The sequence below is a fragment of the Castellaniella sp. genome (assembly GCF_041677825.1).
In the GTDB taxonomy this organism is placed as follows: Bacteria; Pseudomonadota; Gammaproteobacteria; order Burkholderiales; family Burkholderiaceae_B; genus Castellaniella.
This window is the reverse complement of record NZ_JBAYPG010000023.1, coordinates 1-56,904: the sequence shown is the minus strand read 5'-3', so window position 1 is coordinate 56,904 and position 56,904 is coordinate 1. Positions and strand designations below refer to the sequence as shown.

56 protein-coding genes and 1 pseudogene (1 of these 57 only partly in view) are annotated in these 56,904 nt (G+C 62.0%); 52 read left to right on the top strand and 5 right to left on the bottom strand.

Translation table 11 applies throughout. The annotated features are described in order from the left end of the window. The 15 genes and pseudogenes from gyrA to cysM all read left to right on the top strand — a co-directional run. Positions 1-999, top strand: a pseudogene (gyrA, locus tag WCY17_RS10535) (DNA gyrase subunit A); its annotated part reaches 1,650 nt to the left of the window's first position; the annotation flags it as partial. Between the two features lie 200 nt (positions 1,000-1,199). Beyond that, the gene (gene serC, locus WCY17_RS10530) at positions 1,200-2,330 is read left to right on the top strand and encodes a 3-phosphoserine/phosphohydroxythreonine transaminase (protein WP_372702140.1); all 1,131 of its coding nucleotides are present in this window, start codon (positions 1,200-1,202) and stop codon (positions 2,328-2,330) included. After that, positions 2,323-3,408 (top strand): prephenate dehydratase, encoded by a 1,086-nt coding sequence (pheA, locus tag WCY17_RS10525; RefSeq protein WP_372702139.1) that lies wholly within the window; start codon positions 2,323-2,325, stop codon positions 3,406-3,408. The genes serC and pheA overlap by 8 nt, the downstream gene beginning before the upstream one ends. Positions 3,409-3,417: 9 nt before the next feature. Next, entirely contained in the window at positions 3,418-4,530 is a 1,113-nt protein-coding gene (gene hisC / locus WCY17_RS10520) for a histidinol-phosphate transaminase (RefSeq protein ID WP_372702138.1), read from the top strand. Then, the gene (locus tag WCY17_RS10515) at positions 4,527-5,420 is read left to right on the top strand and encodes a prephenate dehydrogenase (protein WP_372702137.1); all 894 of its coding nucleotides are present in this window, start codon (positions 4,527-4,529) and stop codon (positions 5,418-5,420) included. Before hisC ends, WCY17_RS10515 begins: the two co-directional genes overlap by 4 nt. Then, a complete protein-coding gene (aroA, locus tag WCY17_RS10510; RefSeq protein ID WP_372702136.1) occupies positions 5,417-6,760 on the top strand; it encodes a 3-phosphoshikimate 1-carboxyvinyltransferase in 1,344 nt (447 codons plus the stop codon). Before WCY17_RS10515 ends, aroA begins: the two co-directional genes overlap by 4 nt. Positions 6,761-6,777: 17 nt before the next feature. Next, the gene (cmk, locus tag WCY17_RS10505; RefSeq protein ID WP_372702135.1) at positions 6,778-7,458 is read left to right on the top strand and encodes a (d)CMP kinase; all 681 of its coding nucleotides are present in this window, start codon (positions 6,778-6,780) and stop codon (positions 7,456-7,458) included. An 86-nt stretch (positions 7,459-7,544) separates the two neighbouring features. Then, positions 7,545-9,257 (top strand): 30S ribosomal protein S1, encoded by a 1,713-nt coding sequence (rpsA, locus tag WCY17_RS10500; RefSeq protein WP_372702134.1) that lies wholly within the window; start codon positions 7,545-7,547, stop codon positions 9,255-9,257. Positions 9,258-9,265: 8 nt separating this feature from the next. Continuing rightward, the gene (locus WCY17_RS10495) at positions 9,266-9,610 is read left to right on the top strand and encodes an integration host factor subunit beta (protein ID WP_372702144.1); all 345 of its coding nucleotides are present in this window, start codon (positions 9,266-9,268) and stop codon (positions 9,608-9,610) included. A gap of 150 nt (positions 9,611-9,760) precedes the next feature. Beyond that, on the top strand, positions 9,761-10,108 hold the full coding sequence (locus WCY17_RS10490) for a lipopolysaccharide assembly LapA domain-containing protein (RefSeq protein WP_372702143.1): 348 nt from the start codon (positions 9,761-9,763) through the stop codon (positions 10,106-10,108). A gap of 12 nt (positions 10,109-10,120) precedes the next feature. Continuing rightward, positions 10,121-11,329 carry a lipopolysaccharide assembly protein LapB gene (gene lapB, locus WCY17_RS10485; protein WP_372702133.1) on the top strand — a complete coding sequence of 403 codons (1,209 nt, stop codon included), beginning with the start codon at positions 10,121-10,123 and terminating at the stop codon, positions 11,327-11,329. Positions 11,330-11,337: 8 nt separating this feature from the next. Beyond that, a complete protein-coding gene (gene rfaE1 / locus WCY17_RS10480; RefSeq protein WP_372702142.1) occupies positions 11,338-12,273 on the top strand; it encodes a D-glycero-beta-D-manno-heptose-7-phosphate kinase in 936 nt (311 codons plus the stop codon). Then, positions 12,270-13,286 carry an ADP-glyceromanno-heptose 6-epimerase gene (rfaD, locus tag WCY17_RS10475; protein WP_372702132.1) on the top strand — a complete coding sequence of 339 codons (1,017 nt, stop codon included), beginning with the start codon at positions 12,270-12,272 and terminating at the stop codon, positions 13,284-13,286. Before rfaE1 ends, rfaD begins: the two co-directional genes overlap by 4 nt. A gap of 88 nt (positions 13,287-13,374) precedes the next feature. Then, entirely contained in the window at positions 13,375-13,821 is a 447-nt protein-coding gene (locus WCY17_RS10470; RefSeq protein ID WP_372702131.1) for a ComEA family DNA-binding protein, read from the top strand. Between the two features lie 81 nt (positions 13,822-13,902). Next, positions 13,903-14,811, top strand: coding sequence for a cysteine synthase CysM (gene cysM, locus WCY17_RS10465; RefSeq protein ID WP_372702130.1), 909 nt, complete (start codon positions 13,903-13,905; stop codon positions 14,809-14,811). Positions 14,812-14,814: 3 nt separating this feature from the next. Here the strand turns inward: cysM and mltB are convergent, their stop codons facing one another. Continuing rightward, the gene (mltB, locus tag WCY17_RS10460) at positions 14,815-15,963 is read right to left on the bottom strand and encodes a lytic murein transglycosylase B (RefSeq protein ID WP_372702129.1); all 1,149 of its coding nucleotides are present in this window, start codon (positions 15,961-15,963) and stop codon (positions 14,815-14,817) included. Between the two features lie 10 nt (positions 15,964-15,973). Between mltB and WCY17_RS10455 the strand changes: the two genes are divergently transcribed. From WCY17_RS10455 to WCY17_RS10425, 7 genes are all read left to right on the top strand, one after another. Then, positions 15,974-16,897, top strand: coding sequence for a histone deacetylase family protein (locus WCY17_RS10455; protein WP_372702128.1), 924 nt, complete (start codon positions 15,974-15,976; stop codon positions 16,895-16,897). Positions 16,898-16,967: 70 nt separating this feature from the next. Beyond that, on the top strand, positions 16,968-17,717 hold the full coding sequence (locus WCY17_RS10450; RefSeq protein ID WP_372702127.1) for an electron transfer flavoprotein subunit beta/FixA family protein: 750 nt from the start codon (positions 16,968-16,970) through the stop codon (positions 17,715-17,717). Beyond that, a complete protein-coding gene (locus tag WCY17_RS10445) occupies positions 17,718-18,647 on the top strand; it encodes an electron transfer flavoprotein subunit alpha/FixB family protein (RefSeq protein WP_372702126.1) in 930 nt (309 codons plus the stop codon). 51 nt (positions 18,648-18,698) lie between these two features. Then, the gene (locus WCY17_RS10440) at positions 18,699-20,480 is read left to right on the top strand and encodes an acyl-CoA dehydrogenase (RefSeq protein ID WP_372702125.1); all 1,782 of its coding nucleotides are present in this window, start codon (positions 18,699-18,701) and stop codon (positions 20,478-20,480) included. Positions 20,481-20,616: 136 nt separating this feature from the next. Next, positions 20,617-20,850 carry a hypothetical protein gene (locus WCY17_RS10435; protein ID WP_372702124.1) on the top strand — a complete coding sequence of 78 codons (234 nt, stop codon included), beginning with the start codon at positions 20,617-20,619 and terminating at the stop codon, positions 20,848-20,850. A gap of 257 nt (positions 20,851-21,107) precedes the next feature. Then, entirely contained in the window at positions 21,108-21,479 is a 372-nt protein-coding gene (rplS, locus tag WCY17_RS10430) for a 50S ribosomal protein L19 (RefSeq protein WP_372702123.1), read from the top strand. Positions 21,480-21,556: 77 nt separating this feature from the next. Further along, positions 21,557-22,441, top strand: a complete 885-nt coding sequence (locus tag WCY17_RS10425) for a CoA pyrophosphatase (RefSeq protein WP_372702122.1) — start codon at positions 21,557-21,559, stop codon at positions 22,439-22,441. Positions 22,442-22,448: 7 nt separating this feature from the next. Here WCY17_RS10425 and rsgA read toward each other — a convergent pair whose 3' ends face one another. Beyond that, entirely contained in the window at positions 22,449-23,348 is a 900-nt protein-coding gene (gene rsgA, locus WCY17_RS10420) for a ribosome small subunit-dependent GTPase A (protein WP_372702121.1), read from the bottom strand. Continuing rightward, positions 23,341-24,585, bottom strand: coding sequence for a M48 family metallopeptidase (locus tag WCY17_RS10415; protein WP_372702120.1), 1,245 nt, complete (start codon positions 24,583-24,585; stop codon positions 23,341-23,343). Before WCY17_RS10415 ends, rsgA begins: the two co-directional genes overlap by 8 nt. A 54-nt stretch (positions 24,586-24,639) precedes the next feature. Here WCY17_RS10415 and orn point away from each other — a divergent pair, with 54 nt between their 5' ends. The 5 genes from orn to pgsA all read left to right on the top strand — a co-directional run bounded on the left by orn (position 24,640) and on the right by pgsA (position 29,173). Continuing rightward, positions 24,640-25,185 (top strand): oligoribonuclease, encoded by a 546-nt coding sequence (orn, locus tag WCY17_RS10410; RefSeq protein WP_372702119.1) that lies wholly within the window; start codon positions 24,640-24,642, stop codon positions 25,183-25,185. Positions 25,186-25,251: 66 nt separating this feature from the next. Next, a complete protein-coding gene (acpS, locus tag WCY17_RS10405) occupies positions 25,252-25,728 on the top strand; it encodes a holo-ACP synthase (protein ID WP_372702118.1) in 477 nt (158 codons plus the stop codon). Beyond that, a complete protein-coding gene (gene nagZ, locus WCY17_RS10400) occupies positions 25,725-26,780 on the top strand; it encodes a beta-N-acetylhexosaminidase (RefSeq protein ID WP_372702117.1) in 1,056 nt (351 codons plus the stop codon). Before acpS ends, nagZ begins: the two co-directional genes overlap by 4 nt. Then, a complete protein-coding gene (gene uvrC / locus WCY17_RS10395) occupies positions 26,737-28,569 on the top strand; it encodes an excinuclease ABC subunit UvrC (RefSeq protein WP_372702116.1) in 1,833 nt (610 codons plus the stop codon). Before nagZ ends, uvrC begins: the two co-directional genes overlap by 44 nt. A 22-nt stretch (positions 28,570-28,591) precedes the next feature. Next, complete coding sequence (gene pgsA / locus WCY17_RS10390; RefSeq protein ID WP_372702115.1) at positions 28,592-29,173, top strand: CDP-diacylglycerol--glycerol-3-phosphate 3-phosphatidyltransferase; 582 nt, start codon at positions 28,592-28,594, stop codon at positions 29,171-29,173. 51 nt (positions 29,174-29,224) lie between these two features. Here the strand turns inward: pgsA and queF are convergent, their stop codons facing one another. Continuing rightward, positions 29,225-30,055, bottom strand: coding sequence for an NADPH-dependent 7-cyano-7-deazaguanine reductase QueF (queF, locus tag WCY17_RS10385; protein ID WP_372702114.1), 831 nt, complete (start codon positions 30,053-30,055; stop codon positions 29,225-29,227). 297 nt (positions 30,056-30,352) lie between these two features. On the opposite strand from queF, the gene aceA reads away from it, so the two are divergent. The 25 genes from aceA to WCY17_RS10260 all read left to right on the top strand — a co-directional run bounded on the left by aceA (position 30,353) and on the right by WCY17_RS10260 (position 55,780). Next, entirely contained in the window at positions 30,353-31,672 is a 1,320-nt protein-coding gene (gene aceA, locus WCY17_RS10380) for an isocitrate lyase (protein ID WP_372702113.1), read from the top strand. Positions 31,673-31,813: 141 nt separating this feature from the next. Then, complete coding sequence (locus WCY17_RS10375; protein WP_372702112.1) at positions 31,814-32,758, top strand: hypothetical protein; 945 nt, start codon at positions 31,814-31,816, stop codon at positions 32,756-32,758. A gap of 9 nt (positions 32,759-32,767) precedes the next feature. Then, complete coding sequence (gene ccoS, locus WCY17_RS10370) at positions 32,768-32,911, top strand: cbb3-type cytochrome oxidase assembly protein CcoS (protein WP_372702111.1); 144 nt, start codon at positions 32,768-32,770, stop codon at positions 32,909-32,911. 21 nt (positions 32,912-32,932) lie between these two features. Continuing rightward, the gene (gene ccoN, locus WCY17_RS10365) at positions 32,933-34,414 is read left to right on the top strand and encodes a cytochrome-c oxidase, cbb3-type subunit I (protein ID WP_372702110.1); all 1,482 of its coding nucleotides are present in this window, start codon (positions 32,933-32,935) and stop codon (positions 34,412-34,414) included. Between the two features lie 13 nt (positions 34,415-34,427). Further along, positions 34,428-35,084 (top strand): cytochrome-c oxidase, cbb3-type subunit II, encoded by a 657-nt coding sequence (gene ccoO / locus WCY17_RS10360; protein WP_372702109.1) that lies wholly within the window; start codon positions 34,428-34,430, stop codon positions 35,082-35,084. Between the two features lies 1 nt (position 35,085). Continuing rightward, positions 35,086-35,259 (top strand): cbb3-type cytochrome oxidase subunit 3, encoded by a 174-nt coding sequence (locus WCY17_RS10355; RefSeq protein WP_372702108.1) that lies wholly within the window; start codon positions 35,086-35,088, stop codon positions 35,257-35,259. Beyond that, positions 35,256-36,161 (top strand): cytochrome-c oxidase, cbb3-type subunit III, encoded by a 906-nt coding sequence (ccoP, locus tag WCY17_RS10350; RefSeq protein WP_372702107.1) that lies wholly within the window; start codon positions 35,256-35,258, stop codon positions 36,159-36,161. The genes WCY17_RS10355 and ccoP overlap by 4 nt, the downstream gene beginning before the upstream one ends. A gap of 9 nt (positions 36,162-36,170) precedes the next feature. Then, positions 36,171-37,676 (top strand): cytochrome c oxidase accessory protein CcoG, encoded by a 1,506-nt coding sequence (gene ccoG / locus WCY17_RS10345; protein ID WP_372702106.1) that lies wholly within the window; start codon positions 36,171-36,173, stop codon positions 37,674-37,676. Between the two features lie 11 nt (positions 37,677-37,687). Next, complete coding sequence (locus tag WCY17_RS10340; RefSeq protein WP_372702105.1) at positions 37,688-37,894, top strand: hypothetical protein; 207 nt, start codon at positions 37,688-37,690, stop codon at positions 37,892-37,894. Positions 37,895-37,904: 10 nt separating this feature from the next. Beyond that, a complete protein-coding gene (locus WCY17_RS10335; RefSeq protein ID WP_372702104.1) occupies positions 37,905-38,156 on the top strand; it encodes a hypothetical protein in 252 nt (83 codons plus the stop codon). Positions 38,157-38,507: 351 nt separating this feature from the next. Then, positions 38,508-39,980 (top strand): aldehyde dehydrogenase, encoded by a 1,473-nt coding sequence (locus tag WCY17_RS10330; protein WP_372702103.1) that lies wholly within the window; start codon positions 38,508-38,510, stop codon positions 39,978-39,980. A gap of 55 nt (positions 39,981-40,035) precedes the next feature. Then, positions 40,036-40,809, top strand: coding sequence for an SDR family NAD(P)-dependent oxidoreductase (locus WCY17_RS10325; protein WP_372702102.1), 774 nt, complete (start codon positions 40,036-40,038; stop codon positions 40,807-40,809). Between the two features lie 46 nt (positions 40,810-40,855). After that, a complete protein-coding gene (locus tag WCY17_RS10320) occupies positions 40,856-41,857 on the top strand; it encodes an NAD-dependent epimerase/dehydratase family protein (protein ID WP_372702101.1) in 1,002 nt (333 codons plus the stop codon). Positions 41,858-41,881: 24 nt separating this feature from the next. Continuing rightward, entirely contained in the window at positions 41,882-43,060 is a 1,179-nt protein-coding gene (locus WCY17_RS10315; protein ID WP_372702100.1) for a 2-methylaconitate cis-trans isomerase PrpF family protein, read from the top strand. A 55-nt stretch (positions 43,061-43,115) separates the two neighbouring features. After that, positions 43,116-44,105, top strand: a complete 990-nt coding sequence (locus tag WCY17_RS10310; RefSeq protein WP_372702099.1) for a quinone oxidoreductase — start codon at positions 43,116-43,118, stop codon at positions 44,103-44,105. Positions 44,106-44,242: 137 nt separating this feature from the next. Next, the gene (gene tcuA, locus WCY17_RS10305; RefSeq protein WP_372702098.1) at positions 44,243-45,727 is read left to right on the top strand and encodes an FAD-dependent tricarballylate dehydrogenase TcuA; all 1,485 of its coding nucleotides are present in this window, start codon (positions 44,243-44,245) and stop codon (positions 45,725-45,727) included. Positions 45,728-45,742: 15 nt separating this feature from the next. Further along, positions 45,743-47,218: an MmgE/PrpD family protein gene (locus WCY17_RS10300; RefSeq protein WP_372702097.1), complete on the top strand. Its 1,476-nt coding sequence runs from the start codon at positions 45,743-45,745 to the stop codon at positions 47,216-47,218. Between the two features lie 142 nt (positions 47,219-47,360). Then, a complete protein-coding gene (locus tag WCY17_RS10295) occupies positions 47,361-48,584 on the top strand; it encodes an ABC transporter substrate-binding protein (protein ID WP_372702096.1) in 1,224 nt (407 codons plus the stop codon). 72 nt (positions 48,585-48,656) lie between these two features. Further along, positions 48,657-49,841 carry an ABC transporter substrate-binding protein gene (locus tag WCY17_RS10290; RefSeq protein ID WP_372702095.1) on the top strand — a complete coding sequence of 395 codons (1,185 nt, stop codon included), beginning with the start codon at positions 48,657-48,659 and terminating at the stop codon, positions 49,839-49,841. Between the two features lie 34 nt (positions 49,842-49,875). Continuing rightward, positions 49,876-50,745 carry a branched-chain amino acid ABC transporter permease gene (locus WCY17_RS10285; RefSeq protein WP_372702094.1) on the top strand — a complete coding sequence of 290 codons (870 nt, stop codon included), beginning with the start codon at positions 49,876-49,878 and terminating at the stop codon, positions 50,743-50,745. 100 nt (positions 50,746-50,845) lie between these two features. Further along, positions 50,846-51,718, top strand: coding sequence for a branched-chain amino acid ABC transporter permease (locus tag WCY17_RS10280; RefSeq protein ID WP_372702093.1), 873 nt, complete (start codon positions 50,846-50,848; stop codon positions 51,716-51,718). Further along, the gene (locus tag WCY17_RS10275; RefSeq protein ID WP_372702092.1) at positions 51,715-52,497 is read left to right on the top strand and encodes an ABC transporter ATP-binding protein; all 783 of its coding nucleotides are present in this window, start codon (positions 51,715-51,717) and stop codon (positions 52,495-52,497) included. The genes WCY17_RS10280 and WCY17_RS10275 overlap by 4 nt, the downstream gene beginning before the upstream one ends. Further along, complete coding sequence (locus tag WCY17_RS10270; protein WP_372702091.1) at positions 52,484-53,197, top strand: ABC transporter ATP-binding protein; 714 nt, start codon at positions 52,484-52,486, stop codon at positions 53,195-53,197. Before WCY17_RS10275 ends, WCY17_RS10270 begins: the two co-directional genes overlap by 14 nt. A 63-nt stretch (positions 53,198-53,260) precedes the next feature. Beyond that, complete coding sequence (locus WCY17_RS10265; RefSeq protein WP_372702090.1) at positions 53,261-54,325, top strand: amidohydrolase; 1,065 nt, start codon at positions 53,261-53,263, stop codon at positions 54,323-54,325. A 36-nt stretch (positions 54,326-54,361) separates the two neighbouring features. Next, positions 54,362-55,780 carry an MmgE/PrpD family protein gene (locus WCY17_RS10260; RefSeq protein WP_372702089.1) on the top strand — a complete coding sequence of 473 codons (1,419 nt, stop codon included), beginning with the start codon at positions 54,362-54,364 and terminating at the stop codon, positions 55,778-55,780. 74 nt (positions 55,781-55,854) lie between these two features. On the opposite strand, the gene WCY17_RS10255 is transcribed toward WCY17_RS10260, so the two are convergent. Further along, on the bottom strand, positions 55,855-56,547 hold the full coding sequence (locus tag WCY17_RS10255) for a GntR family transcriptional regulator (protein WP_372702088.1): 693 nt from the start codon (positions 56,545-56,547) through the stop codon (positions 55,855-55,857). Positions 56,548-56,904: the final 357 nt, after the last annotated feature.

Genomic DNA, 56,904 nt, shown 5'->3' with positions numbered 1-56,904 from the left:
ATGGTGGTGACCCTGTCGCGCAGCGGCTACATCAAGAGCCAGCCGCTGTCCGAATACCGCGCCCAGCGGCGTGGCGGGCGTGGCAAGCAGGCCACCACCACCAAGGAAGACGACTGGGTCGACCAGCTCTTCATTGCCAACACGCATGACCACCTGCTCTGTTTCTCGGATCACGGCCGGGTGTACTGGCTCAAGGTCTGGGAAGTCCCGCAGGGGTCTCGCAACGCCCGTGGCCGGCCCATCGTCAATATGTTCCCTCTGGTCGATGGCGAAACCATCACCGTGGTGCTGGCCGTCAAGGGCTTTGCCGAAGACCAGTTCGTCTTCATGGCCACCTCGCAGGGTACGGTCAAGAAGACGCCGCTGTCGCATTTTTCCAATCCGCGCAAGGCGGGGATCATCGCCGTCGGGCTCGATGAGGGCGACTTCCTGATCGGAGCCAAACTGACCGATGGCGCGCATGACGTCATGCTGTTTTCCGATGCGGGCAAGGCGGTGCGCTTCGATGAGAACGACGTACGCCCCATGGGTCGCACGGCACGCGGCGTGCGCGGCATGGCGCTCGATGAAGGCCAGTCGGTGATTGCGCTGCTGGTGGCCGAAGACGAAACCCAGGGGGTGCTCACCGCCACCGAGAACGGCTTTGGCAAGCGCACGCCCATTGTGGAATACACCCGTCACAATCGCGGCACCAAGGGGATGATTGCCATTCAGACCTCGGCGCGCAACGGCAAGGTGGTCGGGGCGGTGCTGGTGCGGCCCGCCGACGAAATCATGCTCATCACGACGGCTGGGGTGCTGGTGCGGACCCGGGTGTCCGAAGTGCGCGAAATGGGCCGGGCCACCCAGGGCGTGACGCTGATCCAGGTCGATGACGACTGCCGCCTCTCCGGTGTGCAGCGGGTGGCCGAAAGCGATGCCGATGAACTCGATGGGCCCGATGCCGCCGAACTGCCCGAGGCCCCTGATGGCGGCAGTGGCGCGGGTGGCCCTGACGGGCCCGTCATGCCGCCTGGCGGGCGCGGCCCGCAGGCTGGCGCGCCGGCATCGGATGGTCCCGAACACGGTGGCGCCGAAGGTGACGGTCCCGAAGATGGTGGCGCCCAGGAAGGTGGTCCCGGGGAAGGCGGTGCTGAAGAAAGCGGCCCCGAAGACGATGGCCCCGAAGGTCCCGAGGGTCCGTCTGCCGGGGGTGGTTCATGAATCGCCCCTACAATTTTTCAGCGGGCCCTTCGGCCCTGCCGTTGGCGGTATTGCAGCAGGCGGCTGCCGAAATGGCCGACTGGCACGGGGCCGGCCTGTCGGTCATGGAAATGAGCCATCGCAGCAAGGCATTTGGCCGCATCCGCGACGAGGCCGAGGCCGATCTGCGTACTTTGCTTGCGGTGCCGGATGATTTCGCGGTGCTCTTCATGCAGGGGGGGGCCTCGGCCCAGAACGCACTGATCCCGATGAATCTCGCCCAGCGTCACGGGCCGGCCATGGCCGATTACGTGGTGGCCGGGCATTGGTCGCGCAAGTCCTGGAACGAGGCCCGGCGTTATGGTGACATGGCGCTGGCCGCGACCGCCGAAGCCGCGGCGCAGATCGACGGGCAGGCCTACGAGGCCTGGTGCTGGATGCCCGGGCCCGAACAATGGCGCATCCGCGCAGACGCCGCCTATCTGCACGTGTGCGCCAACGAGACCATCGGCGGGGTCGAGCTGCCAGACCTGCCCGATCTCGCGCAGCTGGGCTGCCCCGATGTGCCGCTGGTGGTCGACATGTCCTCCAACATCCTGACCCGGGCGATCGATTTCTCGCGCCTGGGCATGGTGTATGCCGGCGCCCAGAAAAATGCCGGCTCCGCGGGGGTCACGCTGGTCATCATTCGCAGGGATCTGCTCGGGCATGCCACGGGGTGTTGCCCGTCGGTGTTCGATTTTGCCCAGGTGGCAGCCGCGGATTCGATGTTCAACACCCCGCCTACCTATGGCATCTATATCACCGGCCTGGTGTTCAAATGGCTGCTCGAGCAGGGGGGCGTGCCGGCCATGGATGCAGCCAGCAGCGCCAAATCGCAGCTTCTGTATTCGTACATCGACCAGTCGGCCCTCTATGTGAATCCGATCCATCCCCCTGTGCGCTCGCGCATGAACATCCCCTTTCGCCTGCGCGATACGGCGCTCGAAGCGCTGTTTCTCGCGGAGTCCGAAGCGGCCGGCCTGCTGGCGCTCAAGGGGCACAAGTCGGTGGGTGGCATGCGGGCGTCGCTGTACAACGCGACACCGCTGGCGGGTGCCCAGGCGCTGGTGGCGTTCATGCGTGATTTCGAGGCGCGCCATGGATGAGCGTCTGCTGGCCCAGCTCGAGCCCTTGCGCGACCGCATCGATGAACTCGATGAACGCATACTCGAACTGCTCAACCAGCGTGCCCAGGCGGCCCTCGAAGTCGGGCAGGCCAAGCAGCGCTTCGATGCCAGCGGCCCGATTCTCAAGCCCGAGCGCGAATCGCTCGTCATCCGGCGCCTTCAGGCGCTCAACCGGGGCCCGGTGCCGGAGGCCGCGGTCGCCGCCATCTGGGGGCAGATCATATCCACCTGCCGGGGCCTTGAAAGCACTCTGACGGTCGCCTACCTGGGCCCTCAGGGGTCATTCTCCGAGCAGGCGGCCCACGAGCATTTCGGCCATTTCATCACCGGCCTGCGCTGCGAGTCCTTCGACGAGGTCTTTCGCTCGGTCGAGGCCGGGCAGGCGGATGTCGGCATGATACCGGTCGAAAATTCCTCCGAAGGGGCGGTCAACCGCAGCCTGGACCTGCTGCTGCATTCATCCCTGAAGGTGCTGGGTGAGCGCACCATACGCATTCATCACAATCTGCTGACATCCACCGGTGGGCTCGAGGGGGTCACCAAGGTCCTCGGGCATCCCCAGGCGCTGGCGCAGTGCCAGAGCTGGCTGAGCCGCAATCATCCGGAACTCGAGCGCCTGCCGGTGGCCAGCAACGCGCAGGCCGCCCGCATGGCTTCCGACGATGCCAGCTGTGCAGCGATTGCCGGCGATGCGGCGGCGGCGGCCTGGGGCCTCAGCGCAGTGGTCAGTGGCATCCAGGACGATCCCCAGAACCAGACCCGTTTCGTTGCGGTCGGGGCATTCGATGCCGGGCCCACCGGAGACGACAAGACCAGTCTGGTGGTGGCGGTGCCCAATCGCGCCGGTGCCGTCTACGAAATGCTGGCGCCGCTGTCGCGCCACGGGGTGTCCATGACACGGCTCGAATCGCGTCCGGCCCGTACCGGGCAATGGGAATACTATTTCTACGTGGATGTGCTGGGGCACCGTGCCGATGAGCCTGTCGCCAGGGCATTGGCCGAACTGCGCCAGCAGGTCGCTTTTTTCAAGGTGCTGGGGTCCTACCCCAAACAATGAGGTGTCATCATGTCAGCAGTCCCGGCCCTGGATCATGTGCAGGCCCTGGCGCCCTACCAGCCCGGCAAGCCCATAGAAGAACTGGCGCGCGAATACGGCCTGGACCCGGCCGACATCATCAAGCTGGCGTCCAATGAAAACCCGCTGGGCTGCTCGGGGCGCGTGCGCGAAGCCCTGGGGCAGGCCGCAGGTGCCCTGCAGGGGCGTTATCCGGATGCCAATGGCTTCGATCTCAAGCAGGCACTGGCCGAGCGCCATCAGGTGCCACAAAACTGGATCACCCTGGGCAATGGCTCGAACGACCTGCTCGAACTGGCTTCACTGGCCCTGCTCGATGGCCAGACCTCGGCCGTCTATGCGGCGTACGCCTTTGTGGTCTACAGTCTCGCCACTCAGGCTCGTGGCGCGCGCCACATCGAGGTGCCGACACGCGGCTACGGCCATGATCTGCCCGCCATGCTGCAGGCCATCGCGCCCGACACGCGCCTGCTGTTCATTGCCAATCCCAACAACCCGACGGGCACCCACGTGCCGGCGGCAGAACTCGCCGGATTTCTCGAAACCGCATGGCAGCGGCATGGATCCGGGTTGACGGTCCTGATCGACGAGGCCTACAACGAGTATCTCGAGCCCGACGAGCAGTTCGACAGCACGGCCTGGGTCAGGCAGTACCCGAACCTGATCGTGACGCGTACCTTTTCCAAGGCCTACGGCCTGGCCAGCCTGCGCGTGGGGTATGCGCTGGCCCAGCCCGCCCTGACCGACATGCTCAACCGCGTGCGCCAGCCGTTCAACGTCAACGTGCTGGCTCAGCTTGCGGCCCGGGTGGCCCTGGACGACACCGATTTCCTGCTGCGTTCCCACGCGCTCAACCGCGAAGGGCGCATACAGCTCCAGGACGGCTTTGCGGCCCTCGGGCTCGAATACGTACCCAGCCATACCAATTTCGTGCTGGTTCGGGTGGGGGATGCACCCCGCGTGCATGAGCATCTGCTGCGTCAGGGGGTCATCGTGCGCCCGGTGGCGGCGGATGGCCTGCCCGAGCACCTGCGGGTCACCGTGGGCCTGACGCATGAAAATGCGCGCCTGCTCGAAGCGCTTGGCGCTGCACTGGCTGCATGAGTGGACACCCTGTGCCCCTGGTGCCGGTTCTGGCTGTCGTTGGCACCGGCCTGATCGGTGGCTCGTTTGCCGCGGCGCTGCGCCGCGTGGGGCAGGTCGGTCGGGTCCTGGGGGTCGGGCGCACGCCCGCCGCGCTGCAGCGTGCCCGCGAACTGGGCCTGATCGACGAAGTGGTCGAGCTCGATCAGGCGGCTGCGCGCGCCGACCTGATCCTTCTGGCCACGCCCATACGCGCCATGGCAGATGTGCTGCGGCGCCTGGCTCCCCTGCTGCGCCAACAGACCTTGATCACCGACGCCGGCAGCACCAAGCAGGATGTCGCCCGGATGGCCCGCAGCCATCTGGGGGCGCGCAGCAGGCAGTTCATCCCGGGGCACCCGATTGCCGGGTCTGAAATGGCGGGCCCGGAAGCCGCTGACGCCATGCTCTTTCATGGGCGCAAGGTGGTGCTGACGCCCTTCGAGGACACGCCCGGGGTGCAGCTGCATCACCTGATCCGCATCTGGGAAGCCTGTGGGGCGCGGGTGCAGCTCATGACGCCCGAGGCGCATGATCGCGCGCTGGCCTCGATCAGCCACCTGCCCCATTTTCTGTCAGCCGCCTATATGGCACAGGTGGTGCGCTCGGGTGATGCCGATGTGCGCCTCAATCTCGCAGGCACCGGTTTTCGCGACTTTACCCGGATTGCCGCGGGCTCGGCCGAAGTCTGGCGCGACATCTTCCTGTCCAATCGCACAGCCGTGCTGGGCGAACTGGATGAATTCATGCATGTCCTGCAGCAGCTGCGCGCCAGCCTGCAGGACCCATCCGACCCCGAAGCCCTCGAGGCCCTGCTCGAGCAGGCCGCCCTGGCACGGCGCTTCTGGGGCGGCAGGAATCCCGACGAATGACGACGCCATCCCTGTTCTTGCCCCCGGTGACGCAGGCCCGTGGTACGGTTTCATTGCCCGGCTCCAAGAGCCTGTCGAATCGTGCGCTGCTGCTGGCTGCACTCGCACAGGGGCGCACGGGCCTTGCCGGCCTGCTCGACTCCGATGACACGCGCGTGATGCTTGCGGCCTTGCGTACCCTGGGCCTCGAGATCACCCCTGTCGGGCGCGATGCCGTGCAGGTACGCGGCGGCCCACGCTGGCCCGTGCGGCAGGCCGATCTGTTTCTCGGCAACGCCGGTACGGCCATGCGGCCCCTGACGGCAGCGCTGGCGCTGATGGGCGGCGATTACCGCCTGGCCGGTGTGCCGCGCATGCATGAACGCCCGGTGGGTGACCTGGTGCAGGCACTGCGGGGCATGGGCTGCGTCATCGAGTACGAAGGCCAGGAAGGCTATCCACCATTGCGCATCCGCACGGGGCAGCCCGATGCCCGCCAAACCGTACGCGTGCGGGCCACGGTCTCCAGCCAGTTCCTCACGGCATTGCTCATGGCGGCGCCGATTCTTGCCGCAGCCGCTGCACAACCCGTGGTCATCGAACTCGATGGACCCCTGATTTCGCAACCCTACATCCGCATCACGCTGGATCTGATGGCGCGTTTCGGTGTGACGGTGCGCAATGTCGACTGGCAGCGCTTCGAGATCCCCGCTGGCGTGGCCTACCGGCCAGTGGCCAGTCTGCCGATCGAAGGGGATGCGTCATCGGCGTCCTATTTCCTGGGCCTGGGGGCCATTGCCGGCGGCCCGGTACGTATCGAAGGCGTGGGTACGGACAGTGTGCAGGGTGATGTGGCATTTGCCGAGGTGATCGAGGCCATGGGGGCTGAAGTCATGCGCGAACCCCACGCGATGACGGTGCGTGGCGTATCCGTCGCTTTTGGAGAACAGCTGCGTGCGTTCGATCTGGACTTCAACCAGATCCCGGATGCGGCCATGACCGCTGCCGTTCTGGCGCTGTATGCCGATGGCCCCTGTCGTTTGCGCAACATTGGCAGCTGGCGGGTCAAGGAAACCGACCGCATTGCCGCCATGCAGGCCGAGCTTGGCAGGCTTGGAGCCCACGCGGTGGCGGGTGAAGACTGGCTCACGGTGTATCCGCTCGAACGCGATCGATGGCGTGCCGCAGAGATCCAGACCTACGATGACCACCGCATGGCCATGTGTTTTTCCCTGGCCAGTTTCGGGCCGGTGCCCGTGACCGTGCTGGATCCCGGCTGCGTGTCCAAGACGTATCCGGGCTATTTTGATGATTTTCAGCGTCTGGTGTCCGGCCCGGCCGCTTCATTCGACACGGCCTGAAGGGGCAGGGGCTTGCCATGCACTCTGGAGATTCTGCGGTTCCGGTGATCACCATCGATGGCCCGACGGCGTCCGGCAAGGGCACGATTGCGCGCCATGTCGCGCAAGCGCTGGGCTGGCACGTACTCGACAGCGGCGCGCTGTATCGCCTCACGGCCCTGGCGGTGCAGCAGGCGGGTGGAGATGGCTCCGATGCACGGCAGGCGGCCAGCCAGGCACGCGGGCTGGATGCCCGTTTCGAAGACGGGCAGGTGTTCCTGGGTGATTTGCCGGTGGGTGATGACATCCGTACGGAAGCAATCGGCGTGCTGGCCTCGCGGGTGGCTGCATGGCCCGAAGTGCGCGCAGCCCTTCTCGAGCGCCAGCGCAGCTTTCGGGCGCCACCTGGCCTGGTGGCCGATGGGCGCGACATGGGTACGGTGGTGTTCCCTGACGCCGCGCTCAAGGTTTTTCTCGATGCCGATGTCGCGATACGTGCCGAAAGACGACATAAGCAGTTGATCGAAAAAGGGATTTCGGTTAACATTACCGACCTTTTGGAAGACCTTCGGTTGCGTGATCTGCGTGATCGGGGTCGGGCGCATGCGCCGCTTGTGGCTGCGCATGATGCCGTCATCGTGGATTCGTCCCATCTCGGGGTCGAATCCGTGGTGCAACAAGTGCTCGGCCTGTGCCGGGCACGTGGGCTTGCTGCGTAGCCTGCCAGCTGCGCTGCAGGGTTTTTCTGACTCCACCGGCACTTTGTCCGGTGTGTTGCCTCATTCAGGCTTACGGATTTTTTTTCATGTCCACCCTCAACACTGAAGCTGCCCTGGGCGGCGAACGCTTTGCCGATCTCTTTGCGGCCAGCATCAAGAACCAGAACATGCGTTCGGGCGAGGTCATCTCGGCCGAAGTCGTGCGCGTCGACCACAACTTTGTCGTGGTCAACGCCGGCCTCAAATCAGAGGCCTATATCCCCCTCGAAGAGTTCCTCAATGACCAGGGCGAACTCGAAGTCGAAGATGGCGATTTTGTGTCGGTCGCGATCGATTCGCTCGAAAACGGCTACGGCGATACCGTGCTGTCCCGGGATCGGGCCAAGCGCCTGTCGGCCTGGCTGCAACTCGAACAGGCGCTCGAGTCGGGTGAACTGGTCAATGGCACCATCACCGGCAAGGTGAAGGGCGGCCTCACCGTCATGACCAACGCGATCCGGGCTTTTCTGCCGGGCTCCCTGGTCGATCTGCGCCCTGTCAAGGACACCACGCCATACGAAGGCAAGACCCTCGAGTTCAAGGTCATCAAGCTCGATCGCAAGCGCAACAACGTCGTGCTGTCGCGGCGTGCCGTGCTCGAGGCCAGCATGGGCGAAGAACGCGAAAAGCTGCTCGAGACCCTGCACGAAGGGGCCATTGTCAAGGGTGTCGTCAAGAACATCACCGATTATGGCGCCTTTGTCGATCTCGGCGGTATCGACGGCCTGCTGCACATTACCGACATGGCCTGGCGCCGTGTACGCCACCCGTCCGAGGTCCTGCAAGTGGGCCAGGACATCGAGGCCAAGGTGCTCAAGTTCGACCAGGAAAAGCAGCGGGTCTCGCTGGGGGTCAAACAGCTGGGCGAAGACCCCTGGATCGGCCTGAGCCGTCGCTATCCGCAAGGCACACGCCTGTTCGGCAAGGTCACCAACCTGACCGATTACGGTGCGTTCGTCGAAGTCGAAGACGGCATCGAAGGGCTGGTGCACGTGTCCGAGATGGACTGGACCAACAAGAACGTCGATCCGCGCAAGGTGGTCACGCTGGGCGAGGAAGTCGAAGTCATGGTCCTCGAAATCGACGAAGACCGTCGCCGGATCTCGCTGGGCATGAAGCAGTGCCGCCCCAATCCCTGGGAAGATTTCTCCACCAACTTCAAGCGTGGCGACAAGGTGCGCGGTGCGATCAAGTCGATCACCGACTTTGGCGTGTTTGTCGGCCTGCCTGGCGGTATCGATGGCCTGGTGCACCTGTCCGATATCTCCTGGTCCGATTCGGGCGACGAGGCGGTGCGCAACTTCCGCAAGGGCGAAGAAATCGAGACCATCGTGCTGGGCATCGATACCGACAAGGAACGCATCTCCCTGGGCATCAAACAGCTCGAGGGCGATCCCTTCAACAACTTCGTGGCCACCTACGACAAGGGCGCAGTGGTCAGCGGGGTCATCAAATCGGTCGAACCCAGGGGGGCCGTGGTCACGCTGTCGGTCGATGTCGAAGGCTATCTGCGCGCGGGCGAGATCTCTGCCGGCCGCGTCGAGGATGCCACGACGGTCCTGCAAGAAGGCACCACCGTCGAGGCCATGATCATCAACATCGATCGCAAGGCGCGCTCGATCCAGTTGTCGATCAAGGCACGCGACAACGCCGAGACGGCCGAGACCATCCAGCGCATGACCGAAGCGAGTGCGTCCTCGGGCACGACCAATCTGGGCGCCCTGCTCAAGGCCAAGCTCGATCAGCAGCGCGACGACTGATGTCGGGCCTGACCAAGTCCGAACTCATCGCGACGCTGGCCGAGCGTCATGCGCAGTTGTCGATTCGCGATATGGATCTGGCGGTGCGCACGGTGCTCGATGCAATGGCCCTGGCATTGGCTCAGGGCCAACGCATCGAAATCCGCGGGTTTGGCAGTTTTTCGCTTTCGAATCGGCAGCCGCGTCTGGGGCGCAACCCCCGTTCGGGTGAACTCGTGCAGGTCCCGGCCAAGCGGGTACCCCACTTCAAGCCCGGTAAAGAACTGCGCGAGAAGGTCGATCAGGCCCCTGACGATCCGCCCGCCGGCCCGAAGCAGGCTGTCCTGTTCGACCGCAAGGTGGGCGGATACTAGCCTGCCGACGCGTACCGGAAACCGGCTGCATGCGCCCGCTGGCCGCACCGACGGGTGGGGGCACGCAGCCGGCTGTGTCGGCGGGCGACTGCGCCAGCCGGGGTGCCTTTCCCCTTACAATGGCACGATCATCTCATGGAGCTCAGTCTCATGCGCTATCTGGTCTGGATTCTGCGCCTGGTCGTTTTCGTCATCGTGTTGCTGTTCGCGCTCAAGAATACCGGCCCGGTCGACGTTGGCTTTTTTGCCGATCAGGTGATTCCTCAGGTGCCTCTCATCGTGGTCATGCTGTCGGCGTTTGTCCTGGGGGTGCTGTTCGGTCTGCTCATGGCGGCCATGGCGCTGCTGCGCAGGCGCCGTGAAGTGCATCGCCTGCGTCGTGAGGCGGCCCGTTTGCGCGCAGAACTGTCCGGCCGGCCCGCAGCGGGTGCAGCGTCCTCCGAGCCGGTGTCGGCGGCCAGCCTGTCCGAAACGGCAACACCCCTGGCACCGCTCTGATCGGAGGTCGATTTGGATTTCGAGCCCTGGTGGCTGATTTTCGTGCCCGTGCTGTTCGGGCTGGGCTGGCTCGCCGCGCGGTTCGACTTTCGCCAGATGCTGTCCGAGACCCGCAACCTGCCGGATTCCTATTTCAAGGGGTTGAATTTCCTGCTCAACGAGCAGCCCGATCGGGCGATCGATGCCTTCATCGAGGTGGCCAAGCTGGACCCCGAAACGACCGAACTGCATTTTGCACTGGGCAGCCTGTTTCGGCGCCGGGGTGAAATCGAGCGCGCGATCCGCGTGCACCAGAGCCTGCTGTCCCGAGAAGATCTGCCGCTGGGCGAGCGTGAGAACGCCCAGCTCGAACTGGCGCGTGATTTTCTCAAGGCGGGCATGTTCGACCGGGCTGAAATGGGTTTTGAAGCCGTGCTGCCCACGCGCCACGCCCTGGATGCCCTGCGGGCCCTGATCCGCATCCACGAGTCCGAACACAACTGGCCGCGCGCGATCGAAGCGGTGCAGCAACTGCATGCACGGGTGCAAGAGCCCGTGCCGCAACTGGCGCATTACCACTGCGAGCAGGCCTGTGTCTTCCTCGAGGCGCACCCTGCGCTGATCGATGAGGCAGACCGGGCACTGGATGCGGCCGAGAACGCCGCTCGTCAAACGGGGGGCAGTCCGGCCTCCGTGGCCCGCATTCACATGCTGCGGGCCGAATGGGCCGTGGCACAGGGCGATCTGGAAGGGCAGAGGGCCAGCCTTTCGGCAGTGCTGGATCGTGCGCCGGAATTCGCCGGCCTGATCGCCCAGCCGCTGCTGGAATGCTTCACGGCCCTGGGGCGTGCCCAGGAAGGGCTGGAACTGCTGCTGCTGCAGTACAGGGCACAGCCAACACTGGATTTGTTCAACGTGGTATTTCGGGCCTTGCGCACGCAGCAGGGGCCTGCCCGGGCCTGGGTCTTCGCGCGCGAGGTCCTGCGCGCGCACCCGTCGCTGCTCGGCCTGGACCGCCTGCTCGAGGTCGAACTGGCCCAGGGCGAATCGGCCACGTCCGATGGGCTCGTGCCTGGCGCCGATCTGGGCTTGTTGCGCAGTCTGATCCACAAGCACAGCCAGCGTCTCGATCGTTACGCCTGCAGCCAATGCGGGTTCGAGGCACGACGCTTCTATTGGCAGTGTCCTGGCTGCAATGTCTGGGAAACCTACCGCCCGCGCCGACTCGAAGAACTCCAATGAACCCTGTTTTGCGTCCCTTTCCGCTCGAACGCGCGCGCGCTGCCCGGATTCTGGTCATGGGTGACATCATGCTCGACCGCTACTGGTTCGGCGAAGTCGAGCGCATCTCCCCCGAAGCGCCGGTGCCCGTGGTGCGAGTCGCCCGGCGCGAGGACCGCCTGGGGGGGGCGGCCAACGTGGCGCGCAACGTCGCTGCGCTGGGTGCGCAGGTGTCCCTGCTGGGTATCGTGGGCGCCGATGAACCGGGTGCGCGGGTGCGGGCCATGTTGCGCGAAGCCGGCGTTCACGACAGTGTGCTCGAAGATCCGCAGGGTATGGAAACGACACTGAAAATGCGGGTTCTGGGCCGCCAGCAGCAGATGCTGCGGGTGGATTTCGAGCAGGGGCCCAGCGCGACGGCACTCGATGCCATGCAGGAAAGCCTGCGCCCGGTGCTCGAGCAGGTGGATCTTCTGGTCCTGTCCGATTACGCCAAGGGCACGCTGGCCCGGGTCGAATCGGTGATTGCCCTGGCCAGGGCGCAAGGCGTACCGGTGCTGGTCGATCCCAAAGGGGATCGGTATCCCCGCTATCGGGGTGCCGCCATGGTCACCCCGAACCAGAGCGAGATGCGCGATGCCGTGGGGCGCTGGGAATCCGAGGGCGATCTCACCCGGCGCGCCCAGTCCCTGCGCGGCCAGTTGGGGCTCGAGGCCCTGCTGATCACCCGTTCGGAGCAGGGCATGACACTCTATACCGCGGCCGGGCGCACACACGTGGATGCCCAGGCGCACGAAGTCTTCGATGTCTCCGGGGCCGGCGACACGGTATTGGCCACCGTGGCCGTGACCCGGGCTGCGGGGCTGGGCTGGCCCGAGGCCGTGGCATGGGCCAATCGTGCCGGCGGCATCGTGGTGGGCAAGCTGGGGACGTCCATTGTGACAGCAGAGGAGTTGGCATCATGATCATCGTGACCGGAGCCGCGGGCTTCATAGGCAGCAATCTGGTGCGTGGCCTGAACGCGCGTGGGTTTGACGACATCCTGGCGGTGGATGACCTGACCGATGGCGACAAGTTTCTGAATCTTGCGGCGGGTCACATCAGCGACTATCTCCACAAAGACGAGTTCCGTCAGCGCGTGCATGCCGGAACCTTGCCCCGGCCGGCAGCCGTGTTCCATCAGGGGGCCTGTTCGGATACGACCGAGCGCAACGGGCACTTCATGATGGACAACAATTACCGCGTCACGCTCGAACTGTTCGAGTACTGCCAGCGGCATGCGGTCCCGTTCATCTACGCCTCATCGGCTGCGGTCTACGGCGCCGGGCCCGGGTACCGTGAAGACCCTGGCTGCGAGAAGCCGCTCAACGTCTATGGGTATTCCAAGCTGTTGTTCGACCAGGTGTTGCGTCGCCGCCTGGGCAGCTTGCGGGCGCCGGCCGTGGGCCTGCGCTACTTCAATGTGTATGGTCCGAACGAACAGCACAAGGGACGCATGGCCTCGGTGGCCTTCCACAACATGAACCAGTACGTGGCCCAGGGGCAGGTGCGCCTGTTCGGGGGCTGGGATGGTTACGCCGACGGTGGCCAGCAGCGGGACTTCATCCACGTCGATGACGTGGTGCGCGTGAATCTCCATTTTCTCGACCATCCAGAGCATTCCGGGGTCTTCAATTGCGGCACGGGCCGTGCCCAGGATTTCAACGACGTGGCCAGCACGGTCGTCAATGCGCTGCGCCGGCACCAGGGCCTGGAGGCATTGAGTCTTGCCGAGATGGTGGCGGGCGGGCAACTGCAGTACGTCGAGTTTCCCGAAGACCTCAAGGGGCGCTATCAGAGTCACACCTGTGCCGATATCCGGCGCTTGCGTGCCACGGGCCATGAGGCCGGGTTCATGGATGTGCAGACCGGGGTGGCGCGCTACGTGGATGCATTGCTGGCGCGTGGCCAGCTGTGTGCGGATCCTGCCGCGCCGTAGTTGTACCTTGTGCCAAAGCCGTTGCAGGGGGCGGCTGCCGTCGGGCATGCGCTGGCATGATGATCGGACCTTTCAACAGGAGACGATCATGAATCCCTTTCTGCATGACACCGTGGCCAGGCCGCTCGAGAATCCGGTGTTCCGCGCCAGCGGCATGCGCACTGCGCGTCGCATCAGATCCCGCAGTGCCTGCATGGCGGCCGGCCTGGCTGCATTGGCCTGGTCTGCATGTGCGCTGGCCACAGACCTGAACTCGGCCACCCTGGACGAGTTGCGCGCCATCCGTGGCATTGGCCCCAAGACGGCGCAGATCATTCTCGAAGAACGTCAACGGGGCGGCCAGTTCGATTCTTTCGATGATCTTTCCGACCGGGTCAAGGGCATTGGCCCGCGCCGCGCGCGGGCGCTGCAGGCCGCCGGCCTGAGCATCGGCCCGACGGGCCCTGCTGCCGGCCAGGCCGGGGTGCCTGGCGCTGCGGGTGTTTCTGCACCGGGCACTTCGGGTACGGCCATGCGGGCGCCCGCTGGTCGTTGAAACCCGGCGTGGCCAGGCCCGGTGCCGTGCGTGCACGCACGCCGGGCCGCATGCACTGCGGCGCGGTGTATGATCTGGTGCATGGATACCTATCTCACCATCGAAGACATCATCGGGCACACACCGCTGGTGCGCCTGCAAAGGCTGCCGGGCCGGGCAGCCACGGAGCACGGCAATGTGGTGCTGGCCAAGCTCGAAGGCAACAATCCTGCGGGTTCGGTCAAGGACCGGGCGGCCATGTACATGATCCAGGGTGCCGAAAAACGCGGTGAAATCCGCCCGGGCGATACGCTCATCGAAGCCACCAGCGGCAACACCGGCATCGCACTGGCCATGGCCGCGGCGGTGCGCGGCTACCGCATGATCCTCATCATGCCCGACAACTCCTCACAAGAGCGCTGCGATGCCATGCGCGCCTATGGGGCCGAACTCATACTGACCCCCGCCGATCAGGGGGGTATGGAACTCGCACGCGACACCGCCTTGCGCATGCAGTCCGAAGGCCGGGGCCGGGTGCTCGACCAATTTTCCAACGCGGACAATCCACGGGCCCATCGTGAAACCACCGGGCCCGAGATCTGGCAGCAAACCGGCGGGCGCATTACGCATTTTGTCAGTGCCATGGGCACCACCGGCACCATCATGGGGGTGGGGGCCTATCTGCGCGAGCAGAACGCCGCCATCCGCATCATCGGCGCCCAGCCAGCCGAAGGGGCGCACATACCGGGCATCCGCAAGTGGCCCGAAGCCTACCAGCCCAGCATCTACGAGCCCGCCGCAGTCGATGCCTTCGAGCCCATCACCCAGGATCAGGCCGAAACCATGGCTCGCCGCCTAGCCATCGAAGAAGGCATTTTCGGCGGGATTTCTTCAGCCGGTGCTGCTGTGGCCGCGTTGCGTGTTGCGCAACAGGTGCGCGATGCCACCATCGTCTTCATTGTCTGTGATCGCGGCGACCGCTACCTGTCCACGGGTGTGTTCGGCGCCTAGGTATCACATGCGCCGGCTGATTTCTGTGGCCAGATCGGCCACCGAAGCCGCGTAGAAATAACTGCGGTTGTACTGGGTGATCGCAAAGAAATTGGGCGTGGCACAGCGCACATCGTGCGTACCGCGGATTTCGTCGCGCAGGTTCACGATCCCCAGGGGGTAGGCTTCCCAGGCGGTTGCCGAGCCCGGCCGGATCTTCGCGCCCAATGCCTGCAGGGCTGCCCAGTCGGTTTCCGGAACCAGGCTTTCCTGGGCCTGGCGCTGCGCGCCCTGCGGCAAGTCCACCGGCGCGAAGACGGGCAAGCCCCTGATCCAGCCATGCATGTCCAGAAAACGCGCGACCGAGGCAATGGCATCCGCAGTGCTGCCGTGCAGGTCGATGCGGCCATCGCCATCGCCGTCGGCGGCGTAGCGCATCAGGCTGCCGGGCATGAATTGCGCCAGGCCCATGGCGCCCGCAAACGAACCATGCACCGAGCGGGCATCCAGCAGGCCCTGGACATGCAGTTCGAGCAAGTCGGCCAGCTGGTTGCGAAACAGGGCCTGGCGTTCGGGGCGCTGCGGGTCGGGATAGCGGAATCCAAGGGTCGCCAGCGTATCGAGCACCTTGTGATCGCCCATGTACTGGCCATACACGGTCTCTATGCCGATGATGGCCACAATGATGGCCGCCGGTACACCGGTGCGCGCGCTGGCACGATCCAGCTCGGCCTGATGGGCCTGCCAGAACTCGACCCCCCTGCGGATGCGGATGGGGTCCACGTGGCGTGTCCTGTAGCTCTGCCAGGCGCGCCGTATCCGCCGGCCCTGCGGTGGTGGTGCCATGAGCCGGATGGCGGTGGCATTGAGGCGTGCCTCTTTGAGCAGGGCCTCGACGCTGGCCATGGGGAGCCCGCGGTCCTGGGATACGTCGCGTGCAAAGGCCGCCAGTTCGGGCAGCAGATCCCCATCCGGGCCTACGAAATCGCCCTGGCTTGACGCAAGGGCAGGTGCGCCTCTGTTAGAATCAAATGTTTGGTATTTTTTGCTTGCCGGTTGGGCTGCGCCGGTGGGCTGTCCACCTGCGGGCGCATCGCCGCCGTGGCTGGTGGCACAGCCCGCCAGTACGAACAACAAGGCGATGAATTGCACATTGCGGGTTGGTCTGAGCATATTGGCCTTCATGGAGACACTGTATATTACCCATCCCACTTGCAGGCTGCATGAAATGGGAGACTGGCATCCCGAGTCGCCCAGGCGCCTGGATGCCATCGCCGATCAGCTGGTGGCCAGCGGCCTGATGGATTTCCTTCGGCATGTCGATGCCCGCGAAGCCTCTGCGGCCGATGTGCTCCGGGTGCATGGGTCCGATTACCTGGGCTATCTTCAGCAGCGCAGCCCCGCTCATGGCTACTATCCCATTGATGCCGATACGCTGATGAACCCCCATACCCTGTCCGCTGCCCGGGCCGCCGCGGGTGCCGGCCTGACCGCAGTCGACGAGATCGTGGCGGGCCATGCACGTACGGCGTTCTGTGCGGTGCGTCCACCGGGGCACCATGCCCGCCCGGGGCAGGCCATGGGGTTCTGCTTCTTCAACAATATCGCGGTGGCTGCGCGCCATGCACTCGAGCATCATGGCCTGTCGCGTGTGGCCATCGTGGACTTCGACGTGCATCATGGCAATGGCACCGAAGAAGTTTTCCTGCACGATTCGCGGGTGCTGATGTGCAGTTTCTACCAGCACCCGCTGTTTCCGGATCTGCATGCCGAGAATCCGGGGCCCAACATGGTGAACATTCCGGTGCCTGCCTATTCGGGCGGGGATGTCATCCGGGCGCTGGTGGCCGATCACTGGCTGCCGGCCCTGTCTGCGTTCGAGCCACAATTGATCCTGGTTTCGGCCGGGTTCGACGCGCATCGCGAAGACGACATGGGCGGCCTCATGCTGGTCGAATCCGATTATGCCTGGATCACTGCGCAACTGGTCCGGATTGCCGGGCAGTATGCGGGCGGGCGTATCATCAGTTTTCTCGAGGGCGGTTATGACTGTTCCGCCCTGGGCCGCAGCGTAGTGGCCCATCTCAAGGTTCTGGGGGGCTACTGATGCAGCAGCTTGCACTGCAGCAGGGGCTCGCCGGCCTGTTCTGTTTCATTTCCATTCTGGAGGTTGCTCGATGAAGGTCTTGGTGCCCGTCAAGCGCGTGGTTGACTTCAACGTCAAGGTGCGCGTCAAATCAGATCACACAGGGGTGGACATCGCCAATGTCAAGATGTCCATGAACCCATTCGATGAAATCGCCATCGAAGAGGCGGTCCGGCTCAAGGAGAAAGGCATTGCCACCGAGGTCGTGGCGGTGTCCTGTGGTGTGGCGCAATGCCAGGAGACCTTGCGCACGGCCATGGCCATTGGCGCCGATCGGGGCATCCTGGTGCAATCCGAGGCCGAGCTCCAGCCGCTGGCCGTCGCCAAGCTGCTGGCCGCGCTGGCCGCGAAAGAAGCGCCGCAACTCGTGGTGCTGGGCAAGCAGGCGATCGACGACGACGCCAGCCAGACCGGCCAGATGCTGGCGGCCCTGCTGGGTTGGCCCCAGGCCACGAATGCCAGCCAGGTCGAAGTGTCGGGTGATCGTGTCAAGGTCACCCGGGAAATCGACGGCGGGCTGGAAACCCTGGATCTGTCGCTGCCGGCGGTGATCACGGTCGACCTGCGCCTGAACGAGCCCCGCTATGTCACGCTGCCCAACATCATGAAGGCAAAGAAAAAGACACTGGATGCGGTCTCGCCCGAAGACCTGGGGGTGGATGTCACGCCGCGCCTGAAGACGCTCGAGGTCACCGAGCCACCCGCACGCAAGGGGGGGGTCATGGTGCCCGATGTGGCGACGCTGGTCGACAAACTCAAGAACGAAGCAAAGGTGGTCTGAATGAGCATTCTGGTTATAGCTGAACACGACAACGCCCAACTGGGGGCCGCTACGCTCTGCGCCGTTGCGGCAGCCGCCCAGATGGGTGAAGACATCCACGTGCTGGTGGCCGGTTCAGGGTCACAGGCCGTGGCCGAACAGGCGGCCCAGGCGGCATCCGTTGCCAAGGTCCTGCACGCCGACGGGCCCGCGCTCGAACATGCCCTGGCTGAAAACCTGTCAGCCCAGGTCCTGGCCATTGCACAGGGGTACAGCCACATCGTTTTCCCGGCCACCGTCTCGGGCAAGAACGTGGCCCCGCGTGTGGCGGCCAGGCTCGATGTGGCCCAGGTCTCCGACATCATCGAGGTCAAGGCGGCGGATACCTTCACACGGCCGATCTACGCCGGTAACGCACTGGCGACGGTGCAGACGGCCGATGCCGTCAAGGTGATCACGGTGCGCACCACGGCGTTTGATCCCGTCGCGTCCAGTGGGGGCCAGGCGGCGATCGTTCCGGTTGACGCGGTCGCCGACAGCGGGCAATCGGCTTTCGTGGGCAGCGAAGTGCACAAGAGTGACCGGCCCGAACTGGCCTCGGCTTCGGTGATCGTTTCGGGTGGCCGCGCGCTGGGCAGCGCTGAAAACTTCAAGATGCTCGAAGCGCTGGCCGACAAGCTGGGCGCCGCACTGGGTGCCTCGCGCGCGGCTGTCGATGCCGGCTATGCGCCCAACGACTGGCAAGTGGGGCAAACGGGCAAGATCGTGGCGCCCCAGCTGTATATTGCGGTGGGTATTTCCGGGGCCATCCAGCACCTGGCCGGCATGAAGGATTCCAAGGTCATCGTGGCCATCAACAAGGATGCCGATGCGCCCATTTTCAGCATTGCCGACTATGGCCTGGCCGCGGATCTCTTCGAGGTGATTCCCGAACTGACCAAGGCGCTCTGAGGCCGCCGGCCCCGATACCGCTCATTCTGTGTCCATCATGAGGACGATGTCATGACCTATCAGGTTCCCTTGCAGGATATCCACTTTGTCCTGCATTCCCTGGCCGACCTGCCCGGGGCCCTGTCCCTGCCCGGCTTCGAAGAGGTATCCGAAGATCTGGTCCAGGCCGTACTCGAGGAGAATGCCCGTTTCGTCGAGCAGGAGATCGCCCCGCTGAATCGCGTGGGGGATCTGCATCCGGCGCACTGCGAAGCGGGCCGGGTCACGACATCACCGGGTTTCAGGGCGGCTTTCGCCGCCTATGCCCAGGGTGGCTGGCAGGGCCTGCCTCACGATGTGCAGTATGGCGGCCAGGGCCTGCCCCACATGGTGGCCGCAGCGGCCGCCGAAAACCTCAACGCAGCCAACCTGGCCTTTGCCCTGTGCCCGATGCTCACCGATGGCGTCATCGAGGCCCTGTCGCTGGTCGGTTCGCCCGAACAGCAGGCCTTGTTCATTCCGCCGCTCATCCAGGGCCGCTGGACGGGCACCATGAATCTCACCGAGCCCCAGGCGGGCTCTGATCTGGCGCTCGTGAATACACGCGCTGCGCGTGCGCCCGACGGCAGCTACCGACTGACCGGCCAGAAGATCTTCATCACCTGGGGGGATCATGACGTAGCCGAGAACATCATCCATCTGGTGCTGGCGCGCACCCCGGATGCGCCAGCCGGGGTGAAAGGGATTTCGCTGTTCATCGTGCCCAAGTTTCTGGTCGGCTCCGATGGTTCGCTGGGGGCGCGCAACGATCTCGTCTGTGCCTCGCTCGAGCACAAGCTGGGCATTCACGGCAGCCCGACCGCGGTCCTGCTGTATGGCGCCGACGCCGAGCACACCGGTGGCGCAGTGGGCTACCTGGTGGGTGAAGAAAACCGCGGGCTCGAATACATGTTCATCATGATGAACGCCGCCCGGTTTGCCGTCGGCATCCAGGGCGTTGCCGTGGCCGAGCGCGCGCTGCAGCACGCGGCCGCGTATGCGGCCGAGCGCATTCAGGGCCGTCCCCCCGAAGGGTCTGCAGGCCCCGTGCCCATCGAGCGGCATCCCGATGTGGCCCGCATGCTGGCCATCATGCGTGGCCTGGCTGAAGGTACCCGGGCCGTTGCCTATGTGGCGGCCGGGCTGAATGATCGTGCACGCCACGCACCGGATCCCCGGACACGCGCCGAGTGCCGGGCGATCTACGAATACCTGGTGCCCATCGTGAAGGGCTACTCGACTGAATCGGCCGTCGAGGTGGCCTCGCTGGGGGTGCAGGTGCATGGCGGCATGGGGTATATCGAAGAAACCGGGGCGGCCCAGTACTATCGCGATGCCCGTATCCTGCCCATCTATGAGGGCACCACGGCGATACAGGCCAATGACTTCATCGGCCGCAAACTGGTACGCGATGGCGGTGCCGTCGCGCGCGGCCAGATTGCGGGGATGCGTGACACGGTTGCGGCCCTGCGGGCTGTCTCAGGGCCCCATGCCGCCGGGTTGCACCTGATCGCCCAGCGCCTCGAGGGCGCCGCCGCTGCCTATGACCAGGCCGTGGATTTTGTGCTGGGCACCGTGGGCGAAGATGTGCGGGCCGTTTTTGCCGGCAGCGTACCCTGTCTGATGCTGGCAGGTACTGCACACGCGGGCTGGCAGTTGGCCCGCGCTGCCCAGGTGGCTGCGCAGGTGCTGGCAGACACCCCGGATGACGCCTTCCATGCCCGAAAACTGCATACGGCGCAGGCCTATGCCATTCATGTGCTGCCGCGCGCGGCGGCATTGGCCTCGGCCATTGGGGACGGCCGGGCACTCTGACCCGGTGCTGTGGATGGCGCCCTGAGCAGCATTCAGGCAAGCCTTGCAAGATGCACTGTGTTTGTGTACAGTATGTGCTGTACACAAACACAGTGCTGTCGCCCCTGCAGGGCAGGCGGCTTGCAAGGGGGTATCCATGGTCAGGGCAGGCATCAGTCCGGTACGGTTTTCCAGGGCATCACCGGGGCCGTCCGCGCACGGCGGGGCACGGCAGCACCGCAGGCCCGCAAGGCATGCATCGGCGAAGGCCAGCGCGGCTGGGCGGTGGTGGCGCCTGGCGCGTCAGGGTCTGGCCGATGTCATCATGGTTCTGCTCTGGGCCGCCATGGTGCCGGCCACGCTGTGGCTCGGGGTGGCGGCCGGCTTCTAGCCGACCCGGCGGGCTCGGGCAGCGGCCCGGGTGGGCTCGGGCTGCCTCGGGGTGGCTTCGGGCTGCCGCTTGGGTGGGTTCAGGTTGCGCCTGGATGGGTTCAGGTTAGTGGCTGGGTGGCTTCGGGTTGGTGGCTGGGTGGGTGCAGGCTGCTGGGCCGGCCTGGTTTTGCGTGTATAATGCTTGGCTTTGCATCCTCTGGCCTGGCCATATCGTATCCAACAACGCCATCGGTCCAAGATGCCCTGGAGCCCATTGTGAATCTCATCGAAACGCTAGAGCAAGAAGAAATCGCCCGCCTCATGCAGGGGCGCAGCCTGCCGGATTTTGGCCCGGGTGATACCGTGGTCGTCAACGTCAACGTGGTCGAAGGTACGCGCAAGCGCGTGCAGGCGTACGAAGGCGTGGTCATCGGCCGCCGCAACCGTGGCCTGAACTCAGCCTTCACCGTACGCAAGATGTCATCCGGCGAATCGGTCGAACGCACGTTCCAGCTGTATTCGCCACAAATCGCCAGCATCGAGGTCAAGCGTCGCGGCGCGGTGCGGCGTGCTAAACTGTACTACCTGCGTAGCCGCACGGGTAAGTCAGCCCGCATCAAGGAAAAGCTGGTCCGCAAGGCCGTCTGATCCCGCTTGGGGCATTCGTGCACAAGGCACCCGTCAGGGTGCTTTTTGCGTTTTGCGGCCGTCTTTTTCAGGATGCCATGTCGCAGCTGATCCAGGCTCGTTCAGTCAGGCACGAGCACGGGTTCGACCCGGCCACACAGCCTGTGGTGCCCAGCAGCCCATTGCCCGCCCTGCCGCCTGCAAGCCTGCAATTGGAACACATTCGCCAGGCGTTCAAACGACCGGTGTCCTGGCAGATCGAACCATTGTTCAGCCGCGATTTCGATGTGTCCGGCGATGTCGGGCAGGCGGCTCGCCAGGCGGCGGTTCTGGTGCCCCTGGTGCCGCGCGTCGATGGCCTGCACGTCCTGCTGACCCGTCGGGCCGAACATCTGCATCACCATGCCGGGCAGGTCAGCTTTCCCGGGGGCTGCATCGAACCCACCGATCCGGGGCCCGTCGATGCGGCAATCCGTGAAACACGTGAGGAAATCGGCATCGAGCGTCAGTATGTGCGTGTCATGGGCGCCCAGCCCAGTCTGCTGACCACGACCCGGTTCCTCATGACACCCATCGTGGGCGAACTGCTGCCGGGCTTTCGGGTCATGCCCGATGCGTCAGAGGTTGCAGAGGTCTTCGAGGTGCCCTTGGCCGTGCTCATGGATCCGGCACGGCATGTGCTGCATCGCATGCAGGTGCAGTATGGCGAGGGCCGCTGCTACTACTCGATCCGCTGGGGCCCCCATTTCATTTGGGGCGCAACAGCCATGCTGATCCGTAATCTGTACCATTTTCTCGCGGCAGCCCAGGCTGGTCCAGGTCTTTCTGGCGCCAGCATCAACAGCCCAGGCAGCACCGGCCCCCAGGCCGCTGCGCAGCCCACCGGTCAGGCTCGGGTGCGGGCGCCCGCGGCAGGCGGTGGCTCGCTGTCAGGCCCTTCGGCTGTCGATCTTGCAGCAGGCCCGTGGCCGGGCCGCCAATAATCGCGTCTCAATAGCGTTCGCCCGCTGCGTTTTCCTCGAGAATGCGCAGATACAGGGCGTGCCGTTCTGGCGAAATGTCGCCCTGTGCGATGCCGGCCTGTACGGCGCAGCCTGGCTCGCGGTGGTGCCTGCAGTTCGCAAAGCGGCAATTCGCGGCCACTGCCGCAAGTTCCGGAAAGCCGCGTTCGACTTCATCCGCGCTGAGGTGCTGCAGGCCAAAGGCCTGGAAACCGGGCGAATCTATGAGGGTACCGCCCTGTGGCAAGGCGTGCAGACGCGTGTGGGTGGTGGTATGGCGCCCGGTGCCCAGCGCGGCTGACAGCGCCCCGGTGTGTGCCTGAGCGTTGGGTACCAGTGCGTTGAGCAGAGTCGATTTGCCCATCCCGCTTTGCCCCAGCAACAGGCTGCAGCGGTCCTTCAGGCGCGGGCCCAGGCTGTGTTGCACTGCAACCGGACTCAGCGCGCTGACTTCGATGATGGGCACACCCAGATCGGCGAAGCCCTGCAGGCGCGCGCGGGCCTGCTCCATGCCGGGCAGGTCGGCCTTGTTCAGCACGATGCATACGGGAACCCCCGCGCTGTCCGCCGCCACCAGCGCCCGACTGATGAGTTCGAGCGAGAATTCGGGCTCCGGGGCGATCACCAGAAGCAGTTGGTCGATATTGGCGGCGAACAGCTTGCTGCGGTTGGCATCGGAACGATAGAACAGGTTGCGACGCGGCATGACTTCGACAATCAGGCCTTCTTCGCCTTCGGGGCGCACCAGCACCCGGTCGCCCACCGCCAGGCCCGATTTCTTGCCACGCACATAGCAGTGCCGTATGGTGCCGTCGCCGTCCATCTCGACCCGGTAATGCCGCCCATGGGCGGCGATGATGCGCCCCTGGAGCAGAGCGGGTTCAGGCATCGTGCAGATGCGCAATGCGCACGGCAGCCGAAGGGTGGCTGTCGTACCAAGCGGAGTGCAGGGGATCGGGTGTCAGCGTGGCGGCATTGTCGTCATAGAGCTTGACCAGTGCATCGGCCAGTGGCTGGGCCCCGCACTGGGTCACGGCGTAGCGATCGGCCTGAAATTCGTCGCGGCGCGACAGGAGGCTGGCAATGGGTGTGACCCAGAAGGTGAACACCGGCAGGGTCAGCATGAACAGCAGCAGGGCGAGGCCGTCGTTGGGGCGGCCCAGTTGCGGAACCACACCCAGCTGCACATAGAACCAGGTCTGCGTGGACAGCCAGGCCAGGAGCTGGAGGAGAACCCCTGCGGCCACGAAATTCATGATGATGCGCCGCAAGACATGCCGGTGGGCGAAATGCCCCAGTTCATGGGCCAGCACGGCTTCCACCTCGTCGGTATTCAGGCGGGCCAGCAGGGTATCGAAGAATACGATGCGCCGGTGCCTGCCAAACCCCGTGAAATAGGCATTGCCGTGGGCCGATCTGCGCGAGCCGTCCATGACGAACAGCCCCTCGAGGCCAAAATGGCAGCGTTGCGCGAGCGCATGGATGCGCTCGCTCAGTTCGGGGTTGTCCAGCGGGGTGAACCGATTGAACCAGGGGGCGATGAAACCGGGATAGAGCCACAGCACCAGCAGGTTGAACCCTACCCAGACCCCCCAGGCCCACCAGGCCCAGTGCTGTGGACTGGCCTGCATCAACGACAGGATGGCCAGCAGCAGCGGAATGCCCAGAACCAGGGTGACCACCAGCATCTTCATGCCGTCGACCATGAACAGCCGTGGGGTCATGCGGTTGAAGCCGAACCGGGCCTCGAGCACAAAGGTTCGCCAGGCCGAGAATGCCAGACCGATGAGGCCCAGCAGCGCCAGCACGACCGCGATCAGCGCGGCCTGGCGCCAGAGTTCGGAATCGATCAGGCGCCCCGCGAGAATATCCAGCCACTGGAGCCCGCCCAGCAGTGTCAGCCCGAGCAGCACCAGCGCCTCGACGATGCGCTCTATGATGGTGAGGTGGCTGCGTGCCGCCGTATAGTCGGCTGCCCGCTGGTGGCTGTGCAGGCCGATGCGGTGCGCAAAGGCGTCAGGCACATGGTTGCGATGCGCCATCACGTGGCGGATCTGCCGCCGGGCCAGCCAGGTGCGCAAGGCAAGGTCACCCAGCAGGCAGGCAAGAAACAGGGCGGTCAGCATGCGGGTCGGGCCAATATGCGAAAATCAGGTCTTTGCAATCATGGATTATAGAGTATGGCCCAGCATGACCAGCGTCTGATCTGGCTCGATATGGAAATGTCGGGCCTGGATCCAGCCAGGGAGCGCATCCTGGAAATAGCCGTCATCGTGACCGAGCCCGACCTGACACTCGTGGCGCAGGCGCCTGTCCTGGTCATCCATCAGGCACCACCGGTGCTCGACGGGATGGACAAATGGAATCAGTCGACCCACGGCAAGAGTGGCCTGATCGATCGGGTCAGGGCCTCGACGCTCACGGAAGCGCAGGCCGAGGACATCCTGCTGCAGTTTCTCGAGCCCCTGGTGCCGGCCGGCAAATCACCCATGTGCGGCAACACGATTTGCCAGGATCGCCGCTTCATGGTGCGATACATGCCGCGGCTCGAGGCCTTCTTCCATTATCGCAACCTCGACGTGAGTACACTGAAGGAACTGTCCCTGCGCTGGAAGCCCGAGGTCTATCGCAGCTTCAACAAGGTGGGCAAGCACGAAGCGCTGGCCGACATCCAGGAATCCATCGATGAACTCAGGCATTATCGCGAGCATTTTCTGAAACTGTAGTCCTGGCGCGCACGGTGCGTTTCGTTCAGGCACCGGGCAACCGGACCCTTTTTTCCAGGAGGCCTTGTGTACGCACCCGGGATTGCCGGCATTGGCACCGACCTGCTCCAGGTCGCACGTATCGAGCGTGTCTATGCTCGTCATGGCAACCGCTTCGTCGAGCGCATTCTGGGCCCTGACGAGCAGGCTGTTCATGCGCGGCGCGCAGCACGCGATGCACGTCGCGGCATCCGCTATCTGGCCACGCGCTTTGCCGCCAAGGAAGCATTCTCGAAGGCCATCGGGCTGGGCATTCACATGCCCATGACCTGGTCGCGTGTGCAGATCCTCAATCGCAAGGGCGGCGCCCCCGAGATCCATCTGTCGGCCGAACTGGCGCTCTGGTATCGCGTGCGTTTTGGCCCGGCACATGTCTCGATGACCGACGAGGCCGACATGGTGGCCGCATTCGTGATCGTGGAGCAACAGGATCGATCCGCCGGGCTGGACACGCCGAATATGGGCGCGTCTGTCGGTCACGCGGCAAGGGGGCTGCTGCCATGAATGCGCCAGCGTCCAGGCTGTTGCCAGGCCCTGTCATGGTGGATGTGGCCGGGTTCGAGCTTGCATCCGCCGAAATCCGCCGCCTGATGCACCCGCAGGTCGGTGGCGTGATTCTCTTCACGCGCAATTTTGCCGATCGCAGTCAATTGAGCGAACTCTGCGAGAGCATTCACGCAGTGCGCGACGAACCCCTGCTGATCGCAGTGGACCATGAAGGCGGGCGGGTACAGCGTTTTCGCACCGATGGCTTCACCGCCATACCGCCCATGCGCAGCTTCGGCCGCTGGTACGGCCATGACCCCCAGGCTGCGCTGCACGCCCTGACCGAAGCCGGCTTCGTGCTGGCGAGCGAGCTGCGCGCCTGTGGGGTCGATTTCAGCTTCACCCCCGTTCTGGACCTGGATTACGGGCTCAGCCAGGTGATCGGTGACCGCGCCCTGCACGAAGAACCGGCCGTGGTGGCCATGCTGGCCCGTGCGCTGGTGCAGGGCCTGGGCCAGGCGGGCATGGGGGCCTGTGGCAAGCATTTCCCGGGGCATGGCGCAGTCGCTGCCGATTCGCATCTCGAAGTGCCGACAGACCGGCGCGCCCTGGAAGACATCATGTCCACCGATGCAGCGCCCTACGCGTGGCTGGGGGATCTGGTGCTGCCGGCCATCATGCCGGCGCACGTCATCTATCCGCAGGTGGCGCCAGAGCCCGCCGGGTTTTCACGGCGCTGGATCACGGATATCCTGCGCAATCGCCTGCAGTATGATGGGGTGGTGTTTTCCGATGATCTGACCATGGAAGGGGCCAGCGTGGCGGGTGACATCCACGCGCGCGCCCGGGCGGCGCTGCAGGCAGGCTGCGACATGGTGCTGGTGTGCAACCGGCCCGATCTGGCCGATGCGCTGCTCGAGGGTCTGGCGGGCCAGCCCGTGCAGATGGCATCGGTGAACCGCATCCGCCGCCTGCGCCCGGGCCGGCCAGCGCCTGGCTGGGCCGAACTCCTGTCCGATGCACGTTATGTCCGAGCCCGAAGCTTTCGATCTGAAGAATTTCCTGGCTGATCTGCCGCACCTGCCAGGTGTTTATCGGCATCTGGATGCGCAAGGCGAGGTTCTGTATGTGGGCAAGGCGCGCGACCTGAAACGCCGGGTCAGTTCGTACTTCCGCAAATCGGGCCATGGCCCGCGCATTGCCCACATGCTGGCGCGGGTGGTGCGCACCGAGATCACGGTCACGCGCACCGAGGCCGAAGCCCTGATCCTCGAAAACAATCTCATCAAGCGCCTTCGGCCCCGCTACAACATTCTCTTCCGGGACGACAAGTCCTATCCCTATCTGCATATCACCGACCACGAGGCCCCACGGCTGGTGTACTACCGTGGCAGCACCCGGGGCAAGGGGCATTTCTTCGGCCCGTATCCCAATTCATGGGCGGTGCGCGAAACCATACAGATCCTGCAGAAGGTCTTTCGCCTGCGCACCTGCGAGGACAGCGTGTACGCCCACCGGACACGCCCCTGTCTGCTGTACCAGATCGGCCGCTGTTCGGCGCCCTGCGTGGGCCTGATTTCGCTTGCAGACTACCAGGCCGACGTGCAGCGTGCGATCCGCTTCCTCGAGGGGCGCTCCGACGAAGTGATGCGCGATATCGAGACGCGCATGATGGCCGCCTCGGATCGTCAGGATTTCGAGCAGGCGGCGGTGCTGCGCGACCAGATGCGCGCCCTGGCCAAGGTGCTGCAGCAGCAGACCATGGAGCAGGTGGGCGAAGACAGCGTGGACATCATTGCGCTCGAACAGGCTGAAGGCCGCGTGTGCGTGAACCTGGCGATGGTTCGCAACGGGCGTCACCTGGGTGACAGGCCGCTGTTTCCCACCCAGGCACAGGATCAGGCGGCCGAAGACATCCTGGCGGCCTTCATTGCCCAGCACTATGCCGACAACCCTGCGCCTGCGGTGCTGGTCTGTTCGCATGCGGTTCCGGATGCCGATTTGCTGGCCATGCTGGCCGCCCAGCACGGCCACCCGGTGCGCGTGCTGACCCGCCCCCAGGGGACACGGCGCGCCTGGCTTGAGCAGGCGCGCCGCAACGCGCAGCGTGCCCTGGCCAATCGCCTGAGCGAGTCCAGCGCGCGTGAGGCGCGTACGCGCGCACTGGCCATAGAGCTGGATCTGGACACCGATGACGCGGCGCTGAACGCCCTGCACATCGAATGTTTCGATATCAGCCATACAGCCGGCGAAGCCACGCAGGCCTCCTGCGTCGTGTACCGCAACCACGACATGCAGCATTCGCTGTACCGCCGGTTCAACATCGCCGGCATCGAGCCGGGGGATGACTATGCCGCCATGCGGCAGGCGCTGACACGGCGTTTCGCGCAGGTGGCCGATGGCCAGATGCCGATGCCCGACGTGGTCCTGATCGACGGCGGCAAGGGGCAGGTTGAAGTGGCGCGCCAGGTGTTTGTCGAACTCGGCCTGGATATCGCCGTTCTGGTGGGCGTGGCCAAGGGCGATCATCGCCGGGTGGGGCTCGAGACCCTGGTGTTTGCCGATGGCCGTGCACCCGTGGCGCTCGGGGTCGAGTCCCCGGCGCTGATGCTGGTGGCCCAGGTGCGTGACGAGGCGCACCGTTTTGCCATCACGGGCATGCGGGCACGGCGGGCGCGGGCGCGCAACATATCACGTCTCGAAGAAATCGAAGGCATCGGCAAGCAGCGCCGACAGAAGCTGTTGGCGCGCTTTGGGGGCTTTTCGGGGGTGGTGGATGCCAGCATCGATGAACTGCGCAGTGTCGCCGGTATCTCGGATGAACTGGCCGGGCGCATCTACGATGCGCTGCATGAATGAACAGGGTAGTATGGCGTCTATCATGCCTTTGAATATCCCGATTGCCCTCACCTGGTTGCGCATTGCCATGATCCCGCTGATCGTGGGGGTGTTCTATCTGCCCGATGCCTGGACAGCCGGCTGGCGCGATGCGGCGGCGGCACTGGCGTTCATCGTGGCGGCCGTAACCGACTGGCTCGACGGCTGGCTGGCGCGCCGCTGGAACCAGACATCGGCCTTCGGCGCATTTCTCGACCCGGTGGCCGACAAACTCATGGTCTGTGCGGCACTGTTGATCCTGCTCGATCTGGGGCGGGTGGATTCGCTCATCGCCCTGGTCATCATAGGCCGGGAGATCACTATTTCTGCATTGCGTGAATGGATGGCCAAGATCGGCGCCAGCAGCAGCGTGGCCGTGAACTGGCTGGGCAAGTTCAAGACGGCGGCGCAGATGGTTGCGATCCCGTGCCTTCTCTACTGGGCGCCGTGGCGTGGGCTGCCCATACGCTGGATCGGCACCGTGCTGATCATCGTGGCGGCCATACTGACGTTCTGGTCCATGTGCTGGTATCTGCGCATGGCCTGGCCGCAGATGCGCGAGCGTGCCACGGGCGGCCCGCAATGATCCACAAGGCCGCGCTGTATTCCTTTCGCACCGGGGTATGGGCGGGATCCCTCATTGCCTGAGCGTGCGGCTGTGGCTGATGTCGCCGGGGTCATGGTTGGCCCGCCAGGGGTTGATGTCCAGGCCCCCGCGTCGCGTGTAGCGGGCGTAGACCAGCAGCGTTTCAGGGTGGCAGCGCTGCATGATTTCGCCGTAGATCTTTTCCACGCACAGTTCGTGAAACTCTTGTGTGCGGCGCAATGAGACGATGTAGCGCAGCAGGCCTGCGCGGCTGATCTTCGGGCCGGCATAGGTGATCTGCAGGCTGGCCCAGTCGGGTTGGCCCGTAACGGGGCAATTCGATTTCAGCAGTTCACTGACCAGGGTCTCGCGTACGAAGGGCGCCGAGGCGGTACATGCCAGCGCCTCGGGCTGGGGCAGGGTGGTGGCTTCGAACTGGAGCGTCTGGTCATCGATGCAGCTGCCGCGCAAGGGGGCGCAACTGAGTTCGAAGGCAGGACGCACCGACAGGATCTCGACCCCGACCGGCTTGCCGCAGGCGCGTGACAGGTCTGTATACAGGCGCAGCCGGACAATATCGGCGTATTCGAACCGTTCTTCGTTGTAGCTGTTCAGGTAGAGCTTGAAGGACTTGGATTCGATCAGGCCGGGGCTGTCATGGGCAAAGGTGAAGCGGCCCATGGCCACCACAGGCTTGCCTGCCGCGTCGAGCCAGGAAAGTTCATAGGCGTTCCAGATATCGGCACCATGGCTGGCCAGCGGCAAGGCCAGCTGGCTGCGTGTGCCGGCCCGTTCGATCACATGGAGCAGGCCGGGGTCGTAGTGGTCGGAGGCGGCGACCGCCTTGCCCAGCGGGCTGTCGGCGAGGGATTTGAATGACATGATGGCAGGGCCCGGAAGAAGAATGCACTGGATCCCGATACTCTATACCCTCGCCGTATTTTTCGTATGGTGAAACCTTGCTGGTGGCATGTGAAACAGACATGCTGCAGTGCGTTGAAAATATTTTCATGATATCGAAAATTATTTCATAACATGAAATAGAAAATATAACAGCATGATTTTACGTAATAAAAAATACTATCTTATATAAGACATATGAGCTATATGCGCTGCATCATCCGAGTACACTGTGCCCATTCGATTTCATTCCATTCCAATCCTTTCGGGAGATGCACGATGAGTACCAGAGAAGATGAAGTCCGCAACCTGCAGCGCCGCTGGGCTGAAGATGCGCGCTGGCAGGGGATCAAGCGCGGCTATGACGCCGAAGAAGTGGTCCGTCTGCGTGGCTCGGTGAAGGTCGAGTACAGCCTGGCCCGGCGCGGCGCCGAAAACCTGTGGCGGCTGTTGCACGAAGAGCCCTTCGTCAATGCCCTGGGTGCCCTGACTGGCAATCAGGCCATGCAGCAAGTCAAGGCCGGCCTGAAGGCCATCTACCTGTCGGGCTGGCAGGTCGCCGGTGACGCGAATATCGCGGGCGAAATGTACCCCGATCAATCCCTGTATCCGGCCAATTCCGTACCCATGGTGGTGCGGCGCATCAACAATGCCTTGCTGCGCTGCGACCAGATCCAGTGGATGGAGGGCAAGAATCCCGGAGAGGCCGACTATATCGACTATCTGGCGCCCATCGTGGCCGACGCCGAAGCGGGCTTTGGCGGTGTGCTCAATGCCTTTGAATTGATGAAGGCCATGATAGAGGCCGGGGCTGCCGGGGTGCATTTCGAAGACCAGCTGGCCTCCGTGAAGAAATGCGGCCACATGGGGGGCAAGGTTCTGGTGCCCACGCGCGAGGCCGTGGCCAAGCTGGTGGCGGCCCGTCTGGCGGCCGATGTGATGGACGTGCCTGCGCTGCTGGTGGCCCGCACCGATGCCGAGGCCGCTGACCTGCTGACCAGCAACGTCGACGAGAATGATGCCCCGTTCATTACCGGTGAGCGCACCGTGGAAGGGTTTTACCGCACCCGCGCCGGCCTGGATCAGGCCATTGCGCGCGGCCTGGCCTACGCGCCCTACGCGGACCTGATCTGGTGCGAGACGTCGACGCCCAATCTCGAGTATGCCCGCCGCTTTGCGGACGCCATCCACCGGCGCTTTCCCGGCAAGATGCTGGCCTATAACTGCTCGCCGTCGTTCAACTGGAAGAAGAATCTGGATGACGCCACGGTCGCGCGCTTCCAGCGTGAACTGGGCGCCATGGGCTACAAGTTCCAGTTCATCACCCTGGCGGGCTTCCATGCGCTGAACTACAGCATGTTTGAACTGGCGCATGGCTACGCCAGCCATCAGATGACGGCATTCGTCGAATTGCAGCAGAAGGAATTCGCGGCGGCCGACAAGGGTTTCACCGCCGTCAAGCACCAGCGCGAGGTCGGGGTCGGGTACTTCGATGCCGTCACGCAGGCCATCGAAGGCGGGCAGTCCTCGACGACGGCGATGGCGGGCTCGACCGAAGAAGCGCAATTCGAAGAGGGCGCCGAGTCGCAAGTCGCCTGAACGGGCTTGTTCTGAACAGGGCAGGGAGGGCACAGCCTCCCTGTTTTTTTTGGCGTCAATGTCCATGCTGTCAGTAGTGTTGATATTCATTTCTTGATTTGGATCAAAGTATCTTTGCGCGCCTCTGGCTATAGTCGGTTCATGCGTACGCCCAACCTGTTTTCTCCGCCAGCTGGCATCAGCGAGTCCTCGCGTCGTGAACGGCGCCGCATGCTGGCGCGCACGGGGCTGGCCTGGCTGGTGATGATGCAGGTCATGATGCTGGCATTCCCGGGCTATCTGCGCCATGCCGAACGTTCGGCCGAAGCCCAGCAGACGCTCGAGCAGGCCATTGTGCTCATGAACTGGTCCAGCCTGGTGCTGTGCATGCCGCTCATCACGTATTGCGCGTGGCCGCTGTGGCAGGGTGCCTGGCACGACCTGGGCCGGCGCCATGTGGGCATGGACGTGCCGGTGGCGCTTGGCCTGCTGGCGGCGTTCATCCCCAGCGTGATCGCCACCTGGCGTCAGGCGGGCGAGGTGTATTTCGATTCGGTCTCCATGTTCGTCGCCTTTCTTCTGGGCGCGCGCTATCTTGAACTCTGTGCCCGCCAGGCGGTGGCTCATCTGCCGGCACACGGCCCCGACGGCACCCTGCTGGCGCTGGCGGATCGCTGGGCATTGCGCTTTGTCTGCGTGCAGCTTCTGCTTGCGGCTGGCGTGGGCCTGTGGTGGTGGTGGGTTCAGCCAGGCCAGGCGGTTGCCGTGACGGTCGCGCTGCTGGTCATGAGCTGTCCCTGTGCGCTGTCCATGTCCGTCCCGGCGGCGCTCGCGGCGCGGCGTACCCTATCGTTGCGCCACGGGCGGCAGTCGGCCGCCGAAGAGCAGTTTCTGGACGAGGCCATGCAGCGCGTGGCACGCCAGAACCTGTTTGGTTCGCTGGCCTGGCACGGGCTGGTCACGCCGCTGGCGGCCGTCGGCTGGGTGCAGCCCTGGCTGGCCGCGCTCACTATGCTGGTGTCGTCGCTGGCCGTGGCGGCCAATGCCTGGCGCCTGACCCGCATCAGGGGGTCCGGCGCGTTTGGCCTGGTCAACAGTACCGGATGAGGCGTGCGCATGGATGGCCTTTTCCTGCTTTTGCCGATCTCCCTGCTGCTTGTCCTGGGGATCGGGGTGGCGTTCTGGTGGGCCGTGTTTTCAGGCCAGTTCGATGATGCCGGAGAGGCCGCACAGGCCATTCTGGACGATGATGATTCTTGACTTGTTCTGAGGGGAACACTTATGGGCATGACCGGTACAGCCAGTGCTCCGGCCGAGACCTTCAACTACCGGGTGGTCAGGCAGTTTGCCATTGCCACCGTATTCTGGGGCATTGTCGGCATGGCCGTGGGGGTGCTGATTGCCGCGCAGCTGATCTGGCCCCAGCTCAATTTCGACATACCCTGGCTCACGTATGGCCGCCTGCGGCCCCTGCATACCAACGGCGTCATCTTTGCCTTCGGGGGCTGTGGCCTGTTCGCGACCTCTTACTATGTCGTCCAGCGTACCTGCCAGGCGCGCCTGTTTTCCGAAAAGCTGGCCGCCTTCACCTTCTGGGGCTGGCAGCTGGTGCTGGTGGGGGCCGTCATCACCCTGCCCATGGGTTTCACATCCACCAAGGAATACGCCGAACTCGAATGGCCGCTCGACATCCTGGTGGTGATCGTCTGGGTCGCCTATGCGGTCGTGTTCTTCGGCACCATCGTCAAGCGTCGCGTCAAGCATATTTATGTCGCCAACTGGTTCTTCGGCTCATATATCCTGACCATCGCAATCCTCTACATCTTCAATAATCTCGAACTGCCGGTGTCCATGTGGAAATCGTATTCCATCTATCCGGGGGTTCAGGATGCCATGGTGCAATGGTGGTACGGCCACAATGCGGTGGGTTTCTTCCTGACCACCAGCTTCCTGGGCATGATGTATTACTTCGTGCCCAAGCAGGCCGGGCGCCCCATCTACTCGTATCGGCTGTCCATCGTGCACTTCTGGGCGCTGGCCTTCACCTACATGTGGGCCGGCCCGCACCACCTGCTGTACACCTCGCTGCCCGACTGGACCCAGTCCCTGGGCATGGCCTTCTCGCTGATCCTGCTCGCGCCCTCGTGGGGAGGGATGATCAACGGCATCATGACCCTGTCGGGTGCGTGGCACAAACTGCGCACGGATCCCATCCTGAAGTTCCTGGTGGTCTCGTTGTCCTTCTATGGCATGTCCACCTTCGAAGGTTCGATGATGTCGATCCGCACGGTCAATGCGCTCTCGCACTATACCGACTGGACCATAGGCCACGTGCATTCGGGTGCGCTGGGCTGGGTGGCCATGATCACCTTCGGTTCGCTGTACTACCTCATCCCCAGGCTGTACGGGCACCAAAAGATGGCCCGTCCCGAACTGGTCAACCTGCATTTCTGGCTGGCCACGCTGGGCGTGGTGCTGTACATCGCCGCCATGTGGATTGCCGGGGTCATGCAGGGCCTGATGTGGCGCGCCACGAGCGAAGACGGCATGCTGACCTACAGCTTCGTCGAAGTCGTCAAGGCCACGTATCCGTTCTATGCGATCCGGCTGCTGGGTGGCCTGTTCTTCCTGACCGGCATGTGCCTCATGGGCTGGAATACCTGGCTCACGGTGCGCGGGCAGACCGGCGTCAACCCCAAGGTGCCGCTCGAGACGCTCGATCCACGCACACCCCGACAAACCGCCGTCCCGGCATCGGCCTAAGGAGCAGACCATCATGTCAGGGCACAAGAAACGCTTTTCCCATGAACTGCTCGAGCGCAACATCGGCCTGCTGATCGTCTTCAGCATCCTCGTGGTGTCGTTCTCCGGGCTGGTGCAGATCATCCCGCTTTTTTTCCAGCATTCGACCACGACACCGGCCGAAGGGGTCGCGCCCTACGAGCCTCTGCGGCTGGTGGGGCGCGACGTCTATATCCGCGAAGGCTGTGTGGGCTGCCATTCCCAGCAGATCCGCATGCTGCAGTCCGAAGTGCAGCGCTACGGGCCGTATTCGGTGGCCGGCGAATCGGTATACGACCATCCCTTCCTGTGGGGGTCCAAGCGCACCGGGCCGGATCTTGCACGGGTGGGGCAGCGCTACTCCGACGAGTGGCATCGCATCCACCTGCGCAATCCGCGCGATGTGGTGAAAGAATCGAACATGCCGTCGTACCCGTGGCTGCAGCGCAACTCGGTCGAAGGCACCAATGTGCGCGAACGCATGGCAGTGATGCGCACCATGGGCGTGCCGTATACCGACGAGCAGATCCAGGCGGCGCCTGAGGCGCTGGTGGGCAAGACCGAAGAGGATGCCATCGTGGCCTATCTGCAGGGTCTGGGTGTCGCGGGCCGTGATGCCGCGCTGCAGTCCATGCACAGGGGAGAGCACTGAGATGAGTCCAGTACTGATTGGCATCGGCACCGTGCTGGCCATGGCCACCTTCATCGGCATTGTCTGGTGGGCCTGGTCGGGCCGCCGCGCCAAAGACAACGAACAGGCGGCCAATCTGCCCTTCGATCTGCCCGATGAGTATCCAGGCGACAAGAACACCGGGGAAGAGAAATGAGTGATTTCGTCAGCAGCTTCTGGAGCTATTACATTGCCATCATTGCGCTGGGCGGTATCGCCTGGTGTGTCTATCTGCTGTTCTCCCAGCGGGCCTGGCTCAAGCAGGATGTGGCCGAGGTCGAGGATACCGGCCATGTGTGGGATGGCGATCTCACCGAACTGAACAATCCCGTGCCCCGCTGGTGGACGGTGATGTACCTGGGGCTGTGCATCTTTGCCCTGGGGTACCTGGTTCTGTATCCGGGTCTGGGGTCGTGGTCCGGCGTGCTGGGCTTCACCGCGGGCAAGCAGGTGCAGGCCGAGCAGGCCGAACTCAATCAGCGCATCGAACCGATCTATGCGCGCTACCGCGAAATGCCGATCGAAGAGATCGCTGCCGATGCGCAAGCGCAGAATATCGGCCAGCGCCTGTTCCTGAACAACTGCGCACAATGCCACGGCTCGGATGCCCGCGGCAGCCGTGGCTTCCCCAATCTGGTGGACGGCGACTGGCTCTGGGGGGGATCCCCAGAGCAGATCCTGACGACGATCACCGAAGGGCGCCACGGCATGATGCCGCCCTGGGGCGCGGTCATCAAGCCCGACGAGGCCTCGGCCATTGCGCAGTACGTGCGTTCATTTTCGGGGCTGGCGCATGACCCGATCCGCGTCAATGCAGGCAAGCGGGGTTTCGATACCTATTGCGTGGCCTGCCATGGCGCCGATGGCAAGGGCAACCAGGCCCTGGGCGCGCCCAACCTGACCGACGAGATCTGGCTCTACGGCAGTTCGGAACCCACCATCGTGGAGACCATTCTGTATGGCCGTGACAACCAGATGCCGGCGCAAAAGGACAATCTCACACCGGAACAGATCCGCCTGCTCGCCGGCTGGGTCTGGGGCCAGTCCAACCCTCAGTGAGATCGCATCATGTCAGAACCCACCGCCGACCAGAATCCAGCGCGGCCGCCCGATGACCTCTCCGGCTGGCAGCCCGCCCGCCGCGTGATACGCAAGGGCTCGGGGGGGACATCGCCGCAGGTCGAAAAGGCACTGGCCGAAGTGCGCTCCAAGATCCACCCGCGTTCGGTGCAGGGTCATTACGCCCGGATTCGGGTGCTCATGGTCGTGCTCACCCAGCTGGTCTTCTACGGCCTGCCCTGGCTGCAGTGGAACGGGCGCCAGGCCGTGCTGTTCGATCTGGCGGCGCGCAAGTTCTACCTGTTTGGCATGGTGCTCTGGCCCCAGGACGTCATCTACCTGACGGTTCTGCTGGTGCTTTCGGCTTTTGCCCTGTTCCTGTTCACGGCCATGGCGGGGCGCCTGTTCTGTGGATATGCCTGTCCGCAGACGGTATATACCGAGATCTTCATGTGGATCGAAGCCAGGATCGAGGGTGACCGCCTGGCGCGCATCCGCCTGGACCAGCAGCCCTGGAATGCGCGCAAACTGCGTCTGAAAGCCACCAAGCATTTCCTCTGGGTGGTGGTGGCACTCTGGACGGGCTACACCTTCATCGGCTATTTTGCGCCCATCCGTGAGCTGGGTACGCACCTGCTGGCGTTCAGCCTGGGCCCGTGGCAGTGGTTCTGGATGCTGTTCTATGCTTTTGCCACCTGGGGCAACGCCGGCTTCATGCGCGAGGCGGTCTGCAAGTACATGTGCCCCTACGCGCGCTTCCAGAGCGTCATGGTTGACGACGACACGTTCGTGGTCACCTACGACCACGTCCGTGGCGAGCCTCGCGGCGGCCGTTCGCGCAAGATCGATCACAAGGAAGCCGGCATGGGCGACTGCGTCGATTGCAGTCTCTGCGTGCAGGTCTGCCCGACCGGGATCGACATCCGCGACGGCCTGCAATACATGTGCATCGGCTGTGGTGCCTGTGTGGATGCCTGCGACACGGTAATGGACAAAATGGGCTACGAGCGTGGCCTGATCCGGTATACCTCGGGCAACGCCATCACCCAGGGGCTGACTCAAAGCCAGGTGCGCCGGCGTGTGTTGCGGCCACGGGTACTGGCCTATTCCGCCTTGTTGCTCCTGATCGCCATCGGCTTTGTCTTTTCGCTGGCCACGCGCACGACCTTGCGCGTCGACGTCATCCGTGACCGTGGCGCACTGGGCCGCGAGGTGGCGGGCGGGCTGATCGAAAATGTCTACCGCCTGCAGATCATCAATTCGGCCGAGACACCCGTCTCGGTTGAGCTTAAGGCCACCGGCCTGCCGGGGCTCACGCTGCAGACGGCGGATCATGGCCATACGCGCATCGCACTCGACGGTTCATCCAATCGGCTGGTGCCGGTTGTTCTGCGGGCACCGGCCGAAGGTCTCAAGCCCGGGCTGTACGACATCCAGTTCGAATCACAGGGCGCCCGCGAGGGGGCTGCGGTGGATACCATCATCGAGCAGTCCAGTTTTTACGTCCCCAACTGACAGAGGCTCTTATGTCCGAATCTTCGCGTGAACTCTCTGAAGGAAAGCCGTGGTATCGCCATCGCTGGCCCTGGCTGCTCATGCTGGGGCCGGCGCTCGCCGTGGTGGGCTGCGTCATCACCATCGTGCTGGCCTTTCAGGCCTTCGGGGATCAGGGCATTACCGACGGCGGTACGCGCCAGGGCCTGGTCGTGACGGCCCCGGCTGCCCGTCACTGAAGGAGGCACCATGAAGGCTCGCAAGCTGATGTGGATCCTGTGGCCTGCCTTCCTGATGGCTGCCATCTGCAGCACCTTGATCTTTGCCCTGATCGATCCGCATGATCTGGTGTTCCTGGGCCAGTGGCAGGCCAGCCGGCCCACGGTCTATACGCTGGGTTTTTTCATCTTCTGGCTGATGGCCGCCGGCTCGAGCGCCCTTACGCTGCGGATTGCACCGCGGGGGGTCGAGCTGGATGAATTCGGTGATCCGCTCGAATGAGCCGGATCAAAGGCCCCAGTGGCTTCTGTCTGTTGTTCATCCCTGCCTGACGGCCTGTCCGCTCTGGTTCAACAGCCCATCATTTCGTGAAAGGGGTTGCTGGCGCACAGGCCGGCCTCTGACGCGGACCGCTGGTCGCAGGAATCCACTGCGCCAGTCCCTGCTGTTCGGGTTCTTTCGAGCCCCTGAACCCATAAGATCAGAATTCTTCAAAGTACCCAAATTCTAGGGTAAACACTAGGATCTTCTGGCTGGTCAGGTTCCTATAATTCAATTGTATACCAAAGAATCCAATAGTTTGCCTTATGCATGGTTGGTATGAGATGGGCGAACCAGGAAAAGGGATAACACGTGAAATACAGTCTATTCATTGGTGGCGAATGGGTCACAGGGCCAGATCAGGAGTACTTTCCGGCGGTCAATCCATATAACCAGGAAATCTGGGCCGAGGTGCCTCAGGCGTCCGAAAATCAGGTCATCCAGGCCATTGATGCAGCGCGCGATGCCTTCGAGACGGCCTGGTCGAAAACATCCGGTCTCGAGCGTGGCCGATTGATGAACCGGATGGCCGATTTGCTTGAGGCCGATGCACAGCGTATGGCTGTACTCGAGACCACGGACAATGGCAAGGTCATTCGCGAAACCAAGACGCAAATGCACATGGCAGCTCGAGCCTACAGGTTCTATGCTGGTGCGGCCGACAAACTGTCTGGTGGTTTGTTCCCGCTCGACAAGCCGAATGTGCTTGATTACGCAAAGAAACTGCCTCTGGGGGTTGCGGTCCTGGTGACCGCCTGGAACTCGCCGATGGCATTGCTCAGCAACAAGCTGGCACCGGCATTGGCGGCAGGCTGTACGGTGGTCATCAAACCTTCAGAGCATGCATCGGTGACCACGCTCGAGTTTGCCAAATTTGTCGAGCAGGCAGGTTTTCCAAAAGGGGTCGTGAATGTCGTGACCGGTGATCACAGGGTAGGCCAATGGCTGGTCAATTCACGCCGTGTGGACAAGGTCAGCTTTACCGGCAGCCCGGGTGTGGGCCGGAAGATCGCGTCGGACGCCGGGCGTAATCTGACGCCGGTGACTCTCGAACTGGGTGGCAAGTCGCCCAATATCATCTTCGAATCGGCCGACATCGACAAGGCGGTGGTCGGGGCTCTTGCCGGGATCTTTGGCGCGACGGGCCAGACCTGCATCGCCGGATCCAGGCTGCTGGTGCAGGAGCCCGTGTACGACATCATCGTTGAAAGACTCGTGGCCCGCGCCAAAGGCATTGTGCTCGGCAATCCGCTGGATCCCGGTACGGAAATGGGCACATTGGCAAATCAGCCGCAGTTCGATCGGGTCATGGGCGTGATCAGGCAAGGAGCCGGCGATGGTGCAGTACTTGCTGCTGGCGGCAAGCGCGCCGGGGGTGTCGGGCTTGAAAAGGGTCTGTTTATCGAGCCCACGATTTTCAGGGATGTGGAAAATACCATGACATTGGCCCGCGAAGAGATTTTTGGTCCTGTGCTGTCCATCATCCCGTTCAAGGATGAGGCGAGCGCAATCCAGATGGCCAATGATACGGATTATGGCTTGGCGGCCGGGATCTGGACCACGGATTTGAATCAGGCCTTGCGAGTGTCCGATGCGGTGCATGCAGGTTGTGTCTGGGTCAATACGTACCGTGCGTCCGCAATGCAGGCGCCGTTTGGCGGCTTCAAGGATAGCGGGTTCGGCCGTGAGCGAAGTCTTTGGGCGCTGGATGAATACATGACCTACAAGAATGTGATGATCGATTTCTCTGGTGAAGAACGCGACCCATTTGCCATCAGGGGCTAGGCTGCCGAATCGGCCGGACGCTTTGTTTTTTTATTTTCGAAGAGAGAACACGAACATGATCAAACGGTATGGTGATTATTTTGATGACAAGGTGATCCTGATCACAGGCGCAGCCAGCGGCATGGGCCGTGAAGCAGCCTTGCTGTTCGGCGGGCAGGGTGCCTCTGTCGTATGCGCGGACATCGATGAGGGTCCAGGGGAAGACGTCGCAGGAACAATCCGCGCCGAGGGCGGGGAAAGCCAGTTCATACGAACCGACGTCACCCGGAGACCGGAGATCAACAGGCTTGTAGAGCAGGCCATGGCGAAATACGGAAAAATCGACTTCCTGTTCAATTCAGCCGGTTCGGCCCTCAAACGCTCGAAGTTTCTGGACATCGACGAAGATTTACTGAACCTGGCGATCGACCTGAATTTCAAGAGTGTTTTCAACATGACACAAGCGGTTCTGCCACACATGTTGCAGCACCAGTTTGGTGTCATCGTCAACGTATCCAGCATGTCGGTCAAGCGCGGTGGGCCAGGCGCTTCCATACACTATGCCGCGGCCAAGGGGGCTGTAACAACGCTCACACTGGGTGTGGCACGCGAGTTTGCGAAAGAAGGGATACGCTGCCTGTCGATCTCGCCGGGACCGTTCGATACCGCTTTTCAGAAGGCTTCGGGCACCACCGCCGAGCTTGCCCAGAAATTTCTGGCCGACGTGCCGATGAATCGACTGGGGCGACCTTCGGAAATTGCAGAATTGGTTCTTTTCATGTGCTCCAACGTGTGCGAGTTCATGACAGCCGATACCGTTTACGTCAATGGCGGTGGTGGCTACAGATAGTGTTGCCGGTAATTCAGGCAAATGAATTCAGATTCAGGAGAACAGCATGTCAGAAACGATTGAAGGGAAAAGCTATTTGATTACCGGGGGTGCGAGCCTCGTGGGCTCGCATATTTGTGATGTACTGCTGCAGGCCGGTGCCAGGGAAATCCGCCTGCTCGATAATTTCTCCCTTGGAACGCCCGCCACGATCGCCCATCTCGAAAACGAGCCCCGGGTCACGCGTATCCGGGGTGACGTGCTCAGGCTGGTCGATTTGCTGGAGGCCTCCGAGGGCGTAGATGGCGTTTTCGCACTGGCTGGATTTCTGACCTTGCCGATGTCCAAGGATCCCCTGACGGGCCTGTCGGTCAATGTCATCGGGATGTTGAATACGCTCGAGGCGTGTCGCTTCAATCAGGTCCGCCGGGTGATTTTTTCGTCTTCGATTGCAGTGTATGGCACGCCCGGTGGTGGCGTCCTCGATGAGGACAGGGGCTATGTGTCCTGCGATCTGCAGCCGGCTTCCAAGTTGTATGGCGCGAGCAAGCTCATTGGCGAGTCCCTGTGTGCGCAGTACGCCAAGCAGTACGGCGTGCAGTTCAATGCCCTGCGGTTTTCTTCGGTATACGGCGCACGCCAGCATGCGCGCGCCGTCAATGCGGTATTCGTTGCCAAGATCTGCGATCAGGTTGCTCGTGGTGAAGCGCCGGTCATCTTCGGTGATGGCGAGGAGGTTCACGATTACGTATACGTGTCCGATGTGGCACGTGCCTGCATGCTGGCCATGGTCAGTGATGCGCATGACCTGTCGATCAATATCGGCACAGGTGTGGATACGACTTCAACCGAAGTCGCCAGAATGGCCCTCAGGCTTTCAGGCAAGGCCGATGTCGAACCTGTGTACCAGGCCGATACCCGCGCGGTCAAATCGGCCGCGGCCACTGCCTTGCAAATTGATGTGAAGAGGGCCGAAAGCACGATCGGCTGGCGGGCCGACGTCCCTCTCGAGGAAGGCATGCGCCGTCTGATGGAATGGCAAAAGGCCAATATCGCGCCGGCTTCATGACACCATCGAGACAAGGCTTGATAGATGGAAACCCTATTGCAACCGGTGAAGGCTGTCTTCATGCGCGGCGGCACGAGCAAGGGGCTGGTCTTGCATGCACGGGACCTGCCCGATTGCCAGGCCCGACGGGATGCGCTGTTCCTGGCCTTGATGGGCAGCCCGGATCCGCACGGACGTCAGTTGAATGGCATGGGGGGCGGGATTTCATCCCTGTCCAAGATCTGCGTCGTAGGGCCGTCTTCGCGCCCCGATGCCGATGTCGACTACACATTTGCCCAGGTCATGATCAACGAGGCTCGTGTCGATTACAGCGGCAATTGCGGCAATATGTCGTCGGCGATTGGGCCATTTGCCGTCGATGAAGGTCTGGTGTCCGTGAGCAATGGGGACGCGCTGGTCAGGATACACAACGTCAATACCCGCAAGGTCATCCACGCTCGTTTTCCGGTGCTGGACGGGCGGGCCCAGGTGGCTGGAGATCTGGCCATTCCGGGGGTGGCGGGCCGGGGCGCCCCTGTGCAGTTGAATTTTCTGGATCCTGGGGGAGCGACGACAGGTGCCTTGCTGCCAGCTGGCAAGGCGGCCCGGTTTCTGGAGATTCCTGGTCTGGGGCGCCTCGAAGTGTCCATGGTCGATGCGGCGAATGCGTGCGTATTTGTCCGCGCATCTGATATCGGCCTGACGGGCGTAGAGTCCCCAGCCGTGCTGAACGGATGTCCCGAGATACTGACTTTGCTTGAAGAGATACGTATTCGAGCTTCGGTGGCCATGGGGATTGCCGCAGATTTTGAACAGGCTCGTGCAAAGCGTGTCGTGCCTTTTGTGGGGTTCGTGTCGCCGCCTCGAGCGTTCATGACCCTGGCGGGTGAAACCGTGCCTGCCGACGATGTCGATCTCACGGTACGGATGCTGTCCAGCGGTCAGCCCCATATGGCGGTGCAGTTGACCGTTTCGCTTTGCCTGGCCGCCGCCGCAGCCATCGAAGGATCAGTCGTGCATGCTGTCACGCGTTCCCCGGAGCGGCGTCCGGTGCACAGCGGGGCCGTGCGTATCGGCATGCCTTCAGGGGTTTTGTCTGCTGGCGCGGATGTCGTCAGACACAAGCCGGCGGGCTGGCATGTCGAACGTGGCTATTTCTACCGGACCGCCCGTCGCCTGTTTGCCGGGCAAGCCTACCCTCAACCAATGATGGATCAGTCCTGACACTGCCTGCCGCACCCTGCGCCTGCTGCAGTGGCTGACTGACATGGAGTGAAATTTGAAAGCCATTCGTATCGAGCGCTACGGCGGCCCTGAGGTTCTGCTGTTTCAGGACGTGCCGATTCCGGATCCAGGGCCGGGCGAAGTTCTGGTGCGTGTTGCCTTTGCTGGCATCAATTTCATGGATGTCCATACCCGTCAGGGAAAGTACGCAAATTCAAGGACATATCCTGTTCGTATCCCCGTGACGCTGGGTATGGAAGGGGCCGGCAATATCGTCAGGGTCGGTCCGGGTGTTGACGCATGGCACGCGGGAGAGCGTGTGGCCTGGTGTCTCGCATGGGGCAGCTATGCGGAGTTTGCTCTTGTGCCTGTGACGCGACTGGCGCGCATTCCAGAGGCCGTGGGCTTCGATTCGGCAGCGGCCCTGCTCTTTCAGGGTAGTACGGCGCATTACCTGTGCAACGATCTGGGGCGCCTGCGTCCAGGCCGGAGCTGTCTGGTGCATGCTGCATCCGGGGGTATCGGTCAGTTGCTGGTGCAACTCGCCAAGCGCGCTGGTGCCACGGTGTTTGCCACTGCCAGTACGGCCGCCAAGGCGGACATTGCAAAGGCCTGCGGTGCAGACCATGTGTTGGTATACGGTGGCGGGCAGTTTGCGGATGCTGTCAGGGAACTGACGGCTGGCGCTGGCGTGGATGTGGTTTTCGATGCTGTAGGTCGCTCGACACTGCGCGACAGCTTCCGGGCCACGCGGAAACGTGGGCTTGTGGTCAATTTCGGCTCCGTATCAGGCTCGGTGCAGGATCTGGATCCGATCGAACTGGGTGAGGCGGGATCATTGTTCCTGACGCGTCCCCGGCTGGCCGACTATCTCGCGGATGGTGCCATGGTGCAGTCCCGAGCGGATGATCTGTTTCATGCGCTGCAAGACGGCACCTTGCGCCTGACCATCGGTTCACGCCATACGTTCGATGATCTCCCCCAGGCCCATGCCGCTCTCGAAGAGCGGCGTCAGATCGGCAAGTCCGTGCTGGCTGCAGGCTGATCGACAGGCCTTGATTGATATCCCGATTTCACATACCATACGAAATATACCTAGATATACTTTTGTGTACATTAGCGTTCTAGGGTGTCATGATGGTTTATCGATCGAAAGCTGGTTGGCACTTGGAGGGCCAAACAATGTCAGAGACTCATTACGATGTAATTGTTGTAGGCGCTGGGAACGCAGCCCTCTGTGCCGCACTTTCCGCGCATGAAAATGGCGCAAAGGTTCTTGTGCTCGAAAGTGCACCGGAAGGGGAAATGGGTGGCAATTCATTTTTTACCGCGGGAGGATTCCGCTTTGCCCATGACGGGCTGGATGACGTGTGCAAGGACATCCTGATCGACCTGACAGAAGAGGAAAAGGAAAAGATCGTCTTGCCTCCACACGATCGCCAATTCTTTTTCGATCAACTCATGGACGTCACGAAGGGGCAATCGCAAGAGGATCTGGCCTGGCTCCTGATCGACAAGTCCCGGGCCACCATGGGTTGGCTCAGGAGCCATGGCGTGCGTTTTCTGCCGATGTATGGGCGCCAATCATTCATGGTCGATGGCAAACACCACTTTTATGGCGGCGTCAACATCGAGGCGGTTGGCGGCGGCGCCGGATTGGTGACGTCCGAGATCGAGCGTCTGAACAAGCTCGGTGTCGAAGTCCGCTACAGCACGGCTGCCGTCGGGCTGGTGCAACAGGAGGACCGTTCGATCACCGGGGTGCGTGTGCTGACCCCTGAAGGGTACAGTGAAATTGGCGCCAAGGCGGTCATCCTTGCGTGTGGTGGCTTTGAATCCAATCCGGAGATGCGCGTTCGCTATCTAGGGCCCGGATGGGATCTCTGTCGGGTGCGTGGCACGCGACACAATATGGGTGCGGGCATCTTCATGGCCATCGAAGCGGGTGCGCGTCCTTATGGAAACTGGTCCGGCTGTCATTCCTGCGAGTGGGACATTTCGGCACCGCCCTATGGCGATCGCTGGGTGCTCGATAATTTCCAGAAGCATTCCTACCCCCTGGGGATCATGGTGAATCTGGACTCCAGGCGTTTTGTCGATGAAGGGGAAGACTACCGCAACCTGACCTATGCGAAGTTCGGTGCTGAAATCATGAAACAGCGCGAACGCACCGCCATCCAGATTTTCGATCAGCAAACGGTCGACATGCTGCGCGATGAATATCGCATCAAGCAGGTCACCAAGGCCGAGTCCGACACCATCGAAGGTCTGGCAGAGCAACTTGGGCTGGATCCTTCTGCACTGGCAGCCACCGTGGCAGAATACAACGCCGCCTGCGGCGATCAGCCCTACAACCCGGCAATTCTGGACGGAAAGAAAACAACGGGCATCACGCCGCCCAAATCGAATTGGGCGTTGCCGCTGGTCAAGCCGCCTTACGTCGCCTTTGTCACAACGACAGGCATCACGTTCACCTTTGGCGGTCTGCAGATCAATCTGAAGGGTGAAGTGCAGGACCTTACAGATCAATCGATTCCTGGCCTCTACGCTGCTGGAGAGTTGGTGGGGGGGCTTTTCTATGAGAACTATCCAGGTGGGACTGGCTTGATGTCGGGCTCGGTCTTTGGCAAATTGGCTGGCGAAAGTGCCGCCGCTTATGCAGCCTGAGTAATTATCGTCCACATGAAGAACATGCCAGGGGCCCGTTGGGGCCGCTGGCCACGCGGGAGCAATATGGTGGCTATTGAATCAGATTCGCCCCTGGCCGAGCAGCTTGCAGAACGAATTTGCAGGTTTCCGCTGGCGTCCATTACGGACGAGGCCGTGCGGCTGTCCAAGCTGGCGATTATCGACACGATCGGGGTCACCCTGGCTGGCATGACCGAGCCAGCGGTCAAACTGCTGTATGGGCTGTCGGGGCTTGCGCAGGCCCCCGGACAGTCCACCGTGTTCGGTTGTGCCCGGAAAACCTCGGCGCTGGATGCTGCGCTCATCAATGGCACCAGTTCGCATGCATTGGATTTTGACGACTTCAGCCAGCCATTTGGAGGGCACCAGTCGGCGCCTCTGGTTGCTCCACTGTTTGCGCTTGCAGAAGAGCGGGGAGCATCGGGTCGGCAAGTGATTGATGCCTATGTCGTGGGTGTCGAAACCGAGATCAAAATCGCACGCGCAGTCAATTTCGTACATTATGAGAAGGGTTGGCATCCTACATCGACGCTGGGGGTTTTTGGTGCCAGTGCTGCCTGCGGGTATCTCATCGGCCTTGATCAATCAAGGATGGCTGTGGCTTTGGCTCTGGCTGCTTCGATGGCGGCGGGCATCAAGGCCAACTTCGGCACCATGACCAAACCATTGCATATCGGCCAGTGTGCCCGTCAGGGCCTGTTCAGTGCCTTGCTGGCCGAGCGTGGGTACAGTGCAAACATCGGGGCACTGGAGCACAGGCAGGGTTTTCTGGATGTCTACAACGGGCCCGGCATGCATGATCCGTCAGCGATGCTGGCTGGATGGGCGGAGCCGCTGGAAGTGCTTGGGATGGACATGGGCCTGAAGCAGTTCCCCTGCTGTGGCAGCACACACCCTGCCGTCATGGTGGCACTGAAGATCCAGCAGGCATACGACCTGCCCGTTGACAGCATCCGCGACATCGTGGTGAAAACGCATCGACGCCGATTGCCACACACGAATAACCCGAACCCGACATCGTCTCTTGAAGCGAAGTTTTCAATTCAGTACGCTGTTGCCCGTGCGCTTGTCAGCCGGCACGTCAGCTTGGCGCATTTTCTGGATGATGCCATTTTCGAAGCATCTGTAAGGCAGCTCATGGCCAATATGCAGGTCATGCCTCTGGATCAGGATGCCGATGCACAGGGCGGGCAGTTCGGGGCTGAGATACAACTCAATCTGAAGAACGGCCGCCGCATTGTGGATTCTCTCGATAGTACCGTGGGTCGGGGGCGTTCAAATCCGATGTCGGACGCCGAAATGTGGGAAAAATTCGGACACTGCGCGCAGATCCTGATTCCAGAAGACAATGCCAGAGCTGCTTTCCGGCTCATGGGTTCACTGGAAACCATTGATGACATCACGCGCATCACCGCATTATTCACATCAGGTACAGACACTGACCAACTGCGGGAAATATCTGCATTCTAGGGTGGCTGGGCGACTTTTCATCGACAGCACCGTTCGGTTCGGATTGTTTATCACCACCGGCCTGTTATTTAAGGGTAGACCCTAGATTCTATCCATGACCAGATCATTTAACATGCAGTTGTATACAAAGAAATTCATCAAGATGTTCCAGGGTTTTTCTAGTCGGAGGGTTGGGGAAAATATGTCCATTCACAGGCTTTCCACGGGTTTTCATGCCGTGTGTATAACTGCGTTGCTGCTGTCGATCTCCGGCCTCGCCGTGGCGCAGGATACGCTGAAGCTGGGTACTCTCGTCACCTTGTCGGGGCCTGGTGCTGCATGGGGCGCTGCAATGAAGAACGGCGCCGAACTGGCGATAGACGAGGTCAATGCGCTGGGCGGGCTCGACGTTGCAGGAAAGAAATACAAGGTCGAACTGGTTGCATATGACGATAAATACCAGGCCAATGAGGCCGTCACTGCAGCCAATCGTCTGATTTTCGAGGATGGGGTCAAATTCATGATTGGCCCGATGGGGTCGGCCCCGGCCGCAGCAGTTCAGCCGATCACAGAAAAAAATGGCGTGATCACGATCATGATGGCTTTCACGCCCAAGGCCCTGGGGGCCGACAAGCCCTATAGTTATCGCGTTGTGGCCACGACGCTTGAGATGTCGCAACCGCAGATCGACTGGCTGGTCAGGACACAAGGCATCAAGACAGTGGGCGGCCTGTTTCCGAATGATGAAACGGGCCAGTCCATCGTGGTCGATTTGAAGAAATCGTACAGTCAGGCAGGTGCAGATCTGGCGGCTGTTGAGCTTTTCGAGCGTGATCGCGTCGATTTCGTGCCTTTGTTGACACGCATGTTGGCAAAGAATATCGATGCCATCGAACTGGATGGCAATTCTCCCGTGACCGCTGGCCTGATCGTCAAACAGGCTCGTGAATTGGGCTTCACGGGCAAAATCGTGCGCACTGCCGGGCCAGCGACGGTCGATATCGTCAACGTAGCGGGCAAGGATGCCGCGGAGGGTATGCTGGTGCACACACCGTTGAGCCTGGAGCGTCCCTCGACCAAGGCGTATATCGATGCATATGCTGCGAAGTACAACTCGGCGATGAATGGTTTCAGCCCGTCATTCTATGACGGCACCAAGATGCTGTTCGAGGCCATGCGTCGTGCTGGGACAGTGACTGATTCTGCCAGGGTCAGCCAGGAAATGGAGAACCTTTCCAATTTCGAAGGTGCCCTCGGTACGCTGAACTGGACCGGCAAGGAACTCTACGGTATCGACCACCAGCTGGATTTTCCATTCTACGTCGCCAAGGTGGTCGATGGCGAAGAAGTGATCCTGGCGACGTGTTCGGTGGAAGCGTGTGAATGATGCCCAGTTACCGCGGCATGAATATCCAGATGTAACTTCAAGTATTTTTCCATATCAGATTGGAGGCAGATCATGAAAATCCGCAGAATTCCCGCTGCCATCGGCGTCAGCCTGGCCTTGATGGCTTTTGGGTCAGCGCCGACGCTGGCCGCTGACCAGGAGACGCTCAAACTGGGCGTCATGGTGACTCTTTCAGGGCCTGGTGCAGCCTGGGGCCTGGCCATGAAAAATGGTGCAGAACTGGCGGCGGATGCGGTCAATGCAGACGGTGGCCTTGAAGTCGACGGCAAGAAATACAAGGTCGAACTCGTCGCTTATGACGACAAGTATCAGGCCAACGAGGCTGTCACTGTCACCAACAGACTGGTGCATGAAGACAAGGTGAACTTCATCATTGGCCCGCTGGGTTCGGCGCCTGCCGTAGCTGTATTGCCGATCACGGAAAAGAACAACGTCATGACGGTCATGATGGCGTTCACACCCAAGGCATTGGGGCCGGACAAGCCGCACGCATTCCGGGTCTGCATCACGACCACGGAAATCTCACAACCCCAGATCGACTGGGTGGTACAGACCAAGGGCCTGAAGAAGGTGGGCGGCCTGTTCCCGAATGACGAGTCCGGGCAGATCATTGCTGAAGACCTCAAGGCCGCCTATGGCCAGGCGGGTGCGGATCTCGTGGCGGTCGAACTGTTCGAGCGTGACCGGGTCGATTTCGTGCCGCTGCTGACACGCATGTTTGCCAAAGGCATCGATGGCATCGAACTCGATGGCAACTCGCCCTCTACGGCTGGCCTGATCGTCAAGCAGGCACGCGAGCTTGGCTTCACGGGTACGATCGTCCGCACGGGCGGTCCAGCCACTGCGGATATCGTCAACGTTGCGGGCAAGGACGCCACCGAAGGGATGCTGGTACATACGCCCCTGAATCCCGGGCTGGAATCGACCAAGGCCTACATGGACAAATATCAGGCCAAATACCAATCTGCCATGAACGGTTTCAGCCCGTCGTTCTATGACGGTACCAATATGCTGTTCGAGGCCATGAAGCGTGCCGGTACCGTGACAGACACCGACAAGATCAGCCGCGAGATGGAAAATCTCACGAATTTCGAAGGGGCATTGGGCACGTTGAACTGGACAGGCCAGGAAGACTACGGTATCAACCGTCAGTTGGCCGTACCGTTCTATGTGGCCGAAGTGGTGGATGGTACCGAGGTCATTCGCGCAACATGTTCGACCGAGAAATGCGAGTGAGCTGGATTTTTGAATGACTCAGTAAGGATGCACCTTGGATTTCACTATGTTGCTTGCGCAGGCCACCGTCAACGGGCTGGTGGTCGGCCTGCTTTACCTTTTCATGGCAGTCGGCTTCACGCTGGTGTTCGGCGTGATGCGCATGGTGAACTTTGCGCATGGCGAATTCTACATGCTCGGGGCCTTTGGGGCGTATGTTCTGACCACGGGGTTTCATCTGCCGTTTCTGGCGTCGGTGGTGCTGACGCTGGTTGCTGCCATTGTGGTTGGGGGCCTGCTTGAATACGTCATCCTCAAACCGCTGCGCAGGGATGAACTCAACGGGATGATCGTTACCATCGGGTTGGCCATGGTGTTGCAAAATGGCGCCTTGCTGATCTTCGGTCCCGATCCGCTGTCGATGCCGGCGGTCATTACCGGTACGACGCGCATCGGCACCATCGTGATACCGAATTCACGCATTTATGTCGTTGTCTTCGCCATTCTGGTGCTGGCGCTGCTGTATGTATTCCTGCGCTATTCCAGGCTGGGGCGTGCTTTGCGTGCCGTAGTCGAGGATTTTCAGATCGCGTCCATTCAGGGGATTCCAGCGCGCGTGTTCTACCCCTTGGGGTTTGGTCTGGGGGTCGGGCTCGCAGCAGTGGCTGGGGCCCTGATGGCGCCGTTGTTCGTCGTCTCGGCATTCAGCGGTACGACGCCGTTGCTCAAAGCCTTCATCGTCGTCATTCTGGGCGGATTGGGCAGCATTCCGGGTGCGGTGGTGGCTGGTCTGGCACTTGGCCTCACGGAAAGCTACGCCGGCCTGTTCTTTGAAAGCAGCACGGCTGATATGGTCATCTTCCTGGTGGTCATCATCATGCTGGTATTGATGCCCAAGGGCATACTCGGAAAGGGCGATGTGTGATATGCAGAACCAATCCACTTCGGTAGTATCGGGTAGCAGATTCAAGGCAGTCCATATTGGAATCATCATACTTCTCTGTCTGGCAATATGGCCCACCTTCATGGGTCCATACATTCTGCACGTTGCCATATTGATTGCGCTCAATATATTGATTGTCAACGGGTTGTCCATCATCGAGCGCTCGGGGCAGCTTTCATTTGGTCATTCTGCCTTTGTGGCGTTTGGCGCATATGGATCGGTTCTGCTGTCCATTCATTTCGGTTTGAGTCCACTCGTCGCGGGCGTGTTTGCAATCATCTTTGCCGCCCTCATTGCCCTTGTCCTGGGGGGCGTGATACTGCGCCTGAAAGGTGTTTACTTCGTTCTCGTCACGTTTGCATTCGCCGAACTGACCAGGCTGGCACTGATGGACTGGTCCGCAGTCACGGGCGGTGCCAATGGGCTTTCGGCCATTCCGTCCTTTGAATTGCTGGGTTTCGTATTCGACACACGTCCCAGTTTCTATGGGCTCATGATCGTTGTCGTGGTCCTGTCATTGATCCTGACTCACCAGATATTCAAGCACCCGCTTGGCGAGGCGTTCATGGCGGTTGCCCAGAACGGGCCATTGTCGGAGTCGACCGGATTGAGTGTCTATCGGCTGCAGTTGGTTGCGTTCATGATTGGCTGTGCATTGGCCGCATTGGGCGGGGTACTGATGGCACGCTATATCGGCTTCGTGTCTCCCGAATCCTTCAATCTGAACATTTCGGTGGCATTGGTCACAATGCTCGTGATCGGTGGGCGTGGTTCATTGTGGGGGCCCGTGGTGGGCGCGATCGTGCTGACCTCACTGCCCGAGATTTTCCGTGGTGCGCTGCAGACCCAGCACATTTTCTACGGTATCTCACTCATATTGATTCTGAGGTTTCTTCCGGGCGGGCTGGTCAGCTTGCCTGGGCGTATCTGGAAGCGCACACGGGTGCCACAATGACTGTCGAATATCTGAAGGTCAACAACCTCTCCAAGCAGTATGGTGGCCTGACGGCCGTGAAGAAGCTGACGTTTTCTGTCGGCAAGGGAGAAATCGTCGGTCTGATCGGGCCCAACGGAGCGGGCAAGACGACGGCTTTCAATCTGATCAACGGTACTGTGCGTTGTACGGCCGGTCAGGTGCTCTTTGATCAGGTGGATATCACCAACCGTTCGACCAGCCGCATTGTAGTGGCCGGATTGGCGCGTACCTTTCAATCCACCTCGACCTATGCTGATATTTCTGTCAGACAGAACCTTTACCGTGGACTTTTGTCGCGCATCCACAATTCATCCGTACGCCGGCTGGTCGGGCGCACGAACGGGTTGGTGGCTCACCATGAGGTCGATGCAGAGATCGATCGCCTGCTGGCTCTGGTCGATATGCAGCGCTGGGGCGATGTCGAGGCCGGGGCGCTGGCCTATGGTTTGCAGAAGCGCCTCGGGATTGCAATCGCGCTTGCATCGAAGCCTTCGATGCTGCTGCTCGATGAGCCTGCAGCAGGCCTGAATCATGAAGAATGCCGCGAACTGACGGTGCTCCTGCGCAGTCTGCAGCAGGATCATGGGCTTACCCTGCTGCTTGTCGAGCATCACATGGCGATCGTCATGGAATTATGTCACCGGATCATCGTCCTCGTGCAGGGTGAGAAGATAGCAGAGGGCTCGCCCGAGGAAATTCGGAACAACCCTGCGGTTGTTGAAGCTTATCTGGGGGCGCCCGAATATGCGCATGCTTGAGGTCGAATCACTGACTGTGAAATATGGTGCGCTGGTCGCTGTGCGCAATGTGACGTTCAGCATGGAGGAGGGCGAGATCATTGCGTTGATTGGCTCGAATGGGGCTGGCAAGAGTACAACGTTGAAGGCGTTGATGGGCCTGGTGCCGACTCATTCCGGGACGATCCGGATCCGGGGCGCCGAGGTGCATGATGAACTTCCGGAAAATCGTGTGCTGCGCGGGGTTGCCCTGTCGCCTGAAGGCCGGTATCTGTTCGGGCGCATGACGGTTCTGGACAACTTGCTGGTCGGAGCCTATGCAGTGAAATCCCGCAGTGACATCAAGGCGTCGCTGGATGAAGTCTACGAACTGTTTCCACGTGTTCACGAACGGCGCAGCCAATTGGCAGGCTCCCTGTCAGGCGGTGAACAGCAGATGGTCGCGATCGGGCGGGCCCTCATGGCCCGGCCCTGGCTGCTGATGCTGGACGAGCCATCGTTGGGCATTGCGCCGAAGGTCGTTGCCGAAATCGCCCTGGCGATCGAGCGTCTCAATACCGAGCGTGGCATGTCGATCATTCTGGTGGAACAGAATGCGCGGCTGGCCCTTCGACTGGCCCATCATGCCTATGCGCTCGAACATGGTGAGATTGTCGTGTCCGGCAAGGGTAACGAGTTGCTGGATGATCCTTTCGTGCGCAAGGCGTATCTCGGGATCTGATGCCGCGTGATGATTCGGCAGACCACCAGAGCGGGCGGGGTTTTTCAACAGGAGGATTACAAGATGCCTGACAATCAGTTGCAACAGATCACTCACTGCAGTCCGGACAAGGTCTGGCTTGCGAGTCGCATTGAACCCATTGTCGATCCTGAACAGCCGATCATCGATCCTCATCATCATTTTTCCGATCACTGGGGTGGCTATTTCGCCAAAGACCTGCTGGAAGATCTGGATTCCGGGCATGATGTCCGTGCAACCGTCTATGTGCAGTGTGGCCTGAATTACCGTACGACAGGCCCAGAGCATTTGCGTCCGGTTGGCGAGACCGAATCGGTGCTGTCGATCATTGGAGATATTTCACCGTCCGACCAGGCGCGCCGACAAGTGGCATCCGGTATCGTGGGGTATGCTGACCTGATGCTCGGCGAGTCCGTCGACGAAGTACTCGAGGCCCATCTGCAGGTTGCTGGCAGCCGGTTCCGCGGCATTCGCAACTCGGGCGCATACAACGAATACTTCAAGCATGGTGTATTGCCGCGCCCCCCCAAGGGTCTGTATTTGAACAAGGATTTTCAACGTGGATTTGCGCGCCTGAAGAAATTTGATCTCTCATTTGAATCCTGGCTGTACCACGATCAGCTCGACGACCTGTTTCAGCTTGCGCGCGCGTTTCCCGATACTCCGATCATGATCAATCATATCGGCTGCCCTCTTGGTGTAGGCCCCTGCGAGGGCAAGGGTTCCGAGGTCATTCAGCAGTGGCAGCCTCTCATGAAGAAGCTTTCTTCCTGCGACAACCTGCATGTGAAACTTGGTGGCCTGGGTACGGCTGTGTTTGGTTATCGCTACTTTGATCTGCCCAACCCGCCATCGTCCAGAACCCTCGCTGACGATTGGCGGCCTTATTTTGAAACCTGTATTGATTTTTTCGGCCCGGAGCGCTGTCTGTTCGAAAGCAATTTCCCGGTGGATCGAAGTGCCAGCAACTACCACGTGTTATGGAATGCCTTCAAGCGCATCGCCTCCGGTGCGACCCCATCGGAGAAAAACGCACTTTTTCATGACAACGCGGTGCGATTCTATCGCTTGCCCATTCCCCCTGTCGGTGCACATGGGTCCGCGTCGTGAACTGAAGTCATCCTGATCTATTTTGTTGGAGTGTACATGGACGCTGTATCTGTGCCGGATGCGAGGATATCCGAGGAAGGAAACCCGAGCCTGGCGATGGATATCGCCCGCGTGGCTAGTGCCGTGCGTTACGACGATCTGCCGGATGCCGTGCAGGAGAAGGCCCGTGTTCATCTGCTGGACACCTTTGGGCTGGCGCTTGCTTCGCTGACACAGCCATTTGCAGCACCTTCCATTCAGGGCATCATCGCAGCGGGGGCGCCGGGCCGGTGTGTGGTGCTCGGCACTGGGCATCGGCTCAGTGCCCGTGACGCAGCCATGGCCAATGGCCTGTTGATGCATGGGCTGGATTTTGACGATACGCACATGGCCAGCATCATTCATGCGTCCGTGGCCAGCCTGCCGGCCGCCTTGTCCCTCGGCGAGCATCTCGACGTTTCCTGGAAAGAGATGCTGGTTGCCTATGTGGTGGGGATGGAGGTCGCCATTCGCATTGGTGCTGCAGTCAAGGGGGGGTTTCACGAGGTCGGTTTCCACGCCACCGGGGTTGTGTCGCATTTCAGTTCGGCAACAGTCGCCGGGCGATTGCTTGGATTGACTGCCAGCCAAATCTGCGCGGCGCAGGGCATCGCCGCCAGCACGGCAGCTGGGGTGCAGGTGTTCCTGGAAGAAGGGGCCTGGACCAAGAGGCTGCATCCTGGCTGGGGGGCACTTTCGGGCATTACTGCAGCATACATGGCGCAAGCGGGCTTTCTGGGGCCGTCCAGACCCTATGAGGGCAAATTCGGCCTGTTCGAAACGCATCTCCACGGAGCGCGGGCCAGTATGGATGCGATTTCCGTCGGTCTCGGAAGCGAGTGGCGCATGCTGGAAACCGCGATCAAGCCGTATCCGATCTGCCACTTCAATCACGCCTGTGTAGAGGCGTCGATACGATTGTCTGCGCAGGTGCGCGAGCGCCTGGGCGAGGTGGAAGAGATCATTGCCATCCTGCCTGAACCCACTTTGCACATTGTCGCTGAACCCGCCTTCAAGAAGCAGAGGGTCACGACAGATTATGAAGCGAAATTCAGTGTCCAGTACGGTATCGCTGCGTCGCTTGTGCGCGGCAAATTCGGCATGCAGGAACTGTCGCCTGAATCAATCCTGAATCCACAGTTTGCCGCACTTGCAGCGCGGGTTCGATGCCAGCCGGAAGAGCACACTGAGTTCCCGAAATATTTCTCTGGCAAGGTGACCGTTCGCTTCAGCAATGGCGACACGCTTTCCGAGCATATTCCCGTCAATCTGGGGGCTGGCTCCCGTCCTCTGAGCTGGGATCAGGTTTCAAGCAAATTCCTGGGTACCGCCGGGTTGTTGCTGGGAGCGGAACGGTCGCGTGCCGCTCTGGATATCATCGGGCAGGCTGGTGATTCAAGTGTCCGAGAGGTACTGGCAGACCTTGCCGCTCTCTGACGGCACATATGCCGCCATTGGCTGCCTGTCTGCTGCAATCTCGTTGGCGGGCAAGCTGGCTGTCAGTGGGATTGTCAGTCGGCGACGGATTTGGCCTGTGGCGCGAATAGCTGCTTGAGGCGCAATTTTTGTGCGTTGTGGATGTGTGCGCGCAATTCGGCCTCGGCGGTTTCCGGATCCCGTTCCTTGATGGCCTGAACGACGGCACGGTGTTCGGCCAAGGTCTGCTTTGCGCGCGTGAGGTCTCTCAGGGTCGATGGCCCAAGAAGCATCAGGGTGTCGTGCAGTATGGTCAGGATATTGATCAGGTAACGGTTATGGCTGCAACGATACAGGGTATCGTGAAACTGCCGATTGCGCAGGGACAGGACTGAATCGTTGCCGATGGCGGCTTCGTATTCATGACACAGGTCTTCGAGGATCGAGATCTCGACATTGGAGGCGTGCTGCGCAGCGAGGCGCGCCGCCGTGCCTTCCAGCACTTCACGCATGTAGTAGAGCTCGGTGATCATGCTGTAGTCGAGTTCGGCTACCATGATGCCGCGGATGGGATCATGCGTCACCAGACCTTCCGATTCGAGCCGGGCCAGCGCTTCTCGAATGGGTGTGCGACTCAGCCCGATCAACTTCGCCAGATCCACCTCGCGCAAGCGGTCGCCCGGTGAAAGATCGCCTGACTGGATGGCGTTACGGATGTGCCGATAGGCACGCTCGCCCAGCGGTATGGCCTCGTTGTTTGTGGGGCGGGAAGTTTTTTTGGCGGGCATTTCAAGTTTTCGGCTGTGCTGGTGCAGACCAGACCCTGTGGATGTCAGGCCGGCACGAGCCAGCATTTGATTGTCGTTATGGCGATGCTATCCGGATATGCTGCCCACTTAAATAGTCCAGCAAACCTCTCATTTTACTGTAATGCAGGCGATTTTGTCGAGGCTCAGTCTTTTCCAATATGACATGAGTCTGAGCGGGGTCTTGTGTTTCCAACATGAGATGAGTCTGAAGCTGGGAAGGTAGAAGTCGTCGATCATGAGGCATGGTGATCGATATGCAGGAAGAACGGCTCGACAGCATCGAGCGTTTGGAACAGTTTTTAGAAGGCACGGCGGGTGTTTCTCCGCGCGTGACGG

Excerpts from the sequence above, each read along its gene's own strand:
- ccoS (WP_372702111.1), top strand. The coding sequence starts at position 32,768 with ATGGATGGCCTTTTCCTGCTTTTGCCGATCTCCCTGCTGCTTGTCCTG.
- WCY17_RS10440 (WP_372702125.1), top strand. The coding sequence starts at position 18,699 with ATGACCTATCAGGTTCCCTTGCAGGATATCCACTTTGTCCTGCATTCC.
- WCY17_RS10335 (WP_372702104.1), top strand. The coding sequence starts at position 37,905 with ATGAAGGCTCGCAAGCTGATGTGGATCCTGTGGCCTGCCTTCCTGATG.
- WCY17_RS10490 (WP_372702143.1), top strand. The coding sequence starts at position 9,761 with ATGCGCTATCTGGTCTGGATTCTGCGCCTGGTCGTTTTCGTCATCGTG.
- WCY17_RS10455 (WP_372702128.1), top strand. The coding sequence starts at position 15,974 with ATGGAGACACTGTATATTACCCATCCCACTTGCAGGCTGCATGAAATG.
- serC (WP_372702140.1), top strand. The coding sequence starts at position 1,200 with ATGAATCGCCCCTACAATTTTTCAGCGGGCCCTTCGGCCCTGCCGTTG.
- WCY17_RS10300 (WP_372702097.1), top strand. The coding sequence starts at position 45,743 with ATGAAGAACATGCCAGGGGCCCGTTGGGGCCGCTGGCCACGCGGGAGC.
- WCY17_RS10375 (WP_372702112.1), top strand. The coding sequence starts at position 31,814 with ATGCGTACGCCCAACCTGTTTTCTCCGCCAGCTGGCATCAGCGAGTCC.
- aceA (WP_372702113.1), top strand. The coding sequence starts at position 30,353 with ATGAGTACCAGAGAAGATGAAGTCCGCAACCTGCAGCGCCGCTGGGCT.
- WCY17_RS10280 (WP_372702093.1), top strand. The coding sequence starts at position 50,846 with ATGGGTCCATACATTCTGCACGTTGCCATATTGATTGCGCTCAATATA.
- WCY17_RS10470 (WP_372702131.1), top strand. The coding sequence starts at position 13,375 with ATGAATCCCTTTCTGCATGACACCGTGGCCAGGCCGCTCGAGAATCCG.
- cysM (WP_372702130.1), top strand. The coding sequence starts at position 13,903 with ATGGATACCTATCTCACCATCGAAGACATCATCGGGCACACACCGCTG.
- nagZ (WP_372702117.1), top strand. The coding sequence starts at position 25,725 with ATGAATGCGCCAGCGTCCAGGCTGTTGCCAGGCCCTGTCATGGTGGAT.
- WCY17_RS10425 (WP_372702122.1), top strand. The coding sequence starts at position 21,557 with ATGTCGCAGCTGATCCAGGCTCGTTCAGTCAGGCACGAGCACGGGTTC.
- queF (WP_372702114.1), bottom strand. The coding sequence starts at position 30,055 with ATGTCATTCAAATCCCTCGCCGACAGCCCGCTGGGCAAGGCGGTCGCC.
- uvrC (WP_372702116.1), top strand. The coding sequence starts at position 26,737 with ATGTCCGAGCCCGAAGCTTTCGATCTGAAGAATTTCCTGGCTGATCTG.
- WCY17_RS10515 (WP_372702137.1), top strand. The coding sequence starts at position 4,527 with ATGAGTGGACACCCTGTGCCCCTGGTGCCGGTTCTGGCTGTCGTTGGC.
- WCY17_RS10325 (WP_372702102.1), top strand. The coding sequence starts at position 40,036 with ATGATCAAACGGTATGGTGATTATTTTGATGACAAGGTGATCCTGATC.
- mltB (WP_372702129.1), bottom strand. The coding sequence starts at position 15,963 with ATGCTCAGACCAACCCGCAATGTGCAATTCATCGCCTTGTTGTTCGTA.
- WCY17_RS10415 (WP_372702120.1), bottom strand. The coding sequence starts at position 24,585 with ATGCTGACCGCCCTGTTTCTTGCCTGCCTGCTGGGTGACCTTGCCTTG.
- rsgA (WP_372702121.1), bottom strand. The coding sequence starts at position 23,348 with ATGCCTGAACCCGCTCTGCTCCAGGGGCGCATCATCGCCGCCCATGGG.
- orn (WP_372702119.1), top strand. The coding sequence starts at position 24,640 with ATGGCCCAGCATGACCAGCGTCTGATCTGGCTCGATATGGAAATGTCG.
- ccoP (WP_372702107.1), top strand. The coding sequence starts at position 35,256 with ATGAGTGATTTCGTCAGCAGCTTCTGGAGCTATTACATTGCCATCATT.
- WCY17_RS10355 (WP_372702108.1), top strand. The coding sequence starts at position 35,086 with ATGAGTCCAGTACTGATTGGCATCGGCACCGTGCTGGCCATGGCCACC.
- ccoG (WP_372702106.1), top strand. The coding sequence starts at position 36,171 with ATGTCAGAACCCACCGCCGACCAGAATCCAGCGCGGCCGCCCGATGAC.
- WCY17_RS10315 (WP_372702100.1), top strand. The coding sequence starts at position 41,882 with ATGGAAACCCTATTGCAACCGGTGAAGGCTGTCTTCATGCGCGGCGGC.
- ccoO (WP_372702109.1), top strand. The coding sequence starts at position 34,428 with ATGTCAGGGCACAAGAAACGCTTTTCCCATGAACTGCTCGAGCGCAAC.
- hisC (WP_372702138.1), top strand. The coding sequence starts at position 3,418 with ATGTCAGCAGTCCCGGCCCTGGATCATGTGCAGGCCCTGGCGCCCTAC.
- WCY17_RS10435 (WP_372702124.1), top strand. The coding sequence starts at position 20,617 with ATGGTCAGGGCAGGCATCAGTCCGGTACGGTTTTCCAGGGCATCACCG.
- tcuA (WP_372702098.1), top strand. The coding sequence starts at position 44,243 with ATGTCAGAGACTCATTACGATGTAATTGTTGTAGGCGCTGGGAACGCA.
- WCY17_RS10450 (WP_372702127.1), top strand. The coding sequence starts at position 16,968 with ATGAAGGTCTTGGTGCCCGTCAAGCGCGTGGTTGACTTCAACGTCAAG.
- WCY17_RS10265 (WP_372702090.1), top strand. The coding sequence starts at position 53,261 with ATGCCTGACAATCAGTTGCAACAGATCACTCACTGCAGTCCGGACAAG.
- rpsA (WP_372702134.1), top strand. The coding sequence starts at position 7,545 with ATGTCCACCCTCAACACTGAAGCTGCCCTGGGCGGCGAACGCTTTGCC.
- WCY17_RS10260 (WP_372702089.1), top strand. The coding sequence starts at position 54,362 with ATGGACGCTGTATCTGTGCCGGATGCGAGGATATCCGAGGAAGGAAAC.
- WCY17_RS10290 (WP_372702095.1), top strand. The coding sequence starts at position 48,657 with ATGAAAATCCGCAGAATTCCCGCTGCCATCGGCGTCAGCCTGGCCTTG.
- rfaD (WP_372702132.1), top strand. The coding sequence starts at position 12,270 with ATGATCATCGTGACCGGAGCCGCGGGCTTCATAGGCAGCAATCTGGTG.
- WCY17_RS10275 (WP_372702092.1), top strand. The coding sequence starts at position 51,715 with ATGACTGTCGAATATCTGAAGGTCAACAACCTCTCCAAGCAGTATGGT.
- ccoN (WP_372702110.1), top strand. The coding sequence starts at position 32,933 with ATGGGCATGACCGGTACAGCCAGTGCTCCGGCCGAGACCTTCAACTAC.
- WCY17_RS10295 (WP_372702096.1), top strand. The coding sequence starts at position 47,361 with ATGTTCCAGGGTTTTTCTAGTCGGAGGGTTGGGGAAAATATGTCCATT.
- WCY17_RS10320 (WP_372702101.1), top strand. The coding sequence starts at position 40,856 with ATGTCAGAAACGATTGAAGGGAAAAGCTATTTGATTACCGGGGGTGCG.
- WCY17_RS10340 (WP_372702105.1), top strand. The coding sequence starts at position 37,688 with ATGTCCGAATCTTCGCGTGAACTCTCTGAAGGAAAGCCGTGGTATCGC.
- WCY17_RS10255 (WP_372702088.1), bottom strand. The coding sequence starts at position 56,547 with ATGCCCGCCAAAAAAACTTCCCGCCCCACAAACAACGAGGCCATACCG.
- pheA (WP_372702139.1), top strand. The coding sequence starts at position 2,323 with ATGGATGAGCGTCTGCTGGCCCAGCTCGAGCCCTTGCGCGACCGCATC.
- aroA (WP_372702136.1), top strand. The coding sequence starts at position 5,417 with ATGACGACGCCATCCCTGTTCTTGCCCCCGGTGACGCAGGCCCGTGGT.
- pgsA (WP_372702115.1), top strand. The coding sequence starts at position 28,592 with ATGCCTTTGAATATCCCGATTGCCCTCACCTGGTTGCGCATTGCCATG.
- WCY17_RS10445 (WP_372702126.1), top strand. The coding sequence starts at position 17,718 with ATGAGCATTCTGGTTATAGCTGAACACGACAACGCCCAACTGGGGGCC.
- cmk (WP_372702135.1), top strand. The coding sequence starts at position 6,778 with ATGCACTCTGGAGATTCTGCGGTTCCGGTGATCACCATCGATGGCCCG.
- WCY17_RS10270 (WP_372702091.1), top strand. The coding sequence starts at position 52,484 with ATGCGCATGCTTGAGGTCGAATCACTGACTGTGAAATATGGTGCGCTG.